Here is a 57,087-nt window from a genome sequence, read left to right on the forward strand (position 1 = left end):
ATTTGGTGGCGAGCGTCAGCTGGCCGACCAGTACCCCAACGCCTACTACGTATCGCCTGCAATCGCTGAAATGCCGGCGCAAAGCGACGTGGTACGCCACGAAACCTTCGCCCCGATCCTGTACGTGCTGGCCTACGACGACTTCGAAGAGGCCCTGCGCCTGAACAACGAAGTGCCACAAGGCCTGTCGTCTTGCATCTTCACCACCGACATCCGTGAAGCCGAACGCTTCCAGAGCGCCTCGGGCAGCGACTGCGGCATCGCCAACGTCAACATCGGCACCAGCGGCGCCGAGATCGGCGGTGCGTTCGGTGGCGAGAAGGAGACTGGCGGTGGCCGTGAGTCCGGTTCGGATGCCTGGAAAGGTTACATGCGTCGCCAGACCAATACCGTGAACTACTCGCGCGAGCTGCCGCTGGCGCAGGGTATCGTGTTCGACTGATAGCCGCAGGCGGGGGCTTCGCCCCCGTTTCGCCGGCAAGCCAGCTCCCACAGGGATCGCACAAGCTTGGAGTCTGTGCGATCCCCGTGGGAGCTGGCTTGCCGGCGATGGGCTGCAAAGCAGCCCCAACAAGAACAAAATTGCTGGAGCCGGGCCATGTCCGAACTGCGTCAAGAATGCTTGTGGGAATTCGTCAGCAAACCGACCGTCGCCGCCCAGGCCCTGGCCGGTGAGCACAAGGCCGATGTCTGCGTGATCGGTGGCGGCATTACCGGCCTGTCGGCGGCCATCCACCTGCTCGAACAGGGCAAGTCGGTGATCCTGCTGGAGGCCTGGAAGATCGGTCACGGTGGCTCCGGGCGCAACGTCGGCCTGGTCAACGCCGGCACCTGGATCCGCCCCGACGATGTCGAGGCCACCCTCGGCCTGCAGCAGGGCAGCCGCCTGAACAAGGTGCTCGGCGAAGCCCCGGCCGAAGTGTTCGCCATGATCGAACGCCTTGGCATCGACTGCCAGGCCCAGCACAAAGGCACGCTGCACATGGCGCACAACGCCACCGGTATCGCCGACCTCGAGGCCCGCCACGAACAATGGCGCCGCCGTGGTGCCGATGTGGAGCTGCTGACCGGCGCCCAGTGCCAGGAATACTGCGGCACCGACAAGATTTCCGCCGCGCTGCTCGACCGCCGCGCCGGCACCATCAACCCCATGGGCTACACCCAGGGCCTGGCCGCAGCGGTGGCACGCCTGGGTGGCAAGCTGTTCCAGCAGTCTTCGGTCGAAGGCCTGGAGCGTGACGGCGATGCCTGGCGAGTGAAGACTGCGCGTGGTTCGGTGCGTGCCGACAAGGTGGTGATTTCCACCGGCGCCTACACCGAAGGCGACTGGAGCAACCTGCAGAAGCAGTTCTTCCGTGGCTATTACTACCAGGTGGCGTCCAAGCCGTTGCAGGGGGCTGCAGCCGACAAGGTGCTGCCACATGGCCAAGGCTCCTGGGACACCCGCACCGTGCTCAGCAGCATCCGTCGCGACGACCAGGGCCGCCTGCTGCTAGGCAGCCTGGGCCGGGTCGACAACAAGCCGGCGTGGTTCGTGCGCAGCTGGGCCGACCGCATCCAGAGCCACTATTACCCGGAGCTGGGCAAGGTCGAGTGGGAAATGCACTGGACCGGCTGCATCGATTTCACCCCCGATCACCTGATGCGCCTGTTCGAACCGGCGCCAGGGCTGGTGGCGGTGACCGGGTACAACGGGCGGGGCAATACCACCGGCACCGTGATTGGCCGGGCGTTCGCCGAGTTCTTGCTGAAGGGGGAGGAGGGCAGCCTGCCGATTCCGTTCTCGCCGATGAAGGGGGTGAGTGCACCCTCGCTGCGGACTGCGTTCTACGAGTCCGGGTTCTCGCTGTACCACGCGGGGCAATGCCTGAGAGTTGTGTTGTAAGCACTGGCCCCTTCGCGGGTAAACCCGCTCCCACAGGATCTCCACAGTCCTTGAGACCTGTGTGGTCCCTGTGGGAGCGGGTTTACCCGCGAAGGGGCCGGGCCAGGCTTACTTGTGCAGCCAGCTGAGAAAGCCGCCCTTCTTGATCGAAACCGGCTTCTGCATCAACAACGACTCGCGGCTCTGCCGCCGAAACCGCTGCAACTTGCTCAACGCCGTCTGCACATCACCGCGTTGCACCAGGCAGCTCTTCACCTGTTCCTTGTCGATCCGATACAGCACGCAACCGGTCAACGTGCGGAACTCGGCCAGCGATTCCTCTTCGTCGATGATCCCCTCGATACCCAGCACCTCTCCCGGCCCCATGCGCCCGGCCTCGACCAGTCTGTCGCCATCGCGAATCGACGCCGAAACCACCCCGCTGCCAATCACCAGCAAATGATCGGAATGCTCGCCCACGCCCAGGATTACCTGATCCGCCAGGTATTCCACCGCTGTCATGCGCTGGCTCAGCGCATCGCGCTCTTCAGCGCTCAGCGAGCGGAACACCCGCACCTCGTCCAGCACCTCGCGCTGGCGGCTGCGTGGCGGCATGGCCAGGTCGGCGTTCCACATTACCCCGCTGGCCTCCAGGTGCCGGTGGGCCAGGTCGAACAGCTGGTTGCGCGCGTCGCCCTTCGCGCCCGCGTCGGCCACGAAGCCACTGGCTTCGTACTCCACTGATTCCAGCGTCGAGGCTTTCACCGTCACCTTTGGTTTTGGGGTCGCAAGAATGGCACTGACCCCTTGCAAGGCCTTTTCCAGCGCATCGAACACCCGCTTGGGCCGCACCTTGGCCGGCACCACCACGCTGATCGACACCCCGTGCACATCGGCCGGGCGGCTGTGGTTGAGCAGCCGGGCCTTGGCCGCCACCGAGTTGGGGATTACCGCCAGGCTGCCGGTGCTGGTGAGCAGGCGGGTGGCACGCCAGTCGATTTCCAATACCTTGCCTTCGGTGTTGTCGATGGAGATCGAGTCGCCAATCTGATACGGCCGCGTGGTGTTCAGGATGATGCCACTGAACACGTCGGCCAGTGTGCTCTGCAGCGCCAGGCCGATAACGATGGCCATGACCCCCGATGTGGCCAGCAGGCCTTTTACCGGCAACTGCAACACATAGCCCGCGGCAGCGACCACGGCCGCCAGGAAGATAAGCGCTCCCAGCACATCCTGCAGCAAACGCCCGCCATGGCTGCCGCGGGCAACCAGCAACAGACCGAACACCACCGTCACCGTACGTGCGCCAAACAGCCACCAGCCGATCGCCAGTACCGTGGCGATCAGGTTGCGCGAGACATCATCGGGCCAGGGTGGCGGTTGCAGCGGGCTCATGCCGGCAGCTACCAGCACCGAGCTGAACAGCAGGAACAGCACCAGCCGCGCGCCGATGCGCCAGGCCCTTTGCTGGAGAGGAATCAGTTGCCAGAGCACGAGGTCGAGCAGGATCAGGGCGGTGCCGAGCAACAGCGGGTATGACTGGATGAACGCCAGCATGGTGGTCTCGGGTGAGGGGAGGGCTGTGGGTAGTAATAGAGCAGGTTGGCCGGGCAGGCAATGGGGCCTGTGCCGGCCTCTTCGCGGCTAAAGCCGCTCCCACAGGTACTGCGCACGATTCAAATCCAGCGCAATCCCTGTGGGAGCGGCTTTAGCCGCGAAAGGGCCGGTACGGCCCACACAAAACCATCGTTCACAAAACAGAACGCTAGAGCCAAAAACTGCTATCTACCGCCTGAAAGGTCATGGTTTTAATCTTCTCCCATCAACGCGAAACACCCAACTTACTGAAAAGATCAAAACCCTTAGGAGCAACGACCATGACCAACTTCAAATACAACCGCCTGAACAAAGACGACGCCGCTGTCCTGCTGGTCGACCACCAGGCTGGCCTGCTGTCCCTGGTCCGCGATATCGAGCCGGACGCGTTCAAGAACAACGTATTGGCCCTGGCCGACCTGGCCAAGTTCTTCAACCTGCCGACCATTCTCACCACCAGCTTCGAACAAGGCCCGAACGGCCCGCTGGTACCGGAACTGAAAGCCTTGTTCCCGGACGCCCCGTACATCGCCCGCCCAGGCCAGATCAACGCCTGGGACAACGAAGATTTCGTCAAGGCAGTGAAGGCCACCGGCAAGAAACAGCTGATCATCGCCGGCGTGGTGACCGAAGTGTGCGTAGCCTTCCCGGCACTGTCGGCCCTGGAAGAAGAGTTCGAAGTGTTCGTGGTGACCGATGCCTCCGGCACCTTCAACGCCATGACCCGCGACGCCGCCCACGACCGCATGAGCCAGGCCGGCGCACAACTGATGACCTGGTTCGGCGTGGCCTGTGAGCTGCACCGCGACTGGCGCAACGACATCGAAGGCCTGGCTGCGCTGTGCTCCAACCACATCCCGGATTACCGCAACCTGATCACCAGCTACAACGCCTTCAACGCCAGCAAGTAAACCGATCGCCCCGGGCACCGCCAGTCGGTGCCCGGCAAGGCAGCACACCTGTCCAATCCAGCGCCCGTCCGCCGTTGCACAGTGGATGCGGGCAAGCTCATCCCAAGGAACGCTGATGAACACCGCACTCCAAGACAACCGCGAAGTGGTAACCGTATGCCTGCAACACCAGGTTCTTGATAGCACCCCGGGCACCACGGCAGCGCAACCGCCGCGCTGGAAGCAGGCGCTGCTGACCTACCTGGTGATCTGCCCGATGACCATGGTCATTCCGCAACTGCTGGCGCCGCTGTTCGCACGCTTCCCGCAGCTGGGCGGTGTGATTGCCGGCAACCTGATCGTCAATGTGTTCGTCATCCTGCCCGTGGTGTTCTACATCATGCCTTGGGTAACCCGCCGCTGCGCCAACTGGCTGCGTGGCTGAGCCAGGCCTTTACCTCGACATTTTCAAGGAGATACCGACATGAGCACCTTCGTTACCCGCGATGGCACTTCGATCTACTTCAAGGACTGGGGCAGCGGCAAGCCGGTGCTGTTCAGCCACGGCTGGCCACTGGATGCCGACATGTGGGATTCGCAGATGGAATTCCTGGCCAGCCGCGGCTACCGCGCCATCGCCTTCGACCGCCGTGGTTTCGGCCGTTCGAGCCAGCCGTGGAGCGGTTACGACTACGATACCTTCGCCGATGACATCGCCCAGCTGATCGAGCACCTCGACCTGCGCGATGTGACCTTGGTGGGCTTCTCGATGGGTGGCGGTGACGTCAGCCGCTACATCGCCCGCCATGGCAGCGAGCGGGTGGCCGGGCTGGTGCTGCTGGGCGCGGTGACGCCAGTGTTCGGCAAGCGTGACGACAACCCTGAAGGGGTCGACCTGTCGGTATTCGAGGGTATCCGCGCTGGCTTGCGTGCCGACCGGGCGCAATTCATCGCCGATTTCGCCACGCCGTTCTATGGCATCAACCATGGGCAGCAGGTGTCCCAGGGCGTGCAGACCCAGACCTTGAACATTGCGCTGATGGCATCGATCAAGGGCACCCTGGATTGCGTGACCGCATTCTCCGAAACCGACTTCCGTCCGGATATGGCCAAGGTCGATGTGCCGACCCTGGTGATCCACGGCGACGATGACCAGATCGTGCCGTTCGAGACCACCGGCAAGCAGGCGGCGGAACTGATTCGCGGGGCTGAGCTGAAGGTGTATGCAGGGGCGCCGCACGGGTTTGCGGTGACTCATGCACAGCAGCTGAACGAAGACTTGCTGGCGTTCCTTCAGAAGTAACTGTGCTGGGGCATTCGCGGGTAAACCCGCTCCCACAGGGGATACCACAGTTTTCAAGGCCGGTGGTGTCCCTGTGGGAGCGGGCGTGCCCGCGAAGAGGCCAGCCCAGGCAGCACAAATACTGAACCGGGCTAACCTTCAACAACCCACCGCACATCCATCCAAGCCTTGCCCCTACAGCAAACGGCATGCTCCGCAGTTGCGCCTGCCGCTACCGCACCCAGACGGAGAAGACCATGTCCCAGGACCGCAACGACAAGACCCGTCGCCAGTTCCTCGCCACCAGTACCGTGCTCGGTGCCGCCGGCGCGCTCTGGTCCGCATTGCCCTTTACCGGTTCCGCCGGTTCCGCTCACGCATCCACCCAAGGAGGTTCCATGACCGCCGATCTCATTCTGTTCAACGGCAAATTGCACACCGTTGATCGTGAAAAGCCCACCGCGACCGCCGTCGCCATCAAGGACGGCCGTTTCATCGCGGTAGGCAATGACGCCGAAGCCATGGCCCACAAGGGCGCCACCACGCAGATCATCGACCTCAAGCAGCGCACGGTAATCCCCGGCCTGAACGACTCGCACCTGCACCTGATCCGTGGTGGCCTGAACTACAACCTGGAATTGCGCTGGGAAGGCGTGCCGTCGGTGGCCGATGCCCTGCGTATGCTCAAGGACCAGGCTGCGCGTACGCCCACCCCGCAGTGGGTGCGCGTGGTCGGCGGCTGGAACGAATTCCAGTTCGCCGAAAAACGCATGCCCACCCTGGAAGAAATCAACCAGGCCGCACCGGACACCCCGGTATTTCTGCTGCACCTGTATGACCGGGCGCTGCTCAACCGCGCCGCGCTCAAGGCCGTCGGTTACACCAAGGACACCCCCAACCCGCCGGGTGGCGAGATCCAGCGCGACAAGTTCGGCAACCCGACCGGCATGCTCATCGCCCGCCCCAACGCGATGATCCTCTACGCCACCTTGGCCAAGGGGCCGAAGCTGCCGCTGGAATACCAGGTCAACTCCACCCGCCAGTTCATGCGCGAGCTCAACCGCCTGGGCCTGACCAGCGCGATCGATGCCGGCGGCGGCTACCAGAACTTCCCGGACGACTATCAGGTGATCCAGGAGCTGGCCGACAACAACCAGCTGACCGTGCGCATTGCCTACAACCTGTTCACCCAGAAACCCAAGGAAGAGCTGGACGACTTCCGCAAGTGGACCTCCAGCGTGAAGCTGCACAGTGGCACCGACTTCCTGCGCCACAATGGCGCCGGCGAAATGCTGGTGTTCTCCGCCGCCGACTTCGAGGACTTCCTCGAGCCGCGCCCGGACCTGCCGCAAACCATGGAACAAGAGCTGGAACCGGTGGTGCGCCACCTGGTCGAGCAGCGCTGGCCGTTCCGCCTGCATGCCACCTACAACGAATCGATCACGCGCATGCTCGACGTGTTCGAGAAGGTCAACCGGGACATCCCGTTCAATGGCCTGCCGTGGTTCTTCGACCACGCCGAAACCATCACCCCGCAGAACATCGAGCGAGTGCGTGCGCTGGGCGGCGGTATCGCCATCCAGGACCGCATGGCCTTCCAGGGTGAGTATTTTGTCGACCGCTATGGTGCCAAGGCCGCCGAGCAGACCCCGCCGATCAAGCGCATGCTCGACATGGGCGTGCCGGTGGGCGCCGGTACCGACGCTACCCGCGTGTCCAGCTACAACCCGTGGACCTCGCTGTACTGGCTGGTCAGCGGCAAGACCGTCGGTGGCATGGAGCTGTATCCGGAAGGCCTCAGTCGAGACACTGCGCTGCAGCTGTTCACTCAGGGCAGCGCCTGGTTCTCCAGCGAACAGGGCAAGAAAGGCCAGATCAAGGTGGGCCAACTGGCCGACCTGGCGGCACTGTCGCTGGACTTCTTCAGTGTCGATGAAGAGGCGATCAAGGGCATCGAGTCGGTGCTGACCGTGGTCGATGGCAAGGTGGTGTATGGTGCGGCGGAATTCGACAAGCTCGGCCCGCCCCAGGTGCCAGTGCTGCCGGAATGGTCGCCGGTGACCAAGGTGCCGGGCCACTGGCGCGTGGGCACGCCGTCGCTGGCAGCGGTGGCGCACCAGTGTGTGGGGCCTTGCGGGGTGCATGCGCACAGCCATGAGAAGGCACGGCATTCGAATGTGCCGGTGAATGACTTCCAGGGCTTCTGGGGGGCGTTGGGTTGTTCGTGCTTTGCTTTCTAAGCTGAGCTGATGTGAAGGAGGGGTCAGTATCTGGCCCCTTTTTTTGTTCCTTCAGTGCCGGCCCCTTCGCGGGTAAACCCGCTCCCACAGAGATAACACAAACCTCAAGGTTGTCGTTGTACCTGTGGGAGCGGGTTCACCCGCGAAAGGGCCGGGAAAGCCAGCATCAATGGTGAGCCTTGTGCTCCCCACCCGCCAACAGATGCCGAATCTTCACTTCCACCCCCTCGGTCTGCAACATGCGCACCCGGGCCTCGATCTTCAGCTCACCCCGGGTTACCCGGTGGTGATGCCTCAAATGCTCCAGCCACGATTCCTCGAAGAAGAATTCCAGCCACAACGCCGGGTCCGCACTGTCGCGCATCAACCCCCACGACAACGCGCCATTGCGCTTGCGCATTGCCTCCAGCTCCCGCGCGGCCTGCTGGAACGCCTCCGCCTTGGCCGGCTCGATGTGGTATTCCACGGTGACCATCACCGGCCCGCTTTCCTTGTCCATGTCGTCGCTCAGCAGCGGCACTGGCCAATGCAGTGACGGCGTCAGCTCCTCGGCTGCGGTTTCCGGCAGCGTCACCTTGCAGGTCAGCAGCGTGCCCAGCGCCAGGCCACCTGCGGCCAGCAGCAGGCTCAAGGTGATCGTCGCATGGCTGGCCAGCGTGCCCCACAGCAACCCGCCACTGGCCATGGCACCAAAGAAGATCAGGATGTACACCGACAACGCCCGCGCCCGTACCCAGGCCGGCACCGAGGTCTGCGCCGCCACCTGCAGGTTGGACAACACAGCTATCCACGCCGCGCCGCTGAGCAGCATCGCCGGCAGCAGCACATAGAAGTTGCGCACCAGCGCCAGGGCCAGCAGGAACAGGGCATACAGCAGGCTGGCGAGCAGCACCAGGCGGTCGCGGCTGATGCGTTCGCGCAGGCGTGGCAACAAGGTGGCGCCGGCCACCGCGCCGATGCCGATGGCCGCCAGCAGCAGGCCGAAATCGGCGGCGGTGCCATGCATCTCGCCACGCACGATCAATGGCAGCAGCGAGGTGCCGGCGCTGGCGCAGAAAAAGAACGCCAAGGCGCGCAATATCACGGCTTGCAAGGGCTTGGCGCTGCGTGCGAAACGCAGCCCGGTGCGCATGGCGCCGACGAAGCGCTCGGCCGGCAGCAGCGGCTCCTTCACCTCGCGCTTCCACAGGAACAGCACCAGGATCACCCCGGCGAACGAGATGGCATTCAGGGCGAAGGTCAGCCACGGGCCGACCATGCTCACCACCACGCCCGCCAAAGCCGGGCCGATGGCGCGTGACACGTTGATACCAACACTGGATAGCGCCACCGCGTTGGCCAGGTCGTCCTTGCCCACCAGCTCCGGTGTCAGCGCACTCCAGGCCGGCATCATCAGTGCCGTGCCGATGCCCAGCGCCAGGGTCAGCACCAGCAGCAGGGTGACATTCATCAGCCCGAGCAGGGTCAGGGCCGCCAGCACCACGGCCACCGACGACATCCACAACTGCACCAGCAACAGATATCGGCGCTTGTCGACGATATCCGCCGCCGCGCCGGCCGGCAGGGCGAGGAAGAACATCGGTAGCGAGCCGGCTACCTGGATCAGAGCCACATGCAACGGGCTGGCCGACAGCGTGGTCATCAGCCAGCCGGCGCCCACTTCGTGCATCCAGGTGCCGATGTTGGAAGCGATGGTGGCGATCCACAGCATGCGGAAGGTGGCGTTGCGCAATGGGCTCCAGGCGCCTGAAGGGGACGTGCTCATGTCAGAAGCTGCCTTTGAGTGGGTATTCGATGATCAGGTAGATCCGGTCGATGTCATCGCCGGCCTGGGCCTGGTTGGCGCGGTGGCTGACGTGGGAAAACGACAGGCTCAGGTCCTTGGCGGCGCCGGCCTGCACCACGTATTTCAGGTCGATGTCGCGCTCCCAGTGCTTGCCGCCGTCGCCGTACTGGTCCACATAGGCGCCGCCTGCCGGGGCATGACTGCCGTCGATGCCACGGCCGCTGACGTAGCGGCCCATCAGGCTCAGGCCGGGTGCGCCGAGGGTGGCGAAGTCGAGGTCGTAGCGCAGTTGCCACGAGCGCTCGCCGGGGCCGTTGAAGTCGGCGTACTTGATTGAGTTGGCCAGGTAGATGGAGTCGCCGCCGACGAAGTCGAACGGGGTGTCGCCCTCGACCTTTTGATAGGCCAGGCTCAGCGCCTGGGCGCCGAAGCTGTACCTGGCCAGCAGGCTGTAGGCGAGGGTGTCGATTGCCCCGGCACTGGCATTGCCGGTGTCGCGGGTCTTGTACAGGTTGCCGTCCAGGCGCCAGTTGCCTTCGGCCAGGTTCAGGTTGAGGTAGGCCTGGCGCCAGGTATCTTCCAACTGGCCAGCGTACAGCGCGCCGCCGAATGGGCCGTCGGGAGCAAACGTGGCACCGGCCAGGCTGATGGCGCGGTTGTCGGTGGTAGCGCCGTAGCCGCTGAAGTCATCATGGCTGGAGCTGTTGTCCTGGTTGTTGAAGGCGGTGAAGCGCCCGGCCTGCAGGCGCCAGTCTGGCAGGTCGGTGTTGTCCAGGAACCAGCCGGTGGCGTATTCCGGATGCAGGCGTTTGTCGCTGGTGTCGAACACCGGGGTTTCCACGGTCATTTCGCCATAGCGCAGCTGGGTGTTGCCCAGGCGCAGCTTGAGTGCGGCGCCGGCGCTGGAGTAGTCGGACTCGGCACGGCCATCGCTGTCGCGCGGCAGCAGGCCGGTGCCGGCATGGCCGCGGCCGCCGTCGAGCTTGAGGCCGAGAAAACCATGGGCATCGATGCCGACGCCGAGCGTGCCCTCGGTGAAGCCGGAGCGGATTTCGCCAATGAAGCCCTGGGCCCATTCCTGGCGGTAGTTCTGGCCGCTGCCGGAGGGCGAGCGGAAGTCGCTGTGCAGGAAGTAGTTGCGGCTGAGCAGCGACCAGCCGGGCTCTTCGGCCTGGCTGAGCGCCGGGCACAGGGCGAGGGTGGCGAGCAGGGCGCGGCCTGGTCCGTGAGTGGCGCGGATCATGGGAGCTCCGGGAAGGATGATCCGGGAATGTGGATGAAGGATAGGCCAGGGGTCTTGTATGTGTGTGCTCTGGCTGGTTTTGCCTGTGCCGGCCTCTTCGCGGGTAAACCCGCTCCCACAGGTACTGCACAAACCTTGGAGCTAGTGATGACCCTGTGGGAGCGGGTTTACCCGCGAAGAGGCCGGCACAGGCGGCAACCGGCTCAAGCCATGTCGCTGATCGCAAACTCCTCGGCCAGATGATCGATCAGCGCCCGCACCGATGGCAGCAACCCCCGCCGCGACGGGAAGATTGCATGCACGATGCCGCAGCGCGGGTGCCAGTCCGGCAGCAACTCCACCAGCCGCCCCGCCGCCAGGTCCTCGCGCACCGCCACCCGCGGCAGGTGCGCAATGCCCACTCCGGCCACCACGAAATGGCGCAAGGCGAACAGGTCGTCAGTCACCATGCGTGGCGTGTGCGGGATGACGATGCTGCGGCTGCTGTCCTCGCCCTGGAACAGCTCCCACTGATACTCCCGCTGCGCGCTGCCCCAATGCACACTGGGCAGCGTGCCCAGCAACTGTGGGTCAAACCCCTTGGGCAGTTGCTCCAGGTACTGCGGCTGACCGACCAGGCACTGGGTACTGTTGCTCAGTACCTTCATCACCATGTCGGTGTTCTCCAGCGGTGGAAAGCGCACCCGCAGAGCGACGTCGAAGCCCTCGTGCAGCAGGTCGACGCGGCGGTTGGTGCTCTCTATGAACAGTTCCACTTGCGGGTACTTGAGCATGTAGCGGGTCAGCATCGGCCCGACCCAGGAATTGAGCAGGGTGGTCGGGCAACTGATACGCACCAGACCGCGCGGTTCGCTGCGGTTGCGCTCGATGATCTCCGCCGCGCCCTCGGCCTCCACGCGCATGGCCAGGCAGCGATTGTAGTAGGCCTGGCCGATCTCGGTGAGCGAGCAGTGGCGGCTTGTGCGGTGCAGCAGGCGCACGCCCAGTCGGTCTTCGAGATCGGCAATGCGCCGGCTGAGCTTCGACTTGGGCATGTTCAGCGCCCGGCCAGCCGGGGCGAAGCCGCCGTGCTCGACTACCTGGGTGAAGTAGTAGAGGGAGTTGAGGTCTTCCAATGATCGGTCTCCAGGTACTTGATTGCCTGTGCCGGCCCTTTCGCGGGTAAACCCGCTCCCACAGGTACTGCGCCATCACTGTGGGAGCGGGTTTACCCGCGAAGAGGCCGGCACAGCCCCTGCAAATCTATCGTTCATAAAACAGAACGCTAAAGCCAAATTCTGCTATCTACCGCCACAAAGGTGATGATTTTAATCTGTGCCCATCAACGCGAAACACCCCCGAATGCTGAAAAATTCATAACCCTCAGGAGCACAGACCATGAGCAAATTCACCTACAACCGCCTGAACAAAGACGATGCCGCTGTCCTGCTGGTCGACCACCAGGCTGGCCTGCTGTCCCTGGTCCGTGACATCGAGCCGGACAAGTTCAAGAACAACGTGCTGGCCCTGGCCGACCTGGCCAAGTTCTTCAACCTGCCGACCATCCTCACCACCAGCTTCGAACAAGGCCCCAACGGCCCGCTGGTACCAGAGCTGAAAGCCCTGTTCCCGGACGCCCCGTACATCGCCCGCCCTGGCCAGATCAACGCTTGGGACAACGAAGACTTCGTCAAGGCAGTGAAGGCGACTGGCAAGAAGCAGCTGATCATTGCCGGCGTGGTGACCGAGGTCTGTGTAGCGTTCCCGGCGCTGTCGGCCCTGGAAGAAGAGTTCGAAGTGTTCGTGGTGACCGATGCTTCCGGCACCTTCAACGAAATGACCCGCGATGCTGCCCATGACCGCATGAGCCGCGCCGGCGCGCAAATGATGACCTGGTTCGGCGTGGCCTGTGAGCTGCACCGCGACTGGCGCAACGACATCGAAGGGCTGGCGGCGCTCTGCTCCAACCACATTCCGGATTATCGCAACCTGATTACCAGCTACAACGCGCTGACTGCGGGTAAGTAACACCAAGTAATCTGATGGATGGCTTCTGCAAGGGGGCCATCGTTGACTTGGTCCAGGAGTGTTGTTAGCGTTTCACCTGAGCGCGAAACCAGCTGCCATTCAGCGGCAATAGCTGGCGTAGGAACCCCGTCGATGGCTGAATCATCAGCGTCGGGTGAGACCTCCACACCCCGGCTTGAGGGTGTGTATATGAATATCAAGCACGAGCACAGGGCCACTGGTGACAGTGGCCCTTTTCTTTGCTCGGCAGATAAGCGTACCGCTTGTAAAGCAGTTTTCCGTGGCGATGCTTTCGACTTTCGCGGTGGGGTTGTTGGGGCTCAATGCGATACCTGGCTGCGATCAGTGCGGCCAAGTGAGCCTAGGGAGCTCTTGCCGGTTTCATCCAGGTGTTCCAGAGCTTTGTAGCCACAGTCGTAGGCGCCGCGCAGGTACTGGGCGACATGCACCAGGGCGTCGTGGGCGGAGACGCCTGGGTTTACTGTGAACAAAGGTGGATGGCCGGCATCGCAGCGGCTGAAGGCGCGCTCTTTAGTGTCGGGGAGAGGTGGATTGGGGACAATCTTTTTCATTGCAGTAAGCTCTCTAAGTTGTACTGCAACCATCCGTTTCCACGCGAAGGGTGGCAGTTGTACGCGGGGTGGAAAACCGGTGAGAGGCAACCCGGTAGGCCATACGGCCTCCCGCGCACAACTGCCATTGACGACAGAACCTCAAACCGAGACGGGTTTCCACACCCGATCGCTGAACCGACAGCGACCCGGCAAGCCTAGAGAGCAGGCTTTCCCCGGACAATCAGACGGGCGTCGACACGGTGCGTAGGATAAATCCTCGGGATTGGTGTGACCGTAGGAAATGGTTCGCGGGGAAGTAGGACCTAGCTGAGAATCGGACGATTTTGTGATGGTTTTTTTGTGTTCGCGTAATGGCGGCGCTCGATCTCAAGGGCGCTGCATCTCTACAGTCATGCGCTCGAAATCCTCAATCCGCATCCGAATCAAACAACCGCTCCAACTCAGCCCGGGCCTCCTTGGCCGTCTGCATCACCTTGGCCCGGTCATCACGCACCTGCCCCTGGGCCACCAGCACCTCTTCGTCATGCTGGGTAAACCGCGCAATCCGGTCCGCCGCCTGCGCGTCGCTCAACCCCAACCCCACCAATGCCCGGCGGGTCATCTCCAGGCTGGAGTAGAACGTCTCGCGAATCGGCTCGGCGCCGACATCCGCCAACTTATGCACATGCTGGCGGTTACGCGCGCGGGCCAGCACCTTCAGGTGCGGGTACAGGCGTTTCACCCGTTCCGCCGTGTGAATGGCAGCTTCCGGGTCATCGATAGTGATGATGAAATACTCCGCCTCGCCCACCTTGGCAGCATGCAGCACCTCGGGGCGCAGCGGGTCGCCGTAGAACACTGGTACCTGTTCGAACATGCGGGTCATTTCGATGGTGTCCACCGAGGTTTCCAAGGCAATGAACGGAATCTTCTGTGCCCGCAGGATGCGCGCGACGATTTGGCCCATGCGGCCCATGCCGACAATCACCACCCGTGGCGTGTCAGTCTGGATCTGCTTGTAATGCTCCGGCACCTCACGCGCCGGTTGCGGGCGCTTGAGGGCGCGGGCACAGCCAATCATCAGCAGCGGGGTAATTGCCATCGACAGGGTGATGGTCATCAGCAGCAGGTCGTAGGTCTGGGTATCGAACAGGCCCTGGTCCTTGCCCAGCTTGAACACCACGAAGGCAAATTCGCCACCGGCAGCCAGCACCATGCCCAGGCGCAGGGCGCTGGCGCTGTTCAGGCCACCGGCCAGGCGCCCGACGCCGACCAGCAGTACCAGCTTCACGGCCACCAGCAGCAGGGTCAGGCCCAGCACCACCAACGGCATTTCCAGCAGCAGGTGCAGGTTGGCACCCATGCCGACACTGATGAAGAACAGCCCCAGCAGCAGGCCCTTGAACGGTTCGATCTGCGATTCCAGCTCGTGGCGGTATTCCGAATCGGCCAGCAGCAAGCCGGCGAGGAAGGCACCCAGGGCCATGGAAATGCCGGCTTCTTCCATCAGCCAGGCAGTGCCGATCACCACCAGCAGCGCGGTGGCGGTGGACACTTCCGGCAGGCCGGTGCGGGCCACGGTGCGGAACACCGGGCGCAGCAGGTAGCGGCCACCGACGATGACCACGGCGATGCTGGCGAACACCTTCAGGCCGTGCTCCAGGCTGTCGCCGTGGCTGGTGTCCGGGCCGCTGGCGGCCAGCAGCGGCACCAAGGCAATCAGCGGAATGGCGGCGATGTCCTGGAACAGCAGAATGGCGAACGCCAAACGGCCGTGCGGGGCGTTGAGCTGCTTGCTCTCGGCCAGGCTCTGCAGGCCAAGGGCGGTGGACGACAGCGCCAGGCCCAGGCCGAGCACGATGGCCGCCGGTAGCGTCTGGCTGAAGCCGAACAGGGCGATGGCGCCGATCAGCGCACCGGTCAGCAGCACCTGGGCGGTGCCGACGCCGAACACGGCCTTGCGCATCAGCCACAGGCGCTTGGGCGACAGTTCCAGGCCAATGATGAACAGCAGCAGGACCACGCCCAGCTCGGAAATGTGCGCCACGCTTTCGGTGTCGCGGATCAGGCCCAGCGCCTGCGGGCCGATGATCACGCCGGCGAGCAGGTAGCCGAGCACGGCCCCCAGTTGCAGGCGCTTGGCCAGCGGGACGGCGAGGACAGCGGCAAGCAGGAAGATCACCGCAGTTTGCAGAAGGCTGCCTTCGTGTGGCATTGGCTCGTACTCCATGAGCTGCCGGGGCAGCGTTAGATCAGTTTGACGGACAATTCTGGGGAATTGGGGGGTGCCAGACAATCTGCTGTGGGGAAGACACATTGTCCTGAACAAGGTGACAGTCGTGCTGGCTTCTTCGCGGGTGAACCCGCTCCCACAGGAACAGCGGTGCCTTCAAGCCTGCGCATCCCCTGTGGGAGCGGGTTCACCCGCGAAGAGGCCGGCACAGGAAATCTACATACTCAGCTGCCACCAAACTGCGCCCGATACTGCGCCGGCGTCATGCCAATCCGCTCGCAGAACACCTTGCGCAAATGCCGGTCACTGCCAAACCCGCACTGCGCAGCCACTACCTTCAAGGGCAGGTCGGTGCCTTCCAGCAGCTTGCGCGCCCGGTCGATGCGCGCATTCTGCAGGTACTGCAGCGGCGTGATCCCGACCTCGCGCAGAAACGTCCGGGCAAAGTTGCGCCCGCTCATGGCCACCAGGTCGGCCATTTTCTGCACGGTGAAGGCTTGCTCGATATGGTCGACGATGTACGCCTGCACCCGGGCAATCGGCGAATCGTCCCGTGGTACAGCCGCCAGCAGTGGCCCATAGGGTGTCTGCCCGCCCTGGCGATGGCGGGCGACCAGCAGCACCTTGGCCACTTCCAGGGCCAGTGCCTTGCCATGGTCCTCGGCCACTACCGCCAGTGCCAGGTCGATGCCAGCGGTGATGCCGCCCGAGGTAATCAGGCAACGGTCGATCACATAGATCTGCTCGGTCTCGACCTTGGCCTCGGGAAACGCCTGTGCCAGGCGCTCCACGTAGTTCCAGTGAGTGGTGCAGCGATAGCCATTCAGCAGCCCGGCACGGCCCAGCAGGAATACCCCGGTGCAGATGGCGCCGAAGCGTTTGGCCCGGCGCACGGCTTGGGGCAGCCAGCGTTCGATGCCTGGCAGGGCGATGTCATAGGCCCCTGGGCCGCCTGGTACCAGCAATAGGTCGACGGCGTCCGGCAAATCCTCCAGACGCAGGTCGGCTATCACTTTCAGCCCGCATGAGCCGCGCACCGCCGTTTGCCCCTCGGCCAGCGTCAGCAATCGGTACTGCCGCTCGGCAGGCAAGAACCGGTTGGCGATGGCGAACGCATCCATGGGCCCCGTGACATCCAGCAACAACACATCGTTGAACAGCACCATGGCCACGGTGCGGTGGGCGTTTTGCTGCATACCTCTTGGCTCTATAGCTGAATACGTCATGCATCTTAAGGTATCCAGCCGCACACAATTAATAACAATTCAGGTTTGCCTCAGGACTTTGTCATGTGCCGAGGGCGAGACTTCCTGCATTGAACAGGAGAGTCGCCATGCACCTCGGGACGCCCCAAGCGCCGCTGCAAACCCCCGGCGCGCTGACACCTGCGCGGTTGCGCAGGGCCAAGGAACTGATGTTGCACAGCCCGTTGTCGATCATCGAGATCGCCGGCGTGTGCAACCTCACACGCAGCCACTTCTCCCGCGCATTCAAGGTCAACACCGGCCTCTCTCCTCAGGCCTGGCGCCTGCTCGCACGCATGGAAAAGGCCAAGCGGCTGCTCGCCACCGAGGCGCCGATTACCCACGTGAGCCTGGAATGCGGCTTTTGCGACCAGGCCCATTTCACCCGTGCCTTCAGCCGCCTGGTCGGCCAGCCGCCCAATGCCTGGCGCCAGGCGCAGGCCCATCCTTAAGCCGAACCTATCCGCCGGTATAGCCCCTTGTAGACAGTGCCGGCCCGTTTCCCAACCCAAGGAGTCACCCCGATGAGCCAACCCGATTACAAGCGCCTGAACAAAGACGACGCCGTGGTGCTGCTGGTGGATCACCAGACCGGCCTGATTTCGCTGGTGCAGGACTTCTCGCCCAACGAGTTCAAGAACAACGTGCTGGCCCTGGGCGACCTGGCCAGGTTCTTCGGCCTGCCGACCATCCTCACCACCAGCTTCGAGCAAGGCCCTAACGGCCCGCTGGTGCCCGAACTGAAAGAGATGTTCCCGGATGCGCCGTACATTGCCCGCCCAGGCCAGATCAACGCCTGGGACAACGAAGACTTCGTCAAGGCGATCAAGGCTACTGGCCGCAAGCAGTTGATCATCGCTGGCGTGGTGACCGATGTGTGCGTGGCGTTCCCGACCTTGTCGGCGCTGGCGGAAGGTTTTGAAGTGTTCGTGGTGACCGATGCTTCGGGCACCTTCAACGAAACCGTGCAGCAGGCGGCCTGGGTGCGCATGACCCAGGCGGGCGCGCAGATGATGAACTGGTTCTCGGTGGCCTGTGAGCTGCACCGCGACTGGCGCAACGACATCGAAGGGCTGGGCAACCTGCTGTCGCAGCGCATCCCCAACTACCGCAACCTGATGAACAGCTATGCGGCCTTGAGCGGCCGTTGATGTAAACCTGTACCGGCCCCTTCGCGGGTAAACCCGCTCCCACAGGAACCGTGCAGTCCTCAGGCTATGCACTTCCCCTGTGGGAGCGGGTTCACCCGCGAAAGGGCCGGTACAGGCTCAAGAATGATTCACAGGCAAAGTGAAGCGAATCCGACACCCCCCCAGCTCCGACACCAGCGCCTGCAACTGCCCGCCATGGGTCTGCACCACCGAGTTGCAGATCGCCAGGCCCATCCCCATGCCGCCGACCTTGGTGGTATGAAACGCCTCGAACACCCGCTCTCTTTCATCCGCTGCAATCCCCGGCCCGTTGTCGTCAACGCAGATTTCCACCCCATCCCCGACCACCGCCGACGCAATCCGCAGCACCCCATCACTGCGATACCCCGTCAGCGCCTCCAGGCCATTGGTAATCAGGTTGAACACCAACTGCTGCAATTGCACCGGGTCGGCCATCACGCCCACCCGCGCCTGCAAGCGCATCTGCACATCCACCTTGCCCTTGGCGGCATCGGCCGAGGTCAGGCGCACCACTTCGCGGATCAGCTCGTCCAGCTTCACCACCTTGAGTTGCATCGGCGATTGTTTGGCCAGCGAGCGCAGCGCGCGCACGATGTTGGCGGCCCGTTCGCTGTCGTTGCGGATGTCTTCCAGCCCGGCAATCGCCTCTTCCAGATCGGGTTTGGCGCGTTTCAGCCAGCGCAGGCTGGCAGCGGCGTTGGAAGCGATGCCCAGCAGCGGCTGGCTGATTTCGTGGGCGATGGACGCCGACAGCTCGTTCATCACTTGCAGGTGCGCCGTGCGCGCCAGCTCCGCGCGTGAGCGGCGCAACTCGGCTTCCATCTGCGCACGGGTCTGGTTGTCTTCGGCCAGGCGTGTATAGAACTTGGCGGTCTGCAGCGACACCGCGGCCTGCGAGGCGAGGATTTCCAGCATGGCCAGGCGCTGGCTGCCGAACAGGTTCGGCACCAGGCGGTTTTCCAGGTACACCAGGCCGATCAGCACGCCCTGGATCACCAGCGGCAGGCAAAGCACCGAACGGGCGTTGCGTGCTTGCAGCTCCTGGCGGAAAGCCTCCGGGCAATCGCTGAGGGCGTCGTTGAGCACCAGCGGCTTCTTGGTACGCATGGTGGCGTTGATGATCGACAGCGGCGCCTGGGTCATGAACTTCTGGCAGTCGTCCATGCTCACGTGCAACCCGGCGTCGTCGATGTAGGCGAGGGCTGCCATCTGGAATTCGGCACCGCTGACGATCAGCAGAGCACCGTGGTCGGCGCCGGAATGCTGGGTCAGCTGGCCCATCAGGGTTTCGATCAGGCCCTCGAGCAGCACTTCCTCGGACAGCGCCCGTGCTGCCTCGATGCCGGCTTCCAGGTCGAGCTTGGCCTGGTGAGTGGCGCGGTGGGTTTCCTGGATCGGCTGGGTGCGCAGGAACGGGTGCAAAGCCTCCAGCTGGTGCACCTTGCCGGTCGCGCCCCAGATGTGGAAACAGTCGCGGGCGATGCGCAGGTGCAGGTTGGCGCCGGATATCAGGCCGCTGGGGATACAGACCTCGGCCAGCTGTTCGTGGGCCAGCGCTTGTTCATGGATGAACCCGGCGGCGGTGGCGGCGATCTGTGCCTGGTCGAAGCAGCGGATGGCGGCCAGGCCGTCGCCTTCGAGCTTGGCGATCACGCCTTCGATCAGCAACAGCTTGTTGCGGAAGGTGGCCGGGTTGAAGCCGGCCCAGCGGCCGAAGCGTTCGCGCAGGGCTTGAAGCTCGCGCAGCTTGTCGGCAAGGTTGCCAACGGCTTCGGGGCTGCCCAGGGCCAGGCCGCGGAACAGGTGATAGTCGGCCAGGTTGATGTGCGCCGGTGCCGCCCAGGCGTTGTCGCCGGCCAGTGCCAGATTGCGCATGGCCTGCGGGATGTTGCCCAGGTAGAAGTCGCACATGCCGGCCAGCAGGTACTGAAAGAACCGTGTGGTAGGCGATTTTGAGGCTGCGGCCACGGCCGGGCAGGGCGTGCCGCTCAATTTGGCGACGAACGCTTGCTGGGCCTGCAGGATCTGCTCGACGTCGCCATAACCGTAGCGGCGCACGGTGGCCAGGCCTTGCGCCAGCTCCTCTATAACGTCCGGCAGGTAGCGGCCCATGAACAGCGAATCGGAAACCAGGTGGTTGCAGGCATAGCAGCTCATCGCCAGGTCGCCGCTCAGGCGCCCGGAGTCGACCGCATCCATTGCGGTACGGCGGGCGAACTCCATGGGCGAAGTCCAGGCGCTGACCTGGTCCAGGGCCAGCAACGCGCTGGTCAGGTCAGCGTCGAAACCGTGCCGCTCTATCAGCTTGAGCGCAGCCAGGCAGCAAGCATGGCCATCATGGTAGGCGCCGAAGCGCTCGGCAATCATCACCCCGTACCAGGCCATGCCGTAGGTGCTGCCCGGGGCGACGCCGTGCAACAGCGACAGCTCCATGAGCTTGGCCAGGTGCAGGAAGCAGATGTCGTCCTTTACGAAAAACGATGACGACAGGGTGGCCAGCAGGCTGATGGCAACTGTCACTTCCTCCGAATCGGTGCGCTGCAGCGACTCCAGGCAGTGCCGGCCTTTCTGTTCCACCAAGGCCTGTACATTGGCATGACTGGCTTCGACCTGTTGCCAGTCGATACCCCGCACCGGGCTTATACCCAGCAAGTCCAGGCCGGATATGGCGCTGTCGATGGCCGCTTGATAGTCGCCGCGCAAGGTGTTCAGCAGTGCCTGCAGGCGGCATACCCGCGCCTGGTCCAACGCCGACCGTGCGCGCTGGCGGCACTCGCTGATGCGGGCCTCGGCCGCGGTCATTCGCGACAGTTGCATGTCGCACTCGGTGGCCATGCAGGCTATGGCAAAGCCATGCGTGGCGCGGCTTTCCAGCGTTGTGCCGCGGTGCAGCAACTGCTCGGCCGTGTGCAGGTAGCCAGCTGCCTGTTCGAAAGCGCCACCGTCGCGTGCACGTGCCGCTGCCTCGCGTAAAAGTTGCAGGAACGCTTCGCAGTCATCTGCTGAAAAGCCGCATGGGCTGGCGCGTTGCAGCTGGTTGGCGAGCTCGAACAGCGCCTCTTGCAGGCGGCCCGGCCCGGCCTGGCGCATGGCCAGGGCAATTCGTGCATGCAGCTGGGCGCGCTCGGGCGCGGGCGTGAGGGCATAGGCGGCTTCCATTACCCGCTCGTGGGCGAAGCCCAGGCCGTTCTGGCCCGATTGCAGGAAACCCGCGCCAATCAAGGCTTTCAACGGTTCGCCGGGCACTTGAAAGAGCACCTGCTGAAGCAGGCGTTCATCGCAGCGGCTGCCCGCCGCGCTGGCCACCCGCAGCAGGTCACGCTGCGGCTCTGGCAGGCGCGCCAGGCGGTGGATCATCAGGTCGGCGACATTGTCGGAATAGCGGTGGCGGGCCACGGCCTTCAGGCACCATGACCAGCGCATGGCCTGGGTGTCGAAGGTGAACAGCTGGTCCTCGACCAGGGCCCGGAGAATCTGATTGATGAAGAACGGGTTGCCCGCCGTCTTTTCGTGCACCAGCTCGGCCACCTGCAATGCGTCCTCGGGGCCGACGTGGTAGCGCTCGCCGATCAGCTCAGCCACCGCGCCCACCGCCAGGGGCCGCAGGTTCAGCGTGGTGCTGCGCACCGCTGTGGGCAGGGCAAGGGGAGTACTGCTGGCTGGCGCATCATTGCGCCGGGCGAAGATCAGCAACAGGTGGCCGGGCGCGTGAGCCAGCAGTTGCGTCAGCAGTTGCTGGCTGGCGTCGTCGACCCACTGCAGGTCATCGAAGAACAGCACCAGCGGCTGGCCGGGGCGGCTGAACACCTGCAGGAATTCGACGATCGCCCGCAGCTCCTTCTGCAGCGCCAGGCGCGTGGGCTTGGCCGGCAATTCGGGCAAGGGGCCGAGGACCAGCTGCAGGTCTGGCGCCAGCTTGCCGAGCAGCCGGCCGTGGCCTTTGATGCGGCGCAGGATCTCGCGGCGCAGGGTGTCGAGGTCCTGGCTGTTCTTGGCCAGCAACTGGGTGGTCAGCGCGCCGAGAATTTCGACCCAGGGTGCGTAGGGCGTGGCCTGGGCAACGCCATTGCACTTGCCGGTGGCCCAGTAACCCTGGGCGTTGGCCTTGAGTGCTGCCTCGACCAGGCTCGATTTGCCCATGCCGGTAGCCCCATTGATGAACAGGGCTTGTGGTTTGCTGTCACGGCTCAGGGGCTTGAGCAGCAGGGCGATGGCCTTCTGCTCGGAGCTGCGGCCATACAGGCGTGCGCGGTCGGGCGTGACCGGGTCGGCACAGCCGGGTTCGAAGGCCTCGATGGACTTGCTGGCGGCCCACTGCCGCTGGCAATGGGCCAGGTCCACCGCCAGGGCGCGGGCAGTCTGGTAGCGGGCGTCCGGTTCTTTGGCCAAGGCCTTGGCCAGGATCCGGCTGAGAGGTTGCGGCACATTGCGGTCCGCTTCGCAGGCCGCTCGTGGCTGCACGCCGGCATGCAGCTGGCGCCAGTGCTGGGTATCGCGCCCGGCAAGCGGTAATTCGCCCACCAGTAGCTGGTAGAGGATAGCGCCCAGGGCATAGATGTCGGTGCGTCGGTCGCTACTGCTGCCGTGCGGGCAGACCTGTTCCGGCGCCAGGTACGCCCAGTTGCCGAGCGGGGTGCCTTGTTCGCTGATCAGCTGCGCCGGGTCGGCGCGAAAGCAGCCCAGCCGCACACGCTGGTTGGCGTGCAGGCACACATGCTCGGGCCGCAGCGCGCCGTGCAGCACATTGCGTTCGTGGGCCTGGGCCAAGGCAGTGGCCGCATTCACCGCAATATCGAGAAACGGCACCAGGGCCGCAGGGCCTTCTGCGATAAGGTCGGCGATGGAGCGGCCGGCCGGATACACCAGGAGCGGGCCTTCGGCCGAACGCACGAACGCAGAGGGGATCACCGCCCACTGCGGGTCGAGTTGCAGGCGGTAGTCACGTTCCAGGCGCTGGCAGGCGGCGGGGGCCTCGCGCGGGGCGCGCACGGCGATCCAGGCCTGATGGGTGGCAGGGTCGCGCAGGCGGAAGTAGCTGAGCTCACCTTCCTGGCCCAGCGCGCGGATGTCGCACCGGTTCAGCCAGCCCTCGTCGATGGACTGGTCGTAATCGATGGGCCTGTGGGCAAGGCGTTCATCGAGCATAAGGTACCCCTGCTAGCGACATCCTGACGCGCGAGTATACGCAGCGGACCCAGCACGGATGCGGGCTGCAGCCTGCTTGGCAGGAACGGGCACGCTGTTGTCCGTTATCGTCCCCTGGGGGCTGACGGGCTTTTGTATAGTCCTCAGGCCAACCTATCCCTCGGGATAATTGTCTGACGGCGTACGCTGGCCTAGGCTGCCCGGGGCTGGGAAACGCCCGTGCCCGCGCGAGGAAGCCATGATCCGAATAGGTAATGCCCATGTGTCGCTGGAGCGGCGCGAAGCCTTTGTTGATGGCAAGCCGATCCTGTTGGGCGGGCGTGCCTTCGAGGTGCTGGCGATGCTGATCAAGGCCAAGGGTCGGGTGGTCGGCAAGGACGAGCTGTTCAGCCAGGTGTGGGCCGGCACGGTGGTCGAGGACAACAACCTGCAGGTGCAGGTGTCCTTGCTGCGCAAGGCCTTTGGCGACCGTGGCCTGATCCAGACCGTGCCGCGCCGGGGCTACCGCCTGGCCGCCGAGATCTGCCTCGAGGTGCCTGGCGAGGCGTTGGGCAAATCGCCGCTATGCGACGTGGCCGACGCTGTCGAGCTGTTCGATGAACGCTTGAACGTGCCGGTGCTGGTGGTGGATGACGACCCGTCGGTGCGTGCGGCGTTGGGCCGCCTGCTGCGCTCGCATGACATTCCGCATCATTTGTTCGCCAGTGCCGAGGCGTTGTTCGATGCCCGCCTGGAAACACCCTATGCCTGCCTGTTGCTGGACATGCACCTGCCCGATACCAGCGGCCTGGAGGTGCAAGACGCGCTGCGCCGGCTGGCGCTGCCCTGGCCGGTCGTGTTCATGACCGGCTTCGGCACCATCCCGATGACCGTCCAGGCCATGCGTGCCGGGGCCGTGGAATTCCTGACCAAACCGTTCGACGAAGACCAGCTGCTGACACTGCTGCAGGCGGTGCGCAGGCGTGCCGTGGCCGAAGGGCGCAGGTGGCACCATGCGCGGCAGGTCGAGGAAAAGTACCGGCGCCTGACCCAGCGCGAGCGCCAGGTGTTCTCGCTGGTGGTCGGCGGCCTGTCGCACAAGCAGATCGCCAGGCAGATCGGCACCAGCGAGGTGACGACCAAGGTGCACAAGAAGAACATCATGAACAAGATGCAGTCCCGCTCGCTGCTGGAACTGGTGGCCATGCACAACGTCATCGGGGCGCAGCCTGAGGGCCTGGGCGGCGCATGAGCAGAGCGGTGTGCATCGTCGACGACGATGCGTCGGTGCGCAAAAGCCTGGCAAACCTGCTGCGTTCGGCAGGTTTCGAGACCTTGTCGTTTGCTGCAGGGGACCTGTTCCTGGCCTCGGCACTGGCGCGGCAGGCTGGGTGTGTGCTGCTCGACCTGAGGATGCCGGGGATGGGCGGGCTGGTGGTGCAGCGCGAACTGGCCCGGCTGGAGTGGCATTTGCCGGTGATCTGCATGTCGGCGCATTGGGATGAAGGGGCTGTGCGGGCTGCGATGGCGCTTGGGGCGCTGGCCTGCCTGGGCAAGCCATTTTCCGAAGAGGTGCTGCTGAAGGTTGTTGAAGAGGCTTTGCTGGGCAGCCAGTGATGCCTGTGTCGGCCCTTCGCGGGCTTGCCCGCTCCCACAGGGATCTCCACAACCCTGGAAACTGTGGTGTCTCTTGTGGGAGCGGCCTTGTGTCGCGATGGGCTGCAAGGCAGCCCCGGCAATCTAACTGCTCCCCGGCCGGTACTGCAGGGCCTCGGCCAGATGCGCCCGGCCAATTGCCTGGCTACCTTCCAGATCTGCCAGCGTTCGCGCCACCTTCAGCAACCGGTGTGCCGCGCGCAACGACAGGGTCAGCCGTTCACAGGCCCCCTCCAGCCAAGCCTGGTCCGCCACCGCCAACCCACAATGGCGGCGCAACCCCTGAAGGTCGAGAAACGCATTCGCACACCCTTGCCTCCGTTGTTGCAGTTCACGTGCCTCGGCTACCTTGGCCGCCACATCTGCACTGGTCTCGCCGCAGGGCTGGTTGTTCAGCGTGGTGCTCTCCCGGGCCACGGTCAGGTGCAGGTCGATACGGTCCAGCAATGGCCCGGACAGCTTGTTGCGATACCGCGCGATCTGCTCGGTGCTGCAGCGGCAGCGGCCTGTGGGGTCGCCCAGGTAGCCGCAAGGGCAGGGGTTCATTGCCGCCACCAGCTGGAAGCGTGCGGGGAAACGCACCTTGTCGCGGGCCCGGGCAATCACGATCTCGCCCGATTCCAGCGGCTCGCGCAACACTTCAAGCACACGCCGTTCGAATTCCGGCAATTCATCCAGAAACAGCACGCCATGGTGGGCCAGGGTGATTTCGCCCGGTTGTGGACGGCTGCTGCCGCCGACCAGCGCCGGGCCGGAGGCGGAGTGGTGTGGATGGCGAAAAGGCCGCTGCGGCCAACTGTTCAGAGGCGTATGGCCGCTGACCGACTGGATCGCTGCCACTTCCAGCGCCTCGTGCTCGTCCAGCGGTGGCAGCAGCCCCGGCAGGCGGCTGGCGAGCAAGGTCTTGCCGGTACCGGGAGGCCCGGTGAACAACAGGTTGTGCGCCCCGGCCGCCGCTAGCAGCAGTGCACGCTTGGCCGCCAGTTGCCCCTGCACCTCGCTCAGGTCCGGGTACGGGCGTTGCTGCAGGATCAGGCCGTTGGCGGCATACGGCGGCAACGGCACCTGGCCGTTAAGGTGGGCGACCAGCTCCAGCAGGTGCCCCACCGCATACACCACCAGCCCGCCTGCCAGGCTGGCCTCCTCGGCATTCTCCCGTGGCACCACCAGCGCCCGGCCTGCTTCGCGTGCCGCCAGTGCTGCGGGCAAAACGCCCTGCACCGGGCGCAATTTGCCAGACAGCGCCAGTTCTCCCAGGCATTCGACCTCGGCAAGGGTGGCCGCGGGCACCTGGCCATCGGCGGCGAGGATGCCCAGAGCAATGGCCAGGTCATAGCGCCCGCCATCCTTGGGCAGGTCGGCGGGGGCGAGGTTCTGGGTGATGCGCCGCTGCGGGTAGTTCAAACCGGAGTTGACGATGGCGCTGCGTACCCGGTCCTTGCTCTCTTTGACCGTGGTTTCCGGCAGGCCGACCAGAGTGAGATGGGGCAAACCATTGGCCAGGTGAGTTTCGACGCTGACCGCCGGTGCCTGCACGCCCACCTGGGCGCGGCTGTGGACGAGGGCTAGGGACATGGACGCTCCGTTGTCGCTGAAAAGGGCCGCTTCCTGCGGCTTGGCAAGCATAGCGAGCGCAGCCCGGGCCGGAACAACAAGTGTGCGTCGTGGTTTTTCAGGCTAGGGCGTTACCCTGTATTTTCATGCCCTTGCGCGCTCATTCATCCTGTGGGGCTGGGTTCAGCCGTGCTTCCAGCTCGGCTAGCTGTTTTTCCAGGGCTTCGAGGCGTGCTCGGGTGCGCGCCAGCACGACCATCTGGCTGTCGAATTCCTCGCGGCTGACCAGGTCGAGCTTGCTGAAGGCACCTTGCATCAGCACCTTGAACTGGCTTTCCAGTTCGGCGCGGGGCTGGGCGGTATCGTTGCTGAACAGGCGCGAGGCCTGGTCGCTCAGGGCGTCGAGAAGGGCTTTGGGCGCGAGCATGGGGCTGTCCATTGATACTGGGAAATGGCCGGCAGTGTAGCACGCATGCATGAGCATCCGGCCTCGTCGCTGGCTGGTGTAGGAGCGGCCTTGTGTCGCGAAAGGGCCGCACAGCGGCCCCAGCGATATCAGTATCCAGGCACAAATCGTGGGGGCGCTTCGCACCCCTATCGCGACACAAGGCCGCTCCTACAGGAAGCAGCGCTCCTCTGAAACTGCACATTTTTCGAGCAATTCGCCAGGTCGGAACGCACCGAAATTGTGCATCTTTCCTATGCTGGCGACTGGCCAATCCCGACTGATTCACATAACTCACTGTTTTCCCGCGCTTTGACGGAACTGGCAAGGTTTCTGCAAAGACCACTGCGAGCCATGCACTGATGCAGTTCCTTGTGACCAGGCAGTGCGCACGCGGAGCCGGATGCCGACGACGCGTTACAAAGCCAACCGCTGCGCTTAGACTTGAGACGGGTTTGTTTTCCTGGGGCAAGTCCACCAAATCGGGAGAGAGTTTCATGAAGCTAGTCACAGCCATCATCAAGCCGTTCAAGCTGGACGACGTGCGCGAGTCGCTGTCGGAAATCGGCGTGCAGGGCATCACCGTCACTGAAGTCAAAGGCTTCGGTCGGCAGAAGGGCCACACCGAGCTGTATCGCGGTGCTGAATATGTGGTCGATTTCCTGCCCAAGGTGAAGATCGATGTCGCCATCGATGACAAGGACCTTGATCGGGTAATCGAAGCCATCACCAAGGCAGCCAACACCGGCAAGATCGGTGACGGCAAGATTTTCGTGGTGAATCTGGAGCAGGCGATCCGTATCCGTACCGGCGAAACCGATACCGACGCGATCTAAGCAGCAACAAAGCCTCACCAAACCCAACGCCCCAGGAGAAAACAACATGACTCTGCGTAAGATCGCAGGGCTAGGAGCCCTATTGTCCCTCGTAATGCCCGGGCTTGCCCTGGCAGAGGAAGCTGCCCCAGCGCTGAACTCCGGCGACACCGCCTGGATGCTGACCGCAACGGCGCTGGTGCTGTTCATGACCATTCCGGGCCTGGCCCTGTTCTATGGCGGCATGGTGCGTTCCAAGAACGTGCTGTCGGTGATGATGCAGTGCTTTGCAATCACTGGCCTGATGAGCATTCTCTGGGTCGTCTACGGCTACAGCATGGCCTTCGATACCACCGGTATGGAAAAGGGCGTGCTCAACTTCAATTCCTTCGTCGGCGGCTTCTCCAAGGCGTTCCTCAGTGGCGTCACGCCCTCGAACCTGACCTCGGCTGCCGCGCTGTTCCCTGAAGCGGTATTCATCACCTTCCAGATGACCTTCGCCATCATCACCCCGGCACTGATCGTCGGTGCCTTCGCCGAGCGCATGAAGTTCTCTGCGATGCTGGTGTTCATGGGCATCTGGTTCACCCTGGTCTACGCGCCGATCGCGCACATGGTCTGGAGCGGTGACGGCGCACTGATGTGGGACTGGGGCGTGCTGGACTTCGCCGGCGGCACCGTGGTGCACATCAACGCCGGTATCGCGGGCCTGGTCTGCTGCCTGGTTCTGGGCAAGCGCAAGGGCTACCCGACCACCCCTATGGCCCCGCACAACCTGGGCTACACCTTGATGGGCGCTGCCATGCTGTGGGTCGGCTGGTTCGGCTTCAACGCAGGCTCTGCCGCTGCCGCCAACGGCACCGCCGGCATGGCCATGCTGGTGACCCAGATCGCCACCGCCGCTGCGGCCCTTGGCTGGATGTTCGCCGAGTGGATCGGCCACGGTAAACCGAGCGCGCTGGGCATCGCTTCGGGTGTGGTCGCCGGCCTGGTCGCCATCACCCCGGCTGCCGGTACCGTAGGCCCGATGGGTGCCCTGGTGATCGGCCTGGTCTCGGGTGTGGTCTGCTACTTCTGCGCCACCAGCCTCAAGCGCAAGCTCGGCTATGACGACTCGCTGGACGCCTTCGGCGTACACGGCATCGGCGGTATCGTCGGCGCCATCCTCACCGGCGTGTTCGCAGCCCCGGCGCTGGGCGGCTTCGGTGCCGTCACCGACATCGGCATGCAGGTCTGGATCCAGGCCAAGGGCGTGATATTCACCGTGGTCTACACCGCCATCGTCACCTACGTGATCCTCAAGGTGCTGGATGTGGTGATGGGCCTGCGGGTCAGCGAAGAAGAAGAGTCGGTCGGCCTCGACCTGGCTCAGCACAACGAGCGCGGCTACAACCTGTAACTGCGACGCGGTAAAAACTTGCCCGGCTTGCCGGGCATTTTTTTGCCAGATTTTTAGCATTTCCCGCACGGCAAACGGTTTATTCGACACGTTCGCGACGTAGGCGGAAATCTTACAAAACGCAGAGCATTCATGGTGCTTTGCTTTTTCTGCTGGCGCGCTAGAATGCGCGCCGAAGGGTGTTTGACGAGTAGTCCACACGCTTCGCCAGCCTTTGCTAGGCTTGCCAGTAGCGTGTGGCCAGCAGGGGCTAAAGGATTTGTCAGGTCCTGCCAGGAGCAGGGCCTGCTGGGTGCCGCCTCCCATCAGGAGCGCCGACCCTAGGGCAGTGGCCTAACCCACGGCCAGTTGAATTTTCACTGGTGGCTGCCGGTCTACGGCTGCACTGGTCTATAACTAACCTGCTTTTCGCAAGTCATGAGGTAGAACATGAGCGACGACGATCTGGAAAATGATGACCTCGAAGTAGGCGACGAAGACGAGGGTGATGAAGGCCTCGAAGCGGCAGCTGATGACGGCGCCGAAGACGCTGGCGATGACGACAGCAGCCCGGCACCTGCTGCCAAGGGCAAATCCAAGGCCGCAGTCGCGGTAGACGAGATGCCGAGCATGGAAGCCAAGCAGAAGGAGCGTGATGCCCTGGCCAAGGCCATGGAAGAGTTCCTCGCTCGCGGCGGCAAGGTTCAGGAAGTCGAGGCCAACGTGGTCGCAGATCCACCCAAGAAGCCGGACAACAAATACGGCAGCCGCCCTATCTGAGTGGCTGATCGAAAAAAAGCCCGCCGTCGCTGCGGGCTTTTTTGTGCCTGCTGGTTTTGTGTTGCCCTTGCCGGCCTCTTCGCGGGTGAACCCGCTCCCACAGGTTCACCACAGGCCTTAGGGCCTGCACGGTCCCTGTGGGAGCGGGTTTACCCGCGAATGGGCCGCGAGGCGGCCCCTGTCAGCGCCAGCGCGCGAGGATGTCGGGTAACTGCGACAGGCGCTGGATCTCGGCGTCCGGCGCCTGTTCGCCTACCCACGCCTTGCCCTGAGGGTTGAACCACACCGCGCGCAGCCCGGCACGTTGGGCGCCGGCGATGTCATCGCCCGGGTGGTCACCGATGTGCACTGCTGCGCTGGCGTCCACGTCACCACGACGCAGGGCTTCGAGGAACGGCGCCGGGTCCGGCTTGCCGATGCCGAGGTCCTCGGCACAGAGGGCAAAGCGAAAATAGTCCGCCAGCCCCAGGCGGCTCACGTCGGCGTTGCCGTTGGTGACCACGCCCAAGGTGTAGTGGTGGCGCAGGATCTCCAGCACCGGCTGCACCTCCGGGAAAATCTCCACCTGGTGGCGGGCATGCAGGAATACTTCGAAGCCTTCGTTGGCCAGTTCCTGCGCGTGTTTTTCGCTGTAGCCGACTTCTTCCAAGGCGTGGAACAGCACTCGTCGGCGCAGGGCGCTGATGCGGTGCTTCAGGCCGGGTTCGGCTTGCACCAGGCGCTCGCGAATGGCGAACAGGTGCTCCACCGGCACGCCGCCGAGAATGGGGGCGTTGGCTTCGAGCCAGTCGCGCAGCACGACTTCCGCGCTGGCAATTACCGGCGCGGTATCCCACAGGGTGTCGTCGAGGTCGAAGGTGATCAGCTTGATGCTCATGAGTCTGTGCCTTTGCTGCGTTTGGCCCGAGGGTGGGCACTGTCGTACACCGCAGCCAGGTGCTGGAAGTCCAGGTGGGTATAGATCTGCGTGGTGCCGATGTCGGCGTGGCCGAGCATCTCCTGCACCGCGCGCAGGTCCTGGGACGATTCCAGCACATGGCTGGCGAAGGAATGGCGAAGCATGTGCGGGTGCAGGTGCTGGCCCAGTTCGCGCTCACCGGCCGCCTTCACCCGTTGCTGAACGGCCCGTGGGCTGATGCGGTTGCCCTGGCGGGTGATGAACACCGCGCGGTCGCGTGGGTTGCCGATGCCGCGCAGGCGGTACCAGGCCTGCAATGCCTCGCGAGCCTTGCGCCCGACCGGCAGCACGCGGGCCTTGCCGCCCTTGCCCAGCACCTGCACCAGGCCGGCGGCAAGGTCGAGGTGATCGAGGTCGAGGTTGGTCAGCTCGGACAGGCGCAGGCCCGACGAATAGAACAGTTCGAGGATGGCCTGGTCGCGACGGGCGATGAAGTCATCGTCGACACCGCCATCGAGCAACTGCAGGGCGCGGTCGGTGTCCAGCACCTTGGGCAGCCGGTGTTCGCCCTTGGGTGCGCTCAGGCCGCTGGCCGGGTCGTGCTGGCACAGGCCTTCGCGGTTCAGGTAGCGGTACAGGCCACGTACCGCCGACAGCAGCCGGGCCAGGCTGCGCGAGGACTGACCGTGGTGGTGCTGACGGGCGATCAGCTGGCGTAGCTGCTGGATCTGCAGCGCCTGCCAACCGGCAATGCCATGTTCCTTGCAGTAGGCGACCACCTTGTCCAGGTCGCGGCGGTAGCCCAGCAGGGTGTGCTCAGACACCTGGCGCTCGTTGCGCAGGTGTGCGCAATAAGCCTCCAGCTGGCGTTCCATCAGCGTACCGGGCGCAGGGTCTGGGTAACGCGAGGCACAACGCGGCCAAGCACCTCGGCAATGTAGCCAAGGAACAGCGTGCCGACGCTGCTCTTGTAGTGTTGCGGGTCGCGGCTGCCGATCGCCAGCACCCCGTGCAAGCCTTGGTATTCCAAGGCTGCCACGGCGCTGGAGCCCACTTCCCGGCGCTGCTCTTCACCGAACAGGAATGCCAGCTCGTGCTCGCGCAAGTTGCCGCTGACCGTCTTGCCGCCGCCCAGCAGGGCACCGATGGCCTGCTGCGCTTCGGCGTTGCTCACCCAGCGCCCGACCGGCGCGACATTTTCGCCGAACAGGATCAGGCTGACGAAGGGCACCTGGAATTCCTGGCGCAGGCTGTCTTCGACCGCCATTACCACTTCTTCCAGGCTGCCGGCATCGAGCAGGTCCAGGATCAGCCGGCGAGTCTTGTCGAACAGCCGGTCGTTGTCGCGGGCCACATCCATCAGTTGCGACAGTCGGTGGCGCATTTCGATGTTGCGGTCGCGCAGCAGCTTGAGCTGGCGCTCGACCAGCGACACGCTGTCGCCACGCTGGTGAGGGATACGCTGTTCGATCAGCAACTCGTCGTGCTCGGCGAAGAAGGTGGGGTGGGCGCGCAGATAGGCGACCACCGCTTCGGCATCGAGCTCGGCGGACTGCTGGGGTACAACCTGGGGCTGATCGGTCATGGCGGTTACTCGCTTAGAGACGAACCTGTCCTTCGTAGACGCGTACGGCTGGGCCGGTCATCAGCACGGGCTTGCCGGGGCCGGCCCATTCGATGTGCAGGCGGCCACCGGGCAGGTCGAGGGACACCGGGGAGTCCATCCAGCCCTGGCTGATCGCCGCTACGGCGGCGGCGCAGGCGCCGGTGCCGCAGGCCTGGGTTTCGCCAGCTCCACGTTCCCAGACGCGCAGGTTGGCGCGGTGGCGGTCGATGACCTGGAGGAAGCCGGCATTCACCCGCTGCGGGAAGCGTGGGTGGTTTTCGATCTTCGGGCCCAGCTGGTGCACAGGGGCGGTGCGCACGTCATCGACACGCAGCACGGCATGCGGGTTACCCATGGACAGGGCGGCAATGGAATGCACCTGGCCGTCGACTTCCAGTGGGTAGTTCAGCGCCTGCTCGTCGGCGACGAAAGGGATTTCGGCAGGGTTGAAGCGCGGTGGGCCCATGTCGACACTGATCTGGCCGTCGTTCTGCACGTCCAGTTCGATGATGCCGCCCTTGGTTTCCACGCGGATGCGCTTTTTCGCGGTCAGGCGCTTGTCCAGCACGAAGCGGGCGAAGCAGCGCGCACCGTTGCCGCACTGCTCGACCTCGGAGCCGTCGGCATTGAAGATGCGGTAACGGAAGTCCACTTCCGGGTTGTTCGGTGCCTCGACGATCAGCAACTGGTCGAAGCCGATGCCGGTGTGGCGGTCACCCCATTGCTTGGCGTGCTTGGGCTGGATGTGCGCGTGCTGGCTGACCAGGTCGAGGACCATGAAGTCGTTGCCCAGCCCATGCATCTTGGTAAAACGCAGCAGCATGGGCTTACTCCGGCAGCAGGCTTTCGCCAGCGTACAATTCGGCGATGGTCTCGCGGCGGCGTACTTCGAAGGCCTGGTCGCCGTCGACCAGGATTTCAGCGCAACGGCCACGGGTGTTGTAGTTGGAGCTCATGACAAAACCATAGGCGCCCGCGGACTGTACGGCCAGCAGGTCACCTTCGGCCAGGTTCAGTACGCGGTCCTTGCCGAGGAAGTCGCCAGTCTCGCAGATCGGGCCGACCAGGTCATAGGCACGGCCTTCCCCTGTGCGTGGCTTGACTGCGCTGACGCCCATCCAGGCCTGGTACAGGGCCGGGCGGATCAGGTCGTTCATCGCCGCATCGATGATGGCGAAATCCTTGTGCTCGGTGTGCTTGAGGTATTCCACGCGGGTCAGCAGGACGCCGGCGTTGGCCACGATGTAGCGGCCCGGCTCGAACACCAAGGCCAGGTCGCGGTCGCCGACGCGCTCGCGGATGGCCTTGATGTAGTCGGCCACCAGCGGCGGCTCCTCATCGCGGTAACGCACGCCGACACCGCCACCCAGGTCCAGGTGGCGCAGGTGGATGCCGCACTCGGCCAAGCGGTCGACCAGCACCAGCAGGCGGTCGAGGGCATCGAGGAAAGGCTCGACGGTGGTCAGTTGCGAACCGATGTGGCAGTCGACACCGACCACTTCCAGGTTCGGCAGCTGCGCGGCGCGCACGTAGATGGCCTCGGCATCGGCGATGGCGATGCCGAACTTGTTCTCTTTCAGGCCGGTGGAGATGTACGGGTGGGTGCCGGCGTCGACATCCGGGTTGACCCGCAGCGAGACCGGGGCAACCTTGCCCATCTCGGCGGCCACCACTTGCAGGCGCTCCAGTTCGTCGGTTGATTCGACGTTGAAGCAGTGCACGCCGACCTCCAGGGCACGGCGCATGTCGTCGCGGGTCTTGCCGACGCCGGAGAACACCACGCGGTCGGCACGGCCGCCAGCGGCCAGCACGCGCTCCAGCTCACCGCCGGAAACGATGTCGAAGCCTGCGCCCAGGCGCGCCAGCACGTTCAGCACGCCGAGGTTGGAGTTGGCCTTTACCGCGAAGCACACCAGGTGCTCGGTGCCTTGCAGGGCGTCGGCGTAGCTGCGGTACTGGGCCTCGATGTGGGCGCGCGAGTACACGTAGGTCGGAGTGCCGTAGCGTTCGGCGATGGCCGACAGGCCCACGCCTTCCGCGAACAGCTCGCCGTCGCGGTAGTTGAAAGCGTTCATCTGGTTTCCTTACTGCGCTGGCGACTGCTCGGGCTCGGACTGCAGTTCGGGCTGCTGCTCCTCTACCGGGGCCGGCTTGGCTTTTGGCTGGTGCTGGTGCGACTTGTGCGCTTTGCCGTTATCGCCGTCTTCAGGCAGATACAGCGGGCCTTTCTGGCCGCAGGCCGAAACGAGGCAGGCAACAGCGACCAGCGCCGCGAAGGAGGAAATCAGGCGCTTCATGGGTGAAATCCTTAGAAAAATGCAGTATTGCGCCCGAGTATACCGAGCGACCGGCGGCTTGCCTATGCAAGGGCCGGCCCGCCGGGCGGGCTATTCTTACCGCCTGCAAGGGGCCCTGTGGGAGCGGGCTTGCCCGCGAACACCGGCAAAGCCGGTGCCACACACCGCGGCGCCTGCTTCGCGGGCATGCCCGCTCCCACAGGCTTTGAGTTCATGCCAGTGAAGGCAACGGCTAAACCTTTGCATTCGGTGGCAAGCGCCCGTATCTTGCCGGGCTTGCCTGTAACGCAGCCAATTTCGAGGTTCCTGCAATGAGTTTGAGTGAAGCGCGTTTCCATGATCTGGTCGACGCTACCCAACAGGCCCTGGAGGACCTGTTCGACGAGAGCGGCCTGGACCTGGACATGGAGAACTCCGCTGGCGTCCTGACCGTCAAGTTCGACAACGGCAGCACGCTGATCTTCAGCCGCCAGGAGCCGCTGCGCCAGCTGTGGCTGGCCGACCGTTCCGGCGGTTTCCACTTCGACTACGACGAAGACAGCGGCAAGTGGGTATGCGAGAAGAGCGAAGAGCTGCTGGGCGAAATGCTCGAGCGCATCGTCTGGGAGCGGGCCGGCGAGAAGCTGGACTTCGACGAGATCTGAACATGAGCAGCCCCCAGGCCCGGCCGCCCAAGCCGCTCTACAGCAACGTCAGCCCCGCAGTGCCGTCGCCCTGCATCAGCGTTTGCCGGCTGGACGAACAGCGGGTCTGCACGGGTTGCCATCGGCATGTCGAGCACATCCGCGAATGGCGTTCGGCCGATGACGAACGGCGCCGGCAGATCTGCCGCGAGGCCCAGGCCCTGCGCGACCAGGCTAAGGCACACTGATCGCAGGGGCTTGAGTATTTACCCGGCTGTGGTAACGTCGAGTTCTGCGTCGGTGACGCCAAAGCCTTCACAAACCCCGCCCTTGGGCGGGGTTTTGCTTTATCTGCACGATGAAAACCGCCTGTTCAAAGGAGTCTGACTGGATCATGAGCACCAAGCCTTCCCTCATCCTCACCCGATTGGACGTACAACGTCTGGAGCGTCTGATCGACAGCCTCGACGAGAGTACGCCGGGTGTGCTCGCCCTGCAGGACGAGCTGGACCGCGCCGAGCAGGTGGTCGGTCACGAGGAAGTTCCGGCAGGCGTAGTGACCATGAACTCGCGCGTGCACTGCCGTGAGGAAGCCAGCGGCAAGGACTACCACCTGACCCTGGTTTACCCGAAGGATGCCGGGCCGGAAGGCAAGGTCTCGATCCTGGCGCCGATCGGTTGTGCCTTGCTCGGGTTGTCGGTGGGCGAGCAGATCGACTGGCCGGCACCGGGGGGCAAGACCCTCAAGCTGAAGCTGCTGGAAGTGGAATACCAGCCGGAAGCGGCGGGCGATTTCGACCTGTAGAATCACGAAGGCATTCACAGGTCCATGACGGACCCTGTGGGAGCGGGTTCACCCGCGAAGCAGGCGACGCGGTGTATGGCACCGGCTTTGCCGGTGTTCGCGGGTGAACCCGCTCCCACAGGTACTGCATTGGGTCATTCGCCCAGGACCTGCTCCAACCCCTCGTTCAAAGCCTGCTCCAGCTCCCGCTTGTAGCGCAGGTACAGCTGCGTCGACCCCAGCTGGTCATCCAGCAACTCGGACAAGTCCAGGTCGGTGATGTAGCAGCGGTACTGCTCTGCACCCCGTCGCTGGCCGATGATCTGCCTGGCCACCACCGCATACAGCTGCTCACCATGCTCCAGTTCGGAAAACTCCTGCTGGTCGCAGTACAGCGTCACGTGCGCCGCACCCGCCACCCCGCCCTGGATGATTGCCTGCACCTCGTAGTAAGGCTGGTCGCTACCCTCGAACGGGGCCTGGCGCGGCTCGATGCTGCGTGCCTTGCCTGGCCCGGAAGGCAACAGTTGCGCGTAGTGGATGTCCAGTGAGGCCGCGCGCTGAGTGTCCAACGGCAGACGGGCATCCCGGCGCATCACCACAGAGCGCAGGAAGCGCTGCAGCGGCAACAGCAGGTGGGCTTCGTCGTGCAGCGGCAGGCGTTGCTGCCACAGGGCGTTGTATTCATCCAGCACGTACAGCTCGGCCCAGCCACCCTGCAGGCGGTAGAACACCTGGATGCAGGCTGGCCGACCTTGCTCCAGCACCAGGTGCAGGTCGTGGTCCTGCAGGGCGTTGGCGTCCAGGTACAACGGGCTGTAGGCACTACGCTCTTGGCCCAGGTGGTCCAGCAGCGCCTCATGTTCGGCCAGGGTGGTAAGGCCGACATGTCCGGCCAGCAGCTCCAGCACATGGGTGTGCTGGGCCACCTGCAGCAGGTAGCGGTGGTTCAGGCCCTGGTCCAGCAGCAGCTGCACGGTGTCGAAGATTTCCTCCACGCGCTGGCCGATGGCCTGGGCGCGGCTCTGGCAGAAGCAGCGCACCCGCACCCTCGGACGGTGGCCGCGCAGCACGGGGCTGTTGAGGAAGTCGCGCAGGCAGCGCACCAGCGCGTGCTCGCCGTCATAGCGCTGGACCAATACCTCGTTCCAGCTGTTGAGGGTGACCTGGTCCAGGGTCAGAACCAGGTTTTCGCGCACGCCTGCATAGCTCAGCGAGTCGGTGCGCTCGGTGGTCATCAGGATGTTCAGGTCGCGGTGGTGGCGCAGTGGGTCGATGGCGACGTTGACCAGCAGCAGCACTTCCTCGGCAACGCTGGGTTGCAGCAAGCGAACTTCGCTGACGGTCGGCAAGGGCAGGGGGATGCTCTGCTGCAGGCAGCCCACCAGGTTGAAGAGTTCGAATTCGCTCAGGTCGCTGACACCCGGGTGTAGCGCCAGGCGCGTGCTGCTGTCGATCACCCCGTTGCGATGGGCCCAGGTCAGCAGTTCGAGCAGCTCGCGGCAGCGCTTTAGCGGGCTGAAGTGGTCCACTTCATGAGGGCTCAGGTTGCCGGTGTAGAGCTCCCAGTGGTAGCTGCCAGGCTCCTTGCGGTTAGGCGCCTGGACCAGGGTCAGGGTGCCTTCGGCCAGGTCCGGGGCGATACCGGGGTTGATCACTTCGACCTTGCCGGCGCGGCGCTCGAAGGCTGCGTAAAGGCGCCGGCCCAGCACGTTGAGATCGCGCTGGTCGGCGCGGCTGCTGGCGTTCTGGGTGCGGGCGAACTGGCTGAGGAAGCGGTAGCTGTGGTTCAGTTCGGCCACCAGTTCACGGCGCTCGACGGCAACCTGCTGCACTTTCCATTGGTTGCGACTGTCCAGCAGGGCCAACTGGCGCTGGTCCCAGCCCCACTCGTCGGCCAGGCGCTGCAACAGCCGGCGCTGCCAGCCATTGGCCCGGGCCGGGTCGCTGAGCTTCTTGTTCACCTTCAGGTACAGGCTGCGCCGCACCAGCTCCAGGCGCGCGTGTTCGCCGCGCTGCAGCAGGTAACGCTCGATGCGCCGGTACACCATCACGTAGGGGTCCAGCTCGTCGAGGTCGAGCTGGTTGGCGAACACTGCCTGCTTGTAGTCCAGGCTCAGGCAGCGGACGGCGGGGTGCTCGCTGGCATAGGCCTCGGTCAGCAGCAGCTTGAGCAGTGACTTGTAGGGCGAGTCGATGCCTTTGAACAGCTGCCACAAGCCGGCGCCGACGAATTCGCCGGGCGGAATGTGCGCGAGGTTGCCGAGGTCGAGGGCGTCCTGGCTGCGGATAAAGCGCTTGGACAGCAGAGTCTGGGTATAAGCGTGGTAATCGTGTTCCTGGTAGACCGGCACCAGCCACCACAGAGGCGTGCGCCCGGCCAGCCAGATAGTGGTGCGGTAGAACTCGTCCAGCAGCAGGTAGTGCTGGGTGGTGCCGCAATCGTCGGAACCGAGTTGGCCCTCGCGCTGGCCCTGGGCGAAACCTTGCGTGTCGATCAGGAAGAAGTGCGCCTCGGCACCCAGGCTTGCTGCCCATGCCTCCAGCAGCTGGCATTTGCGGCGCAACTCGCCCAGCTGCTCGTCGGCCAGGCCGGGCGCGTGGCATACCCACAGGTCCATGTCGCTGTGCTCGGCCTGGGCCAGCGAGCCCAGGCTGCCCATCAGGAACAGGCCGTGGATCGGCCGCGGCGGATTGCCATGGCGGGCTTTGTAGGTGAACGAGCGGGCAAGGCGCTGGGCCTCGACTACCAGGTCGGCGCTCGGCTCGTAGCCCGATACGCCGGCGGGAGTGCTGCCGGAGACATAGCCCGGCAGCAACGGGTGGTTCACATGAAACAGCAGTGGCAGCAGCGTCAGCACCTGTTGCTGGCGCGTCGACAGGCCCTCCAGGGCCCGCTGCAGCCGGCCCTGGTTGAGCCGCAGAAAGCGCGCACGCAATGTCGCCAGGACCTTGCGGTCGATGCCTTCGTCCAGGTCAGGGCGGATTTCGTGGGGGTGGTTCATTGCGCACTCGGGGCAGGCCAGCGGAGCTGTGGCGAGTTTAGCCTGAGTGGCGGGGTCGGATAAGCGGCAATTGAAATATTGGCGCCATTTTCCCAACGTGCGTGGCAGCTGCTCCAGCTTTCGTTGCGCTTGAGGCATGATGGAGGCCTCAAGCTGATTGCGAGGTTTTCCGATGCGTGTGTGGATCGATGCCGACGCCTGCCCCAAGGCGGCCAAGGATCTGATCGTAAAGTTCGCCCTCAAGCGCAAGTTCGAGGTAGTGATGGTGGCGGGCCAGGCTGTGGCCAAGCCGGCGTTCGCGATCGTGCGTTTGATCGTGGTGCCCAGCGGCATGGACGCAGCTGACGATTACCTGGTGGAGCACGCCGTGCCCGGCGAGCTGGTGATCTGCAGTGACGTGCCGTTGGCCGACCGCCTGGTGAAAAAGGGCGTGGCGGCGCTGGACCCGCGCGGTCGCGAGTTCGACGAGCGCAACATGGGTGATCGGCTGGCGGCGCGCAACCTGTTTACCGACCTGCGCGAGCAGGGTCAGGTGGGGGGAGGGCAGGCGCCTTATGGCGAGCGTGAGAAGCAGGCGTTTGCCAATGCGCTGGACCGGATCATCGCCCGGTTGTCCAGAACCTGAGGGCAGGCGCGGTCCCTGTAGGAGCGGCCTTGTGTCGCGATCGGGCCGCAGCGCGGCCCCAGGTTTTCAGCTTCGCCGCATAAATTGCCGGGGCCGCTTCGCGGCCCGATCGCGACACAAGGCCGCTCCTACACAGCGCGTGCCAGCAAGAGCCTATTCGTGCGTCAGCTCCAGCACCCGGTCCACCAGCTTGTAGATGCCGCCAGCCGCTTCACTGATCGACTTGGCCTCCATGTACGCCGGGGTGGTGACCAGCTTGCGCTGGGTGTCTTCGACAATGTCGTGCACATCGCATTCTTCATGGGTAGCACCCATCTTCGTCATGGTCTCCGCAGTGCCCGCGTCGCTACCGATGGTGCAGACCACACCCGGCCCGTAGATCTTCGCCGCCAGCGCCGGCGAGATGCAGATCAGGCCAACCGGCTTGCACGCCGCTGCAAAGGCTTCGGCCAGGGCCAGCACATCCGGGTGGACGCTGCAGTTGGCACCTTCCACGGCAAAGTTGGACAGGTTTTTCGCCGCTCCGAAACCGCCCGGCACGATCAGCGCATCGAAGTCTTCGGCCCTGGCTTCGCGGATGTCCTTGACCTCGCCGCGGGCAATGCGCGCCGATTCCACCAGCACATTGCGCGACTCGGGCATTTCCTCGCCGGTCAGGTGGTTGATCACATGCATCTGCGCAATGTTCGGCGCGAAGCACTGCACCTGCGCACCACGCTGGTCGAGGCGCAGCAGGGTGATCACGCTTTCGTGGATTTCGGCGCCGTCATAAACGCCACAGCCGGAAAGAATCACCGCTACTTTTTTTGTCATGCTTTTTACTCCAGTGTCGAGGCGCTAAATGTCCTCTAGTTTGGCAGATGTAGCCATAGGGATTCCCGCAAGCGCGGCCTAATCTTGGCGGATAACGTCTGAGGTCGTACCCATGGACCTGATTCTGCTGGCCGTGCCGTTCTTCTTCGTGCTGATCGCCGTCGAGCTGCTGGCCGACCATGTGCGTGGCCAGCGCAACTTCACCCTGGCCGACTCGATCAACAGCCTCAGCACCGGCGCGCTGTCGACCAGTACCGGGTTGCTGACCAAAGGGGTGGGGCTGGTGACCTATGCCATGGCGTTCGAGCACATGGCGTTGCTGCAGCTGCCGCCGCAGGCCTGGTGGGTGTGGCTGCTGGCCTTTGTCCTGTACGACTTCTGCTATTACTGGCTGCACCGTCTTGGCCACGAGCGCAACGTGCTGTGGGCTGCGCACTCGGTGCATCACCAGAGCGAGGAGTACAACCTCACTACGGCGCTGCGCCAGACCAGCAGCGGGTTCATCTTCTCGTGGCTGTTCTACCTGCCGCTGGCGTTGCTCGGTGTGCCGCCGCTGGTGTTCATCACGGTGGCGTCGCTCAACCTGCTTTACCAGTTCTGGGTGCATACCCGGCACATTCCCAAGCTGGGCTGGCTCGAGTGGGTGTTGATCACGCCATCCAACCATCGCGTCCACCATGCGCAAAATCCTGCTTACTTGGATCGCAATTACGGCGGCGTGTTCATTCTCTGGGATCGTCTGTTCGGCACCTTCAAAGAGGAGGACCCGGCCGAACCGGTGGTGTTCGGGGTGACCACGCCGCTGGCCAGCTGGAACCCGCTGTGGGCCAACCTGCAGTTCTATGCCCAGCTCTGGCACGATGCCCGGCGCGCTGACAGCCTGTGGGACAAGCTGCGGATCTGGTTCATGCCCACCGGCTGGCGCCCGGCCGATGTGGCCGCACGCTACCCACAGGCCAAGCAGGACCTGGCGTTGTTCCGCAAGTTCGAGGTTGCCCTGGGCCGCGCGCAGCAGGCCTATGTGGCGGCGCAATTCGTGGTTTACGTGGCGCTGGGCAGCTATCTGATGGAGGTAGCCGAGCGAGTGCCAACCGCCGCCCTGTTGCTCGGCTGGGGGCTGATGGCGTTTGGCTTGTTCGTGCTTGGCGCGCTGCTGGAGAACCGGCCATGGGCCGTGCGCCTGGAGCTGGTACGGTTGCTGGCGAATGCGCCGGCGCTGTACCTGGCCGGCGCACTGGGCCTAGCGGTGGTCGTGCCGCTGGCCTGGTTGCTGCTCGTGGCTTACAGCCTGCTCAGCCTCTGGGGCCTGGGCCTTGCCCGCCGCCTTGCGCTCCGCGCGCAACGTGCGGAAGCGCCGGCGCAGCCATAGCAGGCCGCCCAGCGCCAACAGGCCACCGAGCACCCATAGCTCGTAGCGCTTCACGTTGCCCAGCAGGCCTTCGAGGATGGCGCCGAAATGGTACGCGGCCGCGCCCAGGGCCACTGCCCAGATGGCCGCGCCGATACCGTTCAGCAGCAGATAGCGGCGTGGTGGGTAGCCGGACAGGCCAATGGCCACCGGCATGACCGTGCGCAAGCCATAGACGAAGCGGAAACTCAGTACCCAGATGTCGGGGTGGCGACGGATGTGGTCCAGCGCCCGGTCACCCATCGCCTGCCAGCGCGGTTTGCGTGCCAGGATCCTGCGCCCGTGGCGGCGGCCCATGAAGTACCACAGCTGGTCGCCGGCATAGCTGCCGAAAAACGCCACCAGGCACACCAGGTTGATGTCCATGTAACCGCGGAACGCAAGGAATCCCGCAAGCACCAGGATGGTCTCGCCTTCGAAGAAGGTGCCTAGAAAAAGGGCGAAGTAGCCGAAATCCTGCAGGAATTGTTGAAGCATTTTCTGAGGTGCTGGCGAAATGAACGCGAAGCCTACCCCTTCGCGCGCGTTCGTGAAAGTGTCCAAATGTGTCTCGACATGAACAATTCCCGCTCGGAGAATGCCAGAAGCCACGCGGCATGGCTTGCCCTGGCATGTAACACAGGCGTCATAATGGGCGCTTATCTTGCCGCTCAATAGATGATAGGGCGTTAACGTCCTCAGGAACGCCAGATGAATAATGAAGTGCTAACCCCTGTCGCGATCAAGGATGCTCAGGAACTCCCCGAAGAGATGGTGCAGACCCCGCCAGACCTGCCGCCGGCCCCCCAGCCTGCCGCGGAACCGGTGGCAGAGGCTGCGGCTCCGGCCCCTGCGCCGGCCCCGGCGATCGTCATCCCGGGCCTGGACGACAGCAGCCTGTACATTCATCGCGAACTCTCGCAGCTGCAGTTCAATATCCGTGTGCTGGAACAGGCGCTGGACGAGAGTTACCCGCTGCTCGAACGCCTCAAGTTCCTGTTGATCTTCTCCAGCAACCTCGACGAGTTCTTCGAGATCCGCGTCGCCGGCCTGAAGAAGCAGATCAACTTTGCCCGTGAGCAGGCCGGTGCCGACGGCCTGCAGCCGCACCAGGCGCTGGCGCGCATCAGCGACCTGGTGCACAGCGAAGTGGAGCGCCAGTACGCGATTCTCAACGATGTGCTGCTGCCGGAGCTGGAAAAGCACCATATCCGCTTCATCCGCCGCCGTTACTGGACACCCAAGCTCAAGACCTGGGTGCGCCGCTACTTCCGCGATGAAATCGCCCCGATCATCACCCCGATCGGCCTCGACCCGACTCACCCATTCCCGCTGCTGGTGAACAAGAGCCTCAACTTCATCGTCGAGCTCGAGGGTGTCGATGCCTTCGGCCGCGATTCGGGCCTGGCGATCATCCCGGCCCCGCGCCTGCTACCGCGGGTCATCCGGGTGCCGGAAGATGTGGGTGGCCCCGGCGCCAACTACGTGTTCCTGTCCTCGATGATCCACGCGCACGCCGACGACCTGTTCCAGGGCATGAAGGTGAAGGGCTGCTACCAGTTCCGCCTGACCCGTAACGCCGACCTGGCGTTGGACTCCGAAGAGGTCGACGACCTGGCTCGCGCCCTGCGCGGCGAGCTGTTCTCGCGCCGCTACGGTGACGCCGTGCGCCTGGAAGTAGCCGACACCTGCCCGAAACATCTGTCGGACTACCTGCTCAAGCAGTTCAGCCTCAGCGAAAGCGAGCTGTACCAGGTCAACGGCCCGGTCAACCTTACCCGCCTGTTCAGCATCACCGGCCTGGACAGCCACCCCGAGCTGCAGTACACGCCGTTCACCCCGGCGATCCCCAAGCTGCTGGTCAACGCCGACAACATCTTCAGCGTGATCGGCAAGCAGGACATCCTGCTGATGCACCCGTTCGAGTCCTTCACCCCGGTGATCGACCTGCTGCGCCAGGCCGCCAAGGACCCACATGTGCTTGCCGTGCGCCAGACGCTGTACCGTTCCGGGGCCAACTCGGAAATCGTCGATGCGCTGGTGGACGCGGCGCGTAACGGCAAGGAGGTCACCGCAGTGATCGAGTTGCGGGCACGCTTCGACGAAGAGTCCAACCTGCAGATGGCCAGCCGCCTGCAAGCGGCCGGTGCGGTGGTGATCTACGGCGTGGTCGGCTTCAAGACCCACGCCAAGATGATGCTGATCCTGCGCCGCGAGCAGGGTGAGATCGTGCGTTATGCGCACCTGGGCACCGGTAACTACCACGCCGGCAACGCCCGTCTGTACACCGACTACAGCCTGCTAACCTCCGACGACGCCCTCACCGAGGACGTCGGCAAGTTGTTCAGCCAGCTGATCGGCATGGGCAAGACCCTGCGCATGAAGAAACTGCTGCACGCGCCGTTCACCCTGAAGAAGGGCATGCTCGACATGATCGCGCGCGAAACCCAGTTCGCCCTCGAAGGCAAGCCGGCGCATATCATTGCCAAGTTCAACTCGCTGACCGACGCCAAGGTCATCAAGGCGCTGTACAAGGCCAGCCAGTCGGGCGTGAAGATCGATCTGGTGGTGCGTGGCATGTGCTGCTTGCGCCCAGGTATTCCGGGGGTTTCGCACAATATCCAGGTGCGCTCCATCATCGGCCGCTTCCTCGAGCACACGCGGGTGTTCTACTTCCTCAATGGCGGCGAAGAGCAGATCTACCTGTCCAGTGCCGACTGGATGGAGCGCAACCTCGACAAGCGCGTCGAGACTTGCTTCCCGGTGGAAGGCAAGAAGCTGTTGCTGCGGGTGAAGAAGGAGCTGGAAGGCTACCTGACCGACAACACCCACGCCTGGACCCTGCAGCCGGACGGGCGCTACGTGCGCAGCACGCCAACCGGCAACCAGAACCCGCGCAGTGCCCAGGCGACCCTGCTGGAGCGCCTGAGCAACCCGGTCCTCAACGTACGCTGAGGACGAAGCCGACCCGGGCCAGCCACTCCGCCTCGTTGGCGAAGTCGGCCTGGGTCAGCTGGTTCTGTTCCAGCCAGCCGGCGGGGAACACCACATCCAGGCTGTTATCGCCAGCCTTCAGCTCTACCTTGGGCATCTGCTGGTTGCCACGGATGTGATGGAAAAGGATGGCGAAGCGCAGCAGCACGCACAGGCGCAGCAGCTTGACTCCTTCCTCGCCCAGTTCGGCGATCTTGTCCTTGGGAATGTTGCGGCGGTGGCCGCGCACCAGCAAGGCCATCATCTGTTGGTCCTCGCGGGAGAAGCCTGACAGGTCGGAGTGCTCGATCAGGTAGGCGCCGTGCTTGTGGTAATGGTAGTGGGCGATATCCAGGCCGATTTCGTGCACTTTCGCGGCCCAGCCCAGCAGATCGCGCCAGTTCCCGTCTTTCAGGTCCCACGCGGCGGCCACCTGGTCGAAAGCGTGCAGCGCCTTGCGCTCGACGCGCGCGGCCTGGCCCTGGTCCACGTGGTAGCGCTCCATCAGCGAGTTCAGGGTGCGTTCGCGCACATCTTCGTGGTGGTGGCGGCCCAGCAGGTCGAACAGCACGCCTTCGCGCAGGGCTCCGTCGCAGTGGTCCATGCGCTGCAGTTCCAGGGCATCGAAGATCGCTTCGAGAATTGCCAGGCCCGCGGGGAAGATGGTGCGGCGGTCCGGCTTGACGCCTTCGAAGTCGATCCTGTCGACCTCACCCAGCTTGAACAGCTTGCGCTTGACCCAGGCCAGCCCCTCGGCGTTGACCTCGCCATTGCCCAGGCCACCTGCCTTGATGGCAGCGCCGATGGCACGAATGGTACCGGACGAGCCGATGGCCTCGTCCCAGGTCAGGCGGTGCAGGGCATTCTCGATGCTCATCAGCTCGAGGCGCGCGGCGGTGTAGGCCTGGGCGTAGCGGGCCGGGGTGATCTTGCCATCGCGGAAGTAGCGCTGGGTGAAGCTGACGCAGCCCATCTGCAGGCTTTCGCGCAGCAGCGGCTCGAAGCGCTGGCCGATGATGAACTCGGTACTGCCGCCGCCGATATCGGCCACCAGGCGCTTGCCGGGGGTATCGGCCAGGGTGTGCGACACGCCCAGGTAGATCAGGCGCGCTTCTTCACGGCCGGAAATCACCTCGACCGGGTGGCCAAGGATGGCTTCGGCGCGCTGGATGAATTCGTTGCGGTTGCGCGCTTCGCGCAAGGCGTTGGTACCGACGATGCGCACGGAGCCTGCCGGCATGCCGTTGATCAGTTGGGAAAAGCGCTTGAGGCAATCCAGGCCTCGTTCCATTGCCTCTTCACTGAGCTTGCGGTCTTCGTCGATGCCGGCGGCCAACTGAACCTTCTCGCCGAGCCGCTCGAGAATGCGGATTTCGGTATGGTGGGCCTTGGCCACGACCATGTGGAAACTGTTGGAGCCAAGGTCGATGGCGGCGATCAGGGACAGGTTCTTCGCGATGGTATGCGGCATGATCTGGTTGTTCTCGGTCGTTAACCTGGCAATCGTGCCACGATAGCAGGCTGTCGCCAACGCGTGGTACAAAGCCGTTGAGCTGGCCTTGATGCAAGGCAATGTGCCATTCGATGCTATGACGTTTGTGTGACAGTTTCGATTCGTGGCGTCTTGCACAACTATAGTTACACTCAATCGTCCGCGGCTTCCTGTCGGGCGTGGGTGCGGCTATCATGGGCCACGTTTTTTTGCTTACGACCCTGGAGATATCCATGAGCAGCGATCTGATCAAACATGTCACCGACGCCTCCTTCGAAGCCGATGTCCTTAAGGCCGAAGGCGCCGTACTGGTCGACTACTGGGCTGAATGGTGCGGTCCATGCAAGATGATCGCTCCGGTACTGGACGACATCGCTGCTACCTACGAGGGCAAACTGACCGTCGCCAAGCTGAACATCGACGAGAACCAGGAAACCCCGGCCAAGCACGGCGTGCGTGGTATCCCGACGCTGATGCTGTTCAAGAACGGCAACGTCGAAGCCACCAAGGTCGGCGCCCTGTCCAAATCGCAGCTGGCCGCGTTCCTCGACGCCCACCTGTGATGTGGAAAAGCCCCGCAGATGCGGGGCTTTTCTTTTTCAGAGCACTAGACGCAGAAAAAAGCAAGTGTTACATTCGGCCTCGCACTGCTTCTCCAGTGCCCTCTACATGCCGTCGCCGAAGCATCCCTAATTCGAATCAGTACGCGATCCTGTCGCCATCTAGCGGCGCGGCCTCATTAAGCCAGAAGCTTAATTCTCCCTTCTTACATGATTACGTCACTCCCCTTATGAACCTGACTGAACTCAAGCAAAAGCCGATTACCGATCTTTTGGAAATGGCCGAACAGATGGGCATCGAAAACATGGCCCGTTCGCGCAAACAGGACGTGATTTTCGCCCTGCTGAAGAAGCACGCGAAAAGCGGCGAAGAGATCTCGGGTGACGGCGTGCTGGAGATTCTCCAGGATGGTTTCGGTTTCCTGCGTTCGGCTGATGCGTCCTACCTGGCCGGCCCTGACGATATCTACGTCTCGCCCAGCCAGATCCGCCGTTTCAACCTGCGTACCGGCGACACCATCGTCGGCAAGATCCGCCCGCCGAAGGAAGGAGAGCGTTACTTCGCCCTGCTGAAGGTCGACACCATCAACTTCGACCGCCCGGAAAACGCGAAGAACAAGATCCTGTTCGAAAACCTGACGCCGCTGTTCCCGAACAAGCGCCTGAAGATGGAAGCCGGTAACGGCTCCACCGAAGACCTGACCGGCCGCGTCATCGACCTGTGCGCCCCGATCGGCAAAGGCCAGCGTGGCCTGATCGTTGCCCCGCCGAAAGCGGGCAAGACGATCATGCTGCAGAACATCGCGGCCAACATCACCCGTAACAACCCCGAGTGCCACCTGATCGTCCTGCTGATCGACGAGCGCCCGGAAGAAGTGACCGAAATGCAGCGCACCGTGCGCGGCGAAGTGGTTGCCTCTACCTTCGATGAGCCGCCAACCCGCCACGTGCAAGTTGCCGAAATGGTGATCGAGAAGGCCAAGCGCCTGGTCGAGCACAAGAAGGACGTGGTCATCCTGCTGGACTCCATTACTCGTCTGGCGCGTGCCTACAACACCGTGATCCCGAGCTCCGGCAAGGTACTGACCGGTGGTGTCGATGCCCACGCCCTGGAGAAGCCGAAGCGTTTCTTCGGTGCCGCGCGTAACATCGAGGAAGGCGGTTCGCTGACCATCATCGCCACCGCGCTGGTCGAAACCGGCTCGAAGATGGACGAGGTGATCTACGAAGAGTTCAAGGGCACCGGCAACATGGAGCTGCCGCTGGATCGCCGCATCGCTGAAAAGCGCGTGTTCCCGGCCATCAACATCAACCGTTCCGGCACTCGCCGCGAAGAGCTGCTGACCGCCGACGACGAACTGCAGCGCATGTGGATCCTGCGCAAGCTGCTGCACCCGATGGACGAAATCGCCGCCATCGAGTTCCTGGTCGACAAGCTCAAGCAGACCAAGACCAACGATGAGTTCTTCCTGTCGATGAAGCGCAAGTAAGCGTTTCAGTTCGGGATTGATTGGGGCTGCTTTGCAGCCCATCGCGACACAAGGCCGCTCCTACAGGGAATACGTAACCTGTAGGAGCGGCCTTGTGTCGCGATGGGTCGCGAAGCGGCCCCAATGCATTTTTGCCCCCAAACAGAGCCCGAACGGCGCTACACTCTGCACCCCGACCGATACGGCCAATACGAGGCTCCTGCATGCAGTATCGCGACTTGCGCGACTTCATCCGTGGCCTGGAACAGCGCGGCGAGCTCAAGCGCATCCAGGTTCCGATCTCCCCCGTCCTGGAAATGACCGAGGTCTGCGACCGCACCCTGCGTGCCAAGGGCCCGGCATTGCTGTTCGAAAAACCCACCGGCTTCGACATTCCGGTGCTGGGCAACCTGTTCGGAACCCCGGAGCGCGTGGCCATGGGCATGGGCGCCGAGTCGGTCGATGAACTGCGCGAGATCGGCAAGCTGCTGGCCTTCCTCAAGGAGCCCGAGCCGCCGAAGGGCCTGAAGGATGCCTGGTCCAAGCTGCCGATCTTCAAGAAAGTCGTGTCGATGGCGCCGAAAGTGGTCAAGGATGCAGTGTGTCAGGAAGTGCTGGTCGAGGGGGACGATGTCGACCTCGGCGCTCTGCCGATCCAGCACTGCTGGCCGGGCGATGTGGCGCCGCTGATCACCTGGGGGCTCACAGTCACCCGCGGCCCGAACAAGGACCGCCAGAACCTGGGCATCTACCGCCAGCAGGTGATCGGCCGCAACAAAGTCATCATGCGCTGGCTCAGCCACCGTGGCGGCGCCCTCGACTACCGCGAATGGTGCGAGAAGAACCCTGGCCAGCCGTTCCCGGTGGCCGTGGCCCTGGGCGCTGACCCGGCCACTATCCTCGGCGCCGTGACCCCGGTGCCGGACACCCTCTCCGAGTACGCCTTCGCCGGCCTGCTGCGCGGCAACCGCACCGAACTGGTCAAGTGCCGGGGCAGCAATCTGCAGGTGCCGGCCACCGCCGAAATCATCCTGGAGGGTGTGATCCACCCGGGCGAAATGGCCCCGGAAGGCCCATACGGCGACCACACCGGCTACTACAACGAAGTGGACAGCTTCCCGGTGTTCACCGTCGAGCGCATCACCCATCGGCAGAAACCGATCTACCACAGCACCTACACCGGTCGCCCACCAGACGAACCGGCGATCCTCGGCGTGGCGCTGAACGAAGTGTTCGTGCCGATCCTGCAGAAGCAGTTCCCGGAAATCGTCGATTTCTACCTGCCGCCGGAAGGCTGCTCGTACCGCATGGCGGTGGTGACCATGAAAAAGCAGTACCCGGGCCACGCCAAGCGCGTGATGCTGGGTGTATGGTCGTTCCTGCGACAGTTCATGTACACCAAGTTCGTTATTGTCACCGATGACGATATCAATGCCCGTGACTGGAATGATGTGATCTGGGCCATCACCACGCGCATGGACCCCAAGCGTGATACGGTGATGATCGACAACACCCCGATCGACTACCTGGACTTCGCGTCGCCGGTATCCGGGCTGGGGTCGAAGATGGGCCTGGACGCCACGCACAAGTGGCCGGGCGAGACTACACGCGAATGGGGACGGGTCATCGTCAAGGACGAGGCCGTCACCCGCCGTATCGATGAGCTGTGGGATCAGTTGGGAATAGATTGATGCAGGTAACGTTGCAGCCGTCCGGGGCGGTGCTGGCGCTCGAACCCGGGGAACGGATCCTGGATGGAGCGCGGCGGCTGGGCTATGACTGCCCGAACAGCTGCCGCAATGGCAATTGCCATGTCTGCGCCGCGTTGTTGGTCGAAGGCCGGGTACGCCAGGACGGCGAAGTCCGCGACCATGGCGAGCTGTTCACCTGCATTGCCGAGCCGCTGGAGGATTGCGTGTTGCTCTGGGATGGTGTGCTCGCCCTGGGCGAGCTGCCGGTGCGCAAACTGGCGTGCAGTGTCAGTGAGTGCGTCGAGGTCGGTGGCGACGTCTGGCGCGTGCGGTTGCGCGCGCCGGCTGGCAGGCCGCCGCGCTACCACGCGGGGCAGTACCTGATGATCGAACGCGAAGGCGGCAAGCAGGCGGCATTTTCGCTGGCTTCCGCACCCCATGCCGGGCGCGAGCTGGAGCTGCATGTGCTGGCGCGCGAGCCCAGTGCGCTGCAACTTATCGAGCAGCTCAAGCGCGACGGTCTGGCTCGCATCGAAATGCCGTTCGGCGACACCCACCTGGCCGAGTTGCCCGACGGGCCGCTGGTGCTGATTGCTGCTGGCACCGGCATGGGCCAGATGCACAGCCTGGTCGAGCATTGCCGGGCTCAGGGTTTCAAGCACCCGGTGCACCTGTACTGGGGCGTGCGCCGGCCCGAGGACTTCTACCAGATCGAGCATTGGGACGAATGGCAGCGCCTGCCCAACCTGTTCCTGCACCAGGTGGTCAGCGACCTGTGCGGCTGGGAAGGCCGTTGCGGCATGCTGCATGAGGCTGTTTGCGAGGACATCGCCGACCTCAACAGCGTGCATGTATATGCCAGCGGCTCGCCGAACATGATCTATGCCACTCTCGACGCCTTGGTCGAAGCCGGCATGGATGCGCATCGCATGCGCGCAGATGTTTTTGCCTACGCGCCACGCGGCTAATAACCGAAGTTTGAAAGTATGGGTATAAGGCGGTAATTGTTACCGCCTTGGCCAATAACTTTCGCAGTTGCCGAAACAGTACTTTCCAGTCGTCGGGAGCGCGGATGAAACTCTGGCGCGAGGGCTTGAGTATTCCTGCACTTCTGTCCTATGGTTACTGCAAGCGCCCCTGGTACAGAGGCTTTGGGGTGCATCGTAATCGAATCTCGCTACATCCGTAGTTCACAGGGATAATGGCGGCAGCTTATGTCGGCACTTGAAAGTATGTCCTGGGAAGTTCCATATCCACCGACACTCGACTTCGGTCAGCAACATACTCGCGAACAGTTGTTCAGTTCCATGAAGACAACCATGTCTCGCCATCAGGGTGGGCCGGTGTGGCTGTTCGCCTATGGTTCGTTGATCTGGCGGCCGGAGTGCAACTCGGTGGAACGCCAACGCGCTCGAGTGCATGGTTACCACCGAGGCTTGTACCTGTGGTCGCACGAACACCGCGGCACGCCGGAAACCCCCGGCCTGGTGTTCGGCCTGGACCGTGGTGGCTCCTGCAGTGGTTTTGCCTACCGGCTGGATGAAAGCACCCTGGACGATTCGCTGATGGCCCTGTGGCAGCGCGAGATGCCATACCCGGCGTACCGGCCGCACTGGCTCAGTTGCCGTTTGGGTGATGGCAGCAAGGTGCAGGCTCTGGGCTTCGTGCTGGAGCGGCATTTACCGTGCTACGCCGGGAACCTGCCGGACACACTGCTCAGCCAGATCCTGGCCAGTGCCAAGGGGCGCTATGGCACCACGCGTGATTACGTCGAACAGACCTTGAATGCCCTGCGCAGCCACCAGATGCCCGATCGCAACCTGGAGGCGCGGTTCAGGCGCTGCCATAACCTGCGGGAAGTTTGATTACCTGTGCCGGCCTCTTCGCGGGTGAACTCGCTCCCACAGGTACTGCACATTCCTTGAGGGCGGTGCGGTCCCTGTGGGAGCGGGTTCACCCGCGAAAAGGCCGGAACTGTCTTACCTGGCCAGCACCACCAACTTACCCACAGCCTGCCGCTGCCCCAGCCTCTCAATGGCCGCCCCTGCCTCAGCCAGTGGATAAGTCTGCGACACCAGCGGCTTCAACTTGCCTTCGGCATGCCAGGCAAACAGCTGCCGGAAGTTGGCCGCATTGTCCTCCGGCTGACGCTGGGCAAACGCCCCCCAGAACACCCCGAGCACCGCCGCGCCCTTGAGCAACACCAGGTTGGCCGCCAGCTGCGGGATGGCCCCGCTGGCAAAGCCCACCACCAGCAACCTGCCATTCCAGGCCAGCCCGCGCACCGCCTGCTCGAACAACTCGCCACCCACCGGGTCGTAGATCACGTCGACGCCCTGGCCACCCGTCAAGCGCTTGATCTCCTCACGCAGGCTGGCCTGGCTGTAGTCGATCAGTTCATCTGCCCCAGCTGCCTTGGCCACAGCCAGTTTCTCCGCACTGCTGGCCGCCGCGATCACCCGCGCGCCCAGCGCCTTGCCGATCTCCACCGCCGCCAGCCCGACCCCGCCGGAAGCGCCCAGCACCAGCAGGGTCTCGCCCGCCTGCAACTGGCCGCGCTGGCGCAGGGCGTGCATGGAGGTGCCGTAGGTCATGCCGAACGCTGCAGCAGTGGTGAAGTCCATGCTCGGGGGGATCGGCAGCACATTGTAGAACGGCACCGCCACCTGCTCGGCGAACGCACCCCAGCCGGTCAGCGCCATGACCCGTTCGCCGACCTTGAACGCGCCGGCTTTTTCCCCGACTGCGGCCACCACGCCCGCTGCCTCGCCGCCGGGGGAGAACGGCAACGGTGGCTGGAACTGGTACTTGCCTTCGATGATCAGGGTATCGGGGAAATTGACCCCGGCGGCATGCACATCCAGCAGGATTTCGTTTTTCTTCGGCACCGGGCTGGGTACTTCTTCCAGCACCAGGTTGCGCGCCGGGCCCAGGGTTTTGCACAACACAGCTTTCATCGGGGCTATTCCTTTGCGGGTCGTGGCCGATAAGTGTAGGAAGGCCGCCTGCCGGGTCAACGAGCATGGCCCGCCCTGATGTGCGGGCATAAGTGGCGGCACTAGCCCGGGCTTGGGTTTGAAGGGCATGCTGGGTAAGCTGGCGCCAACTGTATTGAGGAGCGAATTTGTGAAAGCGTGGATCTTGATGTTGCTGGCGCTGCTGCTGCCGGCTGCGGCCATGGCCGAGGAAGCCAAGGAAGGGGCGCCCAAGGTCGCCTACATCAGCCTGAGCCCGCCCTTTGTCGGCAACTATGCGCTCGACGGCAGCCCGCGGCTGCGCGTGTACAAGGCCGATGTGGCCCTGCGAGTGACCGGCGACGAAGCCGCGAAGGCGGTGAAGCACCATGAGCCGCTGATCCGCAACCAGCTGGTGGCGCTGTTCACCCAGCAGTCGGTGGACAGCATGAGCAACGTCGAAGCCAAGGAGCATCTTCGCCAGGAAGCGCTGAAGCAGGTGCAGCAGGTGATGGAAGCCGAAGAGGGCAAGCCGATTGTTGAGGACCTGCTGTTCAACAACCTGATCGTGCAGTGACCGGCAAGCCGGCTCTCTCAGGAGCAGCGCAATCCGCACTGTGGCGCGATCCCGTGGGAGCGGCTTTAGCCGCGAAGAATCCAACGCGGTGCATGGCACCGGCTGCGCCGGTATTCGCGGGTAAACCCGCTCCCACAGGAATCGCGCAAACTTCAGATTTTGAGCCGGGTATGCGCGGGTCAGGACGCCAGGCTACGGCGAAACCGCGCCAGCGCCACGGCGAAGAACACCAGGCCGATCACGGCCAGCGCCAGGATGTCCGGCCACACCACCGTCCACCCGGCATCACGGAACAGGATTGCGGCGCCAAGGCTGACGAAGTGAGTCGACGGCGACCCTTGCATCACCCACTGCAACCACTGCGGCATGCTGTCCAGTGGTGTGCTGCCGCCTGACAGCAACAGCATCGGGATGATCACCGGGATCGCCAGCAGGCCGAACTGCGGCGTCGAGCGTGCCAGAGTGGCGAGGAATATCCCTAGTGCGGTACTGGCGAACAGGTACAGCGCGGTCACTGCCAGGAACAGCCCCATCGAGCCGACCAACGGCACGCCAAGCGCACCCTTGACCACAACCACCAGCGAAATCCAGGTGCAGATCACCACCACCAGCGCATTGCTGGCGATTTTCGCCAGCATGATTTCCAGCGCGGTCAGCGGCAGCACCAGCAGGTGGTCGAGGGTGCCGTGCTCGCGTTCGCGCAGCAGCGCGGTGCCGGTGAGGATGATCGCCAGGATGGTGATGTTGTTGACGATCTGGATCACCGCCAGGAACCAGCCACCCTCCAGGTTGGGGTTGAACAGGGCCTTGGCGTTAATTACCACCGGGCTCTGCGTATTGTTGCGCTGGCTGTAGTCGAGCAACTCGCGTTCGAAGATGCGGCCGATGTAGCCAGCCCCCATGAAGGCCTGGCTCATGGCTGTGGCGTCGACATTGATCTGCAGCTCCGGCGAGCGCCCGGCCAGCAGGTCGCTCTGGAAACTCACCGGCACGTTGATCACGAAGGTGTACTGGCCGCTGTCCATGGCCTGGTCCAGGCGCTCTGCGGCCAGCGGAGCGGCGGGCTGGAACTCGGGCGGTTGCAAGGCTTCGCCGAGTTTGCGCGAGAGCAGGCTGTGGTCTTCGTCCACTATCGCGACACTGGCGTTGTGCACGCCGATTACCGAGCCCGCCGCCGGCATGTAGATGGCCACGCTGAAGGCATACAGCAGGAACAACAGCAGTACGCTGTCATGGCGCAGGCTGGTCAGCTCTTTAAGGCCCAGGCGCAGGGTGTGATTCAGGCGCGACATCTCAGGCCTCCTGCTTCTTCAGCATGCCCAGGCTCAGGCCGGTGAACACGGCAAAGAAACTGAGCAGGATCAGGCACTGCGGCCACAGTTCGCGCAGGCCCAGCGCCTTGGTGAAGGTGCCGACCGCAATGTCGAGGAAGTAGCCTGCCGGGAACAGTTGGCCCATCACTGCCGCCGCGCCGTCCAGTGACGAACGTGGCACGATCAGCCCGGAAAACTGGATGGTCGGCAGGCTGGTGATGATCATGGTGCCGAGGATGGCGGCGATCTGGGTGCGGGTGAACGCCGAAATCAGCAGGCCCAGGCTGGTGGTCGCCAGCAGGTAGGCAACGCCGCCGCAGGCCAGGGCCAGCACGCTGCCCTTGAGCGGCACGGCGAATAGCCAGCGGTTCATTGCCACCAGCAGAGCGAGGTTGACCAGGCTCACGACCAGATAGGGCATCTGCTTGCCGAGCAGGAACTCCAGGCGGGTGAGGGGCGTGGCGTAGAAGTTGGTGATGGAGCCGAGCTCTTTCTCGCGGACGATGCCCAGCGCGGTGAGCATGGCCGGGATGAAGGCCAGGATCAGCGCCATCACTCCCGGGCCGATGGCGTTCACGCTGACCACATCCTGGTTGTAGCGAAAACGGGTTTCCAGACGCACCAGGTCCTGGCGCGGCTGCGGCAGGGGGCTGGCCTTGGCCAGTTGCTCGAGGTTGGCCTGGTGCACGGCTTCCACGTAGTTGCGGCTGGTTTCCGCGCGGAACGGCATGCCGCCGTCTAGCCAGGCGGCCACCACCGGTTGGCGACCGGCGTACAGGTCGCGGCCAAAGCCGGGCGGAATTTCCAGCGCCAGTTTGATTTCCGAGCGCTGCAGGCGCTGGTGCATTTCGCGGGTATCACGGATGGGCGCCTGTTCGGCGAAATAGCGTGAACCACGAAAGGCTTCGAGGTAGGCCCGGCTTTGCGGGCTTTGGTCCTGATCGTGCACGGCAAAGGCAAGGTTTTCCACATCCAGGGAAATGCCATAGCCGAAGATCACCATCATGAACATCGCCCCCAGCAGGGCGAAGGCCAGGCGTACCTTGTCGCGCAGCAGCTCCTTGCCCTCACGGCTGGCCACGGTCAGCAGGCGGCGCAGGCTGAAGCCTTGACGCAGCGTCGGTGCCGGCGAGGCTGCCTGCTCCAGTACGGTATTGTCGGTGGCCTGCGGGGCCAGTTCCTGGGCCTGTTCCAGGCAACGTACGAACGCGTCTTCCAGGGTGTCGCCCTGGTACTGATGCTGCAAGGCGTCGGGCGTGTCGCAGGCCAGCACCCGGCCGGCATGCATCAGCGAGATGCGGTCGCAGCGCTGGGCTTCGTTCATGAAGTGGGTGGAGAGGAAAATGGTCACGCCCTGCTCGCGTGACAGCTCCACCAGCAGGCGCCAGAAATCGTCGCGGGCGGCCGGGTCGACGCCGGAGGTGGGTTCGTCGAGGATCAGCACCTCCGGGCGGTGCAGCACCGCCACCGCCAGTGACAGGCGCTGGCGTAGGCCGAGGGGCAGGGCGCCGGACGGCTGGTCGGCGATGGCGCTCAGGTCGAAGCGTTCGATCAGCTCATCGATGCGCTGGGCGGTTTCGGCCTTGGGCAGGTCGAACAGGCGGGCATGCAGGGCCAGGTTCTGCCGGGTGCTGAGCTCGCCATACAGCGAAAAACTCTGCGACATGAAACCGACCCGCTTGCGCGTGGCCAGGTCGCTGGCATCCACCGGGCGGCCGAGCAGGCTGGCGCTGCCCTCGCTGGCCGGCATCAGGCCGGTGAGCACTTTCATGGTGGTGGTCTTGCCACAGCCGTTGGAGCCGAGAAAGCCGAAGATCTCCCCGCGGCCAATGGCGAAACTGACCTTGTTGACCGCAGTGAAGTCACCAAAGCGCAGGGTCAGGTCGTGCGCCTCGATGGCGACCGGGCCGTCCATGGCAGGGCGCGGCGGGATGGTCAGGGGTTGATGGTGTGCCTTGCCCGCGCCCTGGTAGTGGGTGAAGGCGTCGTCCAACTTGCCGCTGCGGGTGACTGCGGCCAGTTCATGGCTGGGGCCTGCCGCCAGCAGGCGGCCGCCGTCGAGCATCAGGCAATGCTCGAACTGCTCGGCTTCTTCCATGTAGGCGGTGGCCACCAGCAGGGTCAGCTGCGGGCGTTGCGCGCGCACCTGCTCGACCA

Annotated in this window: 48 protein-coding genes and 1 pseudogene (2 of these 49 running past the window's edge); 26 read left to right on the forward strand and 23 right to left on the reverse strand. The window is 64.0% G+C overall.

Going from position 1 to position 57,087, the window contains the following annotated elements; translation table 11 throughout:
* Together J5M58_RS02095 and J5M58_RS02100 are read left to right on the forward strand one after the other, a co-directional pair.
* Positions 1-442: the final stretch of an aldehyde dehydrogenase family protein gene (locus J5M58_RS02095; protein WP_112249904.1), read on the forward strand. Its footprint begins 1,049 nt before the window's first position; the window shows 442 of its 1,491 coding nt (coding positions 1,050-1,491); its start codon lies off the left edge, out of view; the stop codon is at positions 440-442.
* 156 nt (positions 443-598) lie between these two features.
* Complete coding sequence (locus J5M58_RS02100; protein WP_112249902.1) at positions 599-1,885, forward strand: FAD-binding oxidoreductase; 1,287 nt, start codon at positions 599-601, stop codon at positions 1,883-1,885.
* A 108-nt stretch (positions 1,886-1,993) separates the two neighbouring features.
* Here J5M58_RS02100 and J5M58_RS02105 read toward each other — a convergent pair whose 3' ends face one another.
* Entirely contained in the window at positions 1,994-3,421 is a 1,428-nt protein-coding gene (locus J5M58_RS02105; protein ID WP_112249901.1) for a mechanosensitive ion channel family protein, read from the reverse strand.
* 320 nt (positions 3,422-3,741) lie between these two features.
* Between J5M58_RS02105 and ycaC (J5M58_RS02110) the strand changes: the two genes are divergently transcribed.
* The 4 genes from ycaC (J5M58_RS02110) to J5M58_RS02125 all read left to right on the forward strand — a co-directional run bounded on the left by ycaC (J5M58_RS02110) (position 3,742) and on the right by J5M58_RS02125 (position 7,872).
* On the forward strand, positions 3,742-4,371 hold the full coding sequence (ycaC, locus tag J5M58_RS02110; RefSeq protein ID WP_015272313.1) for an isochorismate family cysteine hydrolase YcaC: 630 nt from the start codon (positions 3,742-3,744) through the stop codon (positions 4,369-4,371).
* A 115-nt stretch (positions 4,372-4,486) separates the two neighbouring features.
* The gene (locus J5M58_RS02115) at positions 4,487-4,795 is read left to right on the forward strand and encodes a hypothetical protein (protein ID WP_085621544.1); all 309 of its coding nucleotides are present in this window, start codon (positions 4,487-4,489) and stop codon (positions 4,793-4,795) included.
* Positions 4,796-4,834: 39 nt separating this feature from the next.
* The gene (locus J5M58_RS02120; RefSeq protein WP_112249900.1) at positions 4,835-5,653 is read left to right on the forward strand and encodes an alpha/beta fold hydrolase; all 819 of its coding nucleotides are present in this window, start codon (positions 4,835-4,837) and stop codon (positions 5,651-5,653) included.
* A 377-nt stretch (positions 5,654-6,030) separates the two neighbouring features.
* On the forward strand, positions 6,031-7,872 hold the full coding sequence (locus J5M58_RS02125) for an amidohydrolase (RefSeq protein WP_181457299.1): 1,842 nt from the start codon (positions 6,031-6,033) through the stop codon (positions 7,870-7,872).
* A gap of 166 nt (positions 7,873-8,038) precedes the next feature.
* Here the strand turns inward: J5M58_RS02125 and J5M58_RS02130 are convergent, their stop codons facing one another.
* The 3 genes from J5M58_RS02130 to J5M58_RS02140 all read right to left on the reverse strand — a co-directional run bounded on the left by J5M58_RS02130 (position 8,039) and on the right by J5M58_RS02140 (position 12,016).
* Positions 8,039-9,637, reverse strand: a complete 1,599-nt coding sequence (locus J5M58_RS02130; protein WP_207877033.1) for an MFS transporter — start codon at positions 9,635-9,637, stop codon at positions 8,039-8,041.
* 1 nt (position 9,638) lies between these two features.
* Positions 9,639-10,901, reverse strand: coding sequence for an OprD family porin (locus J5M58_RS02135; protein WP_207877035.1), 1,263 nt, complete (start codon positions 10,899-10,901; stop codon positions 9,639-9,641).
* A gap of 203 nt (positions 10,902-11,104) precedes the next feature.
* Entirely contained in the window at positions 11,105-12,016 is a 912-nt protein-coding gene (locus J5M58_RS02140; protein WP_085621549.1) for a LysR substrate-binding domain-containing protein, read from the reverse strand.
* A 262-nt stretch (positions 12,017-12,278) separates the two neighbouring features.
* On the opposite strand from J5M58_RS02140, the gene ycaC (J5M58_RS02145) reads away from it, so the two are divergent.
* Positions 12,279-12,908 carry an isochorismate family cysteine hydrolase YcaC gene (gene ycaC, locus J5M58_RS02145; RefSeq protein ID WP_013974760.1) on the forward strand — a complete coding sequence of 210 codons (630 nt, stop codon included), beginning with the start codon at positions 12,279-12,281 and terminating at the stop codon, positions 12,906-12,908.
* A 320-nt stretch (positions 12,909-13,228) separates the two neighbouring features.
* Here ycaC (J5M58_RS02145) and J5M58_RS02150 read toward each other — a convergent pair whose 3' ends face one another.
* From J5M58_RS02150 to J5M58_RS02160, 3 genes are all read right to left on the reverse strand, one after another.
* The gene (locus J5M58_RS02150) at positions 13,229-13,480 is read right to left on the reverse strand and encodes a hypothetical protein (protein ID WP_112249895.1); all 252 of its coding nucleotides are present in this window, start codon (positions 13,478-13,480) and stop codon (positions 13,229-13,231) included.
* A 409-nt stretch (positions 13,481-13,889) separates the two neighbouring features.
* The gene (locus J5M58_RS02155) at positions 13,890-15,677 is read right to left on the reverse strand and encodes a monovalent cation:proton antiporter-2 (CPA2) family protein (RefSeq protein ID WP_112249893.1); all 1,788 of its coding nucleotides are present in this window, start codon (positions 15,675-15,677) and stop codon (positions 13,890-13,892) included.
* Between the two features lie 242 nt (positions 15,678-15,919).
* Positions 15,920-16,891: a GlxA family transcriptional regulator gene (locus J5M58_RS02160; RefSeq protein WP_112249891.1), complete on the reverse strand. Its 972-nt coding sequence runs from the start codon at positions 16,889-16,891 to the stop codon at positions 15,920-15,922.
* A 137-nt stretch (positions 16,892-17,028) separates the two neighbouring features.
* Between J5M58_RS02160 and J5M58_RS02165 the strand changes: the two genes are divergently transcribed.
* On the forward strand, positions 17,029-17,391 hold the full coding sequence (locus J5M58_RS02165) for a helix-turn-helix domain-containing protein (protein ID WP_112249889.1): 363 nt from the start codon (positions 17,029-17,031) through the stop codon (positions 17,389-17,391).
* A gap of 72 nt (positions 17,392-17,463) precedes the next feature.
* On the forward strand, positions 17,464-18,090 hold the full coding sequence (gene ycaC, locus J5M58_RS02170; protein ID WP_112249887.1) for an isochorismate family cysteine hydrolase YcaC: 627 nt from the start codon (positions 17,464-17,466) through the stop codon (positions 18,088-18,090).
* A 117-nt stretch (positions 18,091-18,207) separates the two neighbouring features.
* Here ycaC (J5M58_RS02170) and J5M58_RS02175 read toward each other — a convergent pair whose 3' ends face one another.
* Positions 18,208-23,256 (reverse strand): ATP-binding sensor histidine kinase, encoded by a 5,049-nt coding sequence (locus J5M58_RS02175; RefSeq protein WP_207877037.1) that lies wholly within the window; start codon positions 23,254-23,256, stop codon positions 18,208-18,210.
* A gap of 238 nt (positions 23,257-23,494) precedes the next feature.
* On the opposite strand from J5M58_RS02175, the gene J5M58_RS02180 reads away from it, so the two are divergent.
* Together J5M58_RS02180 and J5M58_RS02185 are read left to right on the forward strand one after the other, a co-directional pair.
* Positions 23,495-24,487, forward strand: a complete 993-nt coding sequence (locus J5M58_RS02180) for a response regulator (RefSeq protein ID WP_112249883.1) — start codon at positions 23,495-23,497, stop codon at positions 24,485-24,487.
* A complete protein-coding gene (locus tag J5M58_RS02185; RefSeq protein WP_207877039.1) occupies positions 24,484-24,852 on the forward strand; it encodes a response regulator transcription factor in 369 nt (122 codons plus the stop codon). Before J5M58_RS02180 ends, J5M58_RS02185 begins: the two co-directional genes overlap by 4 nt.
* A gap of 123 nt (positions 24,853-24,975) precedes the next feature.
* Here the strand turns inward: J5M58_RS02185 and J5M58_RS02190 are convergent, their stop codons facing one another.
* The gene (locus tag J5M58_RS02190) at positions 24,976-26,466 is read right to left on the reverse strand and encodes a YifB family Mg chelatase-like AAA ATPase (RefSeq protein ID WP_207877041.1); all 1,491 of its coding nucleotides are present in this window, start codon (positions 26,464-26,466) and stop codon (positions 24,976-24,978) included.
* A gap of 139 nt (positions 26,467-26,605) precedes the next feature.
* On the reverse strand, positions 26,606-26,872 hold the full coding sequence (locus J5M58_RS02195; protein WP_207877043.1) for an accessory factor UbiK family protein: 267 nt from the start codon (positions 26,870-26,872) through the stop codon (positions 26,606-26,608).
* Between the two features lie 515 nt (positions 26,873-27,387).
* Between J5M58_RS02195 and glnK the strand changes: the two genes are divergently transcribed.
* The 3 genes from glnK to sutA all read left to right on the forward strand — a co-directional run bounded on the left by glnK (position 27,388) and on the right by sutA (position 29,863).
* Positions 27,388-27,726, forward strand: a complete 339-nt coding sequence (glnK, locus tag J5M58_RS02200; RefSeq protein WP_002555808.1) for a P-II family nitrogen regulator — start codon at positions 27,388-27,390, stop codon at positions 27,724-27,726.
* Positions 27,727-27,772: 46 nt separating this feature from the next.
* On the forward strand, positions 27,773-29,104 hold the full coding sequence (locus tag J5M58_RS02205; protein ID WP_112249877.1) for an ammonium transporter: 1,332 nt from the start codon (positions 27,773-27,775) through the stop codon (positions 29,102-29,104).
* A 429-nt stretch (positions 29,105-29,533) separates the two neighbouring features.
* A complete protein-coding gene (sutA, locus tag J5M58_RS02210; RefSeq protein WP_112249875.1) occupies positions 29,534-29,863 on the forward strand; it encodes a transcriptional regulator SutA in 330 nt (109 codons plus the stop codon).
* 181 nt (positions 29,864-30,044) lie between these two features.
* Here the strand turns inward: sutA and J5M58_RS02215 are convergent, their stop codons facing one another.
* From J5M58_RS02215 to J5M58_RS02240, 6 genes are read right to left on the reverse strand one after another with little or no spacing between them, the layout of a single operon-like run.
* The gene (locus J5M58_RS02215; protein WP_112249873.1) at positions 30,045-30,740 is read right to left on the reverse strand and encodes an HAD family hydrolase; all 696 of its coding nucleotides are present in this window, start codon (positions 30,738-30,740) and stop codon (positions 30,045-30,047) included.
* Positions 30,737-31,636: a tyrosine recombinase XerC gene (gene xerC / locus J5M58_RS02220; RefSeq protein WP_112249871.1), complete on the reverse strand. Its 900-nt coding sequence runs from the start codon at positions 31,634-31,636 to the stop codon at positions 30,737-30,739. Before xerC ends, J5M58_RS02215 begins: the two co-directional genes overlap by 4 nt.
* Entirely contained in the window at positions 31,636-32,346 is a 711-nt protein-coding gene (locus J5M58_RS02225; protein ID WP_015272252.1) for a DUF484 family protein, read from the reverse strand. The genes xerC and J5M58_RS02225 overlap by 1 nt, the downstream gene beginning before the upstream one ends.
* 13 nt (positions 32,347-32,359) lie before the next feature.
* Complete coding sequence (dapF, locus tag J5M58_RS02230; protein ID WP_207877046.1) at positions 32,360-33,190, reverse strand: diaminopimelate epimerase; 831 nt, start codon at positions 33,188-33,190, stop codon at positions 32,360-32,362.
* A gap of 4 nt (positions 33,191-33,194) precedes the next feature.
* The gene (lysA, locus tag J5M58_RS02235) at positions 33,195-34,442 is read right to left on the reverse strand and encodes a diaminopimelate decarboxylase (protein WP_063912185.1); all 1,248 of its coding nucleotides are present in this window, start codon (positions 34,440-34,442) and stop codon (positions 33,195-33,197) included.
* A gap of 9 nt (positions 34,443-34,451) precedes the next feature.
* On the reverse strand, positions 34,452-34,664 hold the full coding sequence (locus J5M58_RS02240; RefSeq protein ID WP_112249869.1) for a lipoprotein: 213 nt from the start codon (positions 34,662-34,664) through the stop codon (positions 34,452-34,454).
* A 311-nt stretch (positions 34,665-34,975) separates the two neighbouring features.
* Between J5M58_RS02240 and cyaY the strand changes: the two genes are divergently transcribed.
* The 3 genes from cyaY to rnk all read left to right on the forward strand — a co-directional run bounded on the left by cyaY (position 34,976) and on the right by rnk (position 36,092).
* On the forward strand, positions 34,976-35,308 hold the full coding sequence (cyaY, locus tag J5M58_RS02245) for an iron donor protein CyaY (RefSeq protein ID WP_051096329.1): 333 nt from the start codon (positions 34,976-34,978) through the stop codon (positions 35,306-35,308).
* Between the two features lie 2 nt (positions 35,309-35,310).
* Complete coding sequence (locus J5M58_RS02250) at positions 35,311-35,535, forward strand: DUF1289 domain-containing protein (RefSeq protein ID WP_112249868.1); 225 nt, start codon at positions 35,311-35,313, stop codon at positions 35,533-35,535.
* A 146-nt stretch (positions 35,536-35,681) separates the two neighbouring features.
* Positions 35,682-36,092 carry a nucleoside diphosphate kinase regulator gene (rnk, locus tag J5M58_RS02255; RefSeq protein WP_016712630.1) on the forward strand — a complete coding sequence of 137 codons (411 nt, stop codon included), beginning with the start codon at positions 35,682-35,684 and terminating at the stop codon, positions 36,090-36,092.
* Positions 36,093-36,226: 134 nt separating this feature from the next.
* Here rnk and J5M58_RS02260 read toward each other — a convergent pair whose 3' ends face one another.
* Positions 36,227-39,076 (reverse strand): class I adenylate cyclase, encoded by a 2,850-nt coding sequence (locus J5M58_RS02260; protein ID WP_112249867.1) that lies wholly within the window; start codon positions 39,074-39,076, stop codon positions 36,227-36,229.
* Positions 39,077-39,248: 172 nt separating this feature from the next.
* Between J5M58_RS02260 and J5M58_RS02265 the strand changes: the two genes are divergently transcribed.
* Entirely contained in the window at positions 39,249-39,701 is a 453-nt protein-coding gene (locus J5M58_RS02265) for a YaiI/YqxD family protein (protein ID WP_112249865.1), read from the forward strand.
* Positions 39,702-39,854: 153 nt separating this feature from the next.
* Here J5M58_RS02265 and elbB read toward each other — a convergent pair whose 3' ends face one another.
* On the reverse strand, positions 39,855-40,514 hold the full coding sequence (gene elbB / locus J5M58_RS02270; protein ID WP_112249863.1) for an isoprenoid biosynthesis glyoxalase ElbB: 660 nt from the start codon (positions 40,512-40,514) through the stop codon (positions 39,855-39,857).
* A gap of 310 nt (positions 40,515-40,824) precedes the next feature.
* Here elbB and J5M58_RS27810 point away from each other — a divergent pair.
* Positions 40,825-41,253, forward strand: a pseudogene (locus tag J5M58_RS27810) (sterol desaturase family protein); the annotation flags it as partial.
* A 501-nt stretch (positions 41,254-41,754) separates the two neighbouring features.
* Here the strand turns inward: J5M58_RS27810 and J5M58_RS02280 are convergent.
* On the reverse strand, positions 41,755-42,399 hold the full coding sequence (locus J5M58_RS02280) for a DedA family protein (RefSeq protein WP_181457296.1): 645 nt from the start codon (positions 42,397-42,399) through the stop codon (positions 41,755-41,757).
* A gap of 213 nt (positions 42,400-42,612) precedes the next feature.
* On the opposite strand from J5M58_RS02280, the gene ppk1 reads away from it, so the two are divergent.
* Positions 42,613-44,856 carry a polyphosphate kinase 1 gene (gene ppk1, locus J5M58_RS02285; protein ID WP_112249859.1) on the forward strand — a complete coding sequence of 748 codons (2,244 nt, stop codon included), beginning with the start codon at positions 42,613-42,615 and terminating at the stop codon, positions 44,854-44,856.
* On the opposite strand, the gene ppx is transcribed toward ppk1, so the two are convergent.
* Positions 44,843-46,345 carry an exopolyphosphatase gene (gene ppx, locus J5M58_RS02290; protein ID WP_112249857.1) on the reverse strand — a complete coding sequence of 501 codons (1,503 nt, stop codon included), beginning with the start codon at positions 46,343-46,345 and terminating at the stop codon, positions 44,843-44,845. The genes ppk1 and ppx overlap by 14 nt on opposite strands.
* Before the next feature lie 254 nt (positions 46,346-46,599).
* On the opposite strand from ppx, the gene trxA reads away from it, so the two are divergent.
* The 5 genes from trxA to J5M58_RS02315 all read left to right on the forward strand — a co-directional run bounded on the left by trxA (position 46,600) and on the right by J5M58_RS02315 (position 51,951).
* On the forward strand, positions 46,600-46,929 hold the full coding sequence (gene trxA / locus J5M58_RS02295; RefSeq protein ID WP_112249855.1) for a thioredoxin TrxA: 330 nt from the start codon (positions 46,600-46,602) through the stop codon (positions 46,927-46,929).
* Between the two features lie 227 nt (positions 46,930-47,156).
* Positions 47,157-48,416, forward strand: coding sequence for a transcription termination factor Rho (gene rho / locus J5M58_RS02300; protein WP_003253661.1), 1,260 nt, complete (start codon positions 47,157-47,159; stop codon positions 48,414-48,416).
* Between the two features lie 203 nt (positions 48,417-48,619).
* On the forward strand, positions 48,620-50,086 hold the full coding sequence (gene ubiD, locus J5M58_RS02305) for a 4-hydroxy-3-polyprenylbenzoate decarboxylase (protein ID WP_112249853.1): 1,467 nt from the start codon (positions 48,620-48,622) through the stop codon (positions 50,084-50,086).
* A complete protein-coding gene (locus J5M58_RS02310) occupies positions 50,086-51,054 on the forward strand; it encodes a CDP-6-deoxy-delta-3,4-glucoseen reductase (RefSeq protein WP_013974732.1) in 969 nt (322 codons plus the stop codon). Before ubiD ends, J5M58_RS02310 begins: the two co-directional genes overlap by 1 nt.
* A 246-nt stretch (positions 51,055-51,300) precedes the next feature.
* Complete coding sequence (locus tag J5M58_RS02315; protein ID WP_112249851.1) at positions 51,301-51,951, forward strand: gamma-glutamylcyclotransferase; 651 nt, start codon at positions 51,301-51,303, stop codon at positions 51,949-51,951.
* Between the two features lie 114 nt (positions 51,952-52,065).
* Here J5M58_RS02315 and J5M58_RS02320 read toward each other — a convergent pair whose 3' ends face one another.
* Positions 52,066-53,043 (reverse strand): NADPH:quinone oxidoreductase family protein, encoded by a 978-nt coding sequence (locus J5M58_RS02320; RefSeq protein ID WP_207877048.1) that lies wholly within the window; start codon positions 53,041-53,043, stop codon positions 52,066-52,068.
* A gap of 169 nt (positions 53,044-53,212) precedes the next feature.
* On the opposite strand from J5M58_RS02320, the gene J5M58_RS02325 reads away from it, so the two are divergent.
* Complete coding sequence (locus J5M58_RS02325; protein ID WP_112249847.1) at positions 53,213-53,617, forward strand: flagellar basal body-associated protein FliL; 405 nt, start codon at positions 53,213-53,215, stop codon at positions 53,615-53,617.
* A 179-nt stretch (positions 53,618-53,796) separates the two neighbouring features.
* Here the strand turns inward: J5M58_RS02325 and J5M58_RS02330 are convergent, their stop codons facing one another.
* Both J5M58_RS02330 and rbbA read right to left on the reverse strand, forming a co-directional pair.
* The gene (locus J5M58_RS02330) at positions 53,797-54,909 is read right to left on the reverse strand and encodes an ABC transporter permease (RefSeq protein ID WP_207877050.1); all 1,113 of its coding nucleotides are present in this window, start codon (positions 54,907-54,909) and stop codon (positions 53,797-53,799) included.
* 1 nt (position 54,910) lies between these two features.
* A protein-coding gene (gene rbbA / locus J5M58_RS02335; protein ID WP_207877053.1) for a ribosome-associated ATPase/putative transporter RbbA crosses the window boundary here: on the reverse strand, positions 54,911-57,087 show its 3' portion. 544 nt of this gene lie beyond the right edge of the window; only the last 2,177 of its 2,721 coding nucleotides appear in the window; its start codon lies beyond the right edge, outside the window — the gene reads right to left on this strand; the stop codon is at positions 54,911-54,913.

It is taken from the genome of Pseudomonas sp. 32_A (assembly GCF_017490905.1).
GTDB classification, from domain to species: Bacteria; Pseudomonadota; Gammaproteobacteria; order Pseudomonadales; family Pseudomonadaceae; genus Aquipseudomonas; species Aquipseudomonas inefficax.

Coding starts and splice junctions, on each gene's coding strand:
- J5M58_RS02100 (WP_112249902.1), top strand. CDS start 599: ATGTCCGAACTGCGTCAAGAATGCTTGTGGGAATTCGTCAGCAAACCG.
- J5M58_RS02160 (WP_112249891.1), bottom strand. CDS start 16,891: ATGCAGCAAAACGCCCACCGCACCGTGGCCATGGTGCTGTTCAACGAT.
- rnk (WP_016712630.1), top strand. CDS start 35,682: ATGAGCACCAAGCCTTCCCTCATCCTCACCCGATTGGACGTACAACGT.
- ycaC (WP_013974760.1), top strand. CDS start 12,279: ATGAGCAAATTCACCTACAACCGCCTGAACAAAGACGATGCCGCTGTC.
- J5M58_RS02205 (WP_112249877.1), top strand. CDS start 27,773: ATGACTCTGCGTAAGATCGCAGGGCTAGGAGCCCTATTGTCCCTCGTA.
- J5M58_RS02280 (WP_181457296.1), bottom strand. CDS start 42,399: ATGCTTCAACAATTCCTGCAGGATTTCGGCTACTTCGCCCTTTTTCTA.
- ycaC (WP_112249887.1), top strand. CDS start 17,464: ATGAGCCAACCCGATTACAAGCGCCTGAACAAAGACGACGCCGTGGTG.
- J5M58_RS02265 (WP_112249865.1), top strand. CDS start 39,249: ATGCGTGTGTGGATCGATGCCGACGCCTGCCCCAAGGCGGCCAAGGAT.
- J5M58_RS02115 (WP_085621544.1), top strand. CDS start 4,487: ATGAACACCGCACTCCAAGACAACCGCGAAGTGGTAACCGTATGCCTG.
- dapF (WP_207877046.1), bottom strand. CDS start 33,190: ATGCTGCTGCGTTTTACCAAGATGCATGGGCTGGGCAACGACTTCATG.
- J5M58_RS02125 (WP_181457299.1), top strand. CDS start 6,031: ATGACCGCCGATCTCATTCTGTTCAACGGCAAATTGCACACCGTTGAT.
- J5M58_RS02165 (WP_112249889.1), top strand. CDS start 17,029: ATGCACCTCGGGACGCCCCAAGCGCCGCTGCAAACCCCCGGCGCGCTG.
- J5M58_RS02330 (WP_207877050.1), bottom strand. CDS start 54,909: ATGTCGCGCCTGAATCACACCCTGCGCCTGGGCCTTAAAGAGCTGACC.
- trxA (WP_112249855.1), top strand. CDS start 46,600: ATGAGCAGCGATCTGATCAAACATGTCACCGACGCCTCCTTCGAAGCC.
- J5M58_RS02175 (WP_207877037.1), bottom strand. CDS start 23,256: ATGCTCGATGAACGCCTTGCCCACAGGCCCATCGATTACGACCAGTCC.
- J5M58_RS02120 (WP_112249900.1), top strand. CDS start 4,835: ATGAGCACCTTCGTTACCCGCGATGGCACTTCGATCTACTTCAAGGAC.
- J5M58_RS02215 (WP_112249873.1), bottom strand. CDS start 30,740: ATGAGCATCAAGCTGATCACCTTCGACCTCGACGACACCCTGTGGGAT.
- J5M58_RS02240 (WP_112249869.1), bottom strand. CDS start 34,664: ATGAAGCGCCTGATTTCCTCCTTCGCGGCGCTGGTCGCTGTTGCCTGC.
- elbB (WP_112249863.1), bottom strand. CDS start 40,514: ATGACAAAAAAAGTAGCGGTGATTCTTTCCGGCTGTGGCGTTTATGAC.
- sutA (WP_112249875.1), top strand. CDS start 29,534: ATGAGCGACGACGATCTGGAAAATGATGACCTCGAAGTAGGCGACGAA.
- ppk1 (WP_112249859.1), top strand. CDS start 42,613: ATGAATAATGAAGTGCTAACCCCTGTCGCGATCAAGGATGCTCAGGAA.
- J5M58_RS02105 (WP_112249901.1), bottom strand. CDS start 3,421: ATGCTGGCGTTCATCCAGTCATACCCGCTGTTGCTCGGCACCGCCCTG.
- J5M58_RS02195 (WP_207877043.1), bottom strand. CDS start 26,872: ATGCTCGCGCCCAAAGCCCTTCTCGACGCCCTGAGCGACCAGGCCTCG.
- glnK (WP_002555808.1), top strand. CDS start 27,388: ATGAAGCTAGTCACAGCCATCATCAAGCCGTTCAAGCTGGACGACGTG.
- J5M58_RS02135 (WP_207877035.1), bottom strand. CDS start 10,901: ATGATCCGCGCCACTCACGGACCAGGCCGCGCCCTGCTCGCCACCCTC.
- J5M58_RS02150 (WP_112249895.1), bottom strand. CDS start 13,480: ATGAAAAAGATTGTCCCCAATCCACCTCTCCCCGACACTAAAGAGCGC.
- lysA (WP_063912185.1), bottom strand. CDS start 34,442: ATGAACGCTTTCAACTACCGCGACGGCGAGCTGTTCGCGGAAGGCGTG.
- J5M58_RS02180 (WP_112249883.1), top strand. CDS start 23,495: ATGATCCGAATAGGTAATGCCCATGTGTCGCTGGAGCGGCGCGAAGCC.
- xerC (WP_112249871.1), bottom strand. CDS start 31,636: ATGGAACGCCAGCTGGAGGCTTATTGCGCACACCTGCGCAACGAGCGC.
- J5M58_RS02190 (WP_207877041.1), bottom strand. CDS start 26,466: ATGTCCCTAGCCCTCGTCCACAGCCGCGCCCAGGTGGGCGTGCAGGCA.
- ycaC (WP_015272313.1), top strand. CDS start 3,742: ATGACCAACTTCAAATACAACCGCCTGAACAAAGACGACGCCGCTGTC.
- J5M58_RS02310 (WP_013974732.1), top strand. CDS start 50,086: ATGCAGGTAACGTTGCAGCCGTCCGGGGCGGTGCTGGCGCTCGAACCC.
- J5M58_RS02260 (WP_112249867.1), bottom strand. CDS start 39,076: ATGAACCACCCCCACGAAATCCGCCCTGACCTGGACGAAGGCATCGAC.
- J5M58_RS02320 (WP_207877048.1), bottom strand. CDS start 53,043: ATGAAAGCTGTGTTGTGCAAAACCCTGGGCCCGGCGCGCAACCTGGTG.
- cyaY (WP_051096329.1), top strand. CDS start 34,976: ATGAGTTTGAGTGAAGCGCGTTTCCATGATCTGGTCGACGCTACCCAA.
- J5M58_RS02315 (WP_112249851.1), top strand. CDS start 51,301: ATGTCGGCACTTGAAAGTATGTCCTGGGAAGTTCCATATCCACCGACA.
- ubiD (WP_112249853.1), top strand. CDS start 48,620: ATGCAGTATCGCGACTTGCGCGACTTCATCCGTGGCCTGGAACAGCGC.
- J5M58_RS02155 (WP_112249893.1), bottom strand. CDS start 15,677: ATGCCACACGAAGGCAGCCTTCTGCAAACTGCGGTGATCTTCCTGCTT.
- rho (WP_003253661.1), top strand. CDS start 47,157: ATGAACCTGACTGAACTCAAGCAAAAGCCGATTACCGATCTTTTGGAA.
- J5M58_RS02130 (WP_207877033.1), bottom strand. CDS start 9,637: ATGAGCACGTCCCCTTCAGGCGCCTGGAGCCCATTGCGCAACGCCACC.
- J5M58_RS02225 (WP_015272252.1), bottom strand. CDS start 32,346: ATGACCGATCAGCCCCAGGTTGTACCCCAGCAGTCCGCCGAGCTCGAT.
- J5M58_RS02185 (WP_207877039.1), top strand. CDS start 24,484: ATGAGCAGAGCGGTGTGCATCGTCGACGACGATGCGTCGGTGCGCAAA.
- J5M58_RS02250 (WP_112249868.1), top strand. CDS start 35,311: ATGAGCAGCCCCCAGGCCCGGCCGCCCAAGCCGCTCTACAGCAACGTC.
- ppx (WP_112249857.1), bottom strand. CDS start 46,345: ATGCCGCATACCATCGCGAAGAACCTGTCCCTGATCGCCGCCATCGAC.